Origin of the sequence: Amycolatopsis orientalis DSM 43388 (genome assembly GCF_000411975.1) — a bacterium.
GTDB lineage: Bacteria > Actinomycetota > Actinomycetes > Mycobacteriales > Pseudonocardiaceae > Amycolatopsis > Amycolatopsis orientalis_D.
Map to the genome: position 1 here is coordinate 1 of NZ_ASXG01000023.1, position 54583 is coordinate 54583.

A 54583-nucleotide genomic window follows, 5' to 3' on the forward strand; every position below is an offset into this window, starting at 1 on the left:
GCCGCACCCGTCTCACACGACCCCTCCAGCAAGATCACGAACTACAGCTGGAGTACTAGAACCCCGATCCCAGCGCACACACACCGTGATCAGAATCGGAAGGAAAGACGTTGCACGACAACATGATTGAGTGGTGGGTGCTCTACCGCTTCGCCGCGCTGGGCAACTTCCTGGACGGCTACCCCGAGGGCACGTTGCCTCGCGTCTCCGCCGACGGCGCGCCGTCGCTGTGGGAGCCGACGATTGTCCGGCTGATGGCGAATTTCGCCACGGACGACGAACCGTGCGCACTGTGCTGGGAGCGGAAGCAGGCAACGTGCCCCGGAATGAAGCTGCACGTTGCGATCGAGCGCGACCGGGCCGAACTGGAGGCCGGTGCACTGGTATCCACGGCCGTAGTCGCGCTTCCCGCCGGACTGGGCTGGGATGTCGCCATGTTCGCGGTCAAGCGCATGATCGCTGACCGGAAGGTCATCCCCCAGCAGTAGCCGGACACCTGCCCGCGCGGGGCGGCGGAACTCGTTTCGCCGCCCCGCTTATCCAGACTTCGCCCGAAAATGCGCCGGGCAAGGTCTCCGGCTGCCGGGCCCGCACCTTTTGCCCGAAGGGAATTCACCCCATGAGCGACCACAATGGACAGACAGGCGGCACGCGCGTGTGGGCCGTCTACTGTATGACCTCCCCGCCCAGTGCACACGTTCTCGTGCTCTACGCCATTCCGGATCGCATCGCCGACAACGAGCCGTGCCGGTGGTGCGTCCGGCTCGGAATCGGCGGCCCGTGCCCCGGGGGGGCGCACGCTTTGGCTCAGCACGCGCGCCTGAGCCTGCTCACGCGCTTTGAGCCGCTGAAGGTCGACGTTTTCGAGCTGCCGCCGCGCGAGTCGGTCCAATCCTGCGCAACCAACCTGTATCGGCAGATACTCGAACGGGTCGAGCGCACCGGCCCCGCGACGGCGGAAGAGTAGGAACAGCCTTACGCCGCAACCTATCCAGGGGTGACCCGTCCGGGAACGTGGGGCGGGTCACCCCTGATCCCCCTTCCCTGTGTCGCTAACTTCAGATAGTATTCTTCTTGTCGGGAACGGCCCTAGAACCCCGCTCCCGGCACCACAACCCACCGTGATCAACCGAAAGGATCACCGTCATGGCTACCAACGCCAACATCACCGAGCGAGTCCAGAAGCTGCTGGCCAAGGCCGAAGACTCCGCCGCCACTCCGGAGGAAGCGCAGATCTTCGCCGCGAAGGCCGCCGAGCTGATCGCCAAGCAGAACCTCGACGCGGCCACCGTCCGCCACCGCGACGGCAAGCGCCCGGAACCGATCCGGCTGCTTGAGTTCGAGATCTCCGGCCAGGGCTGGCACGGCAAGGCACGCGCCTCGCTGGTCTACACGGTGGCCCAGGCGCACGGCTGCTCCGTGTGCACCATGGGAAACCTTATGAACGGCAAGCCGCGCTGGGTGCTGATCATGGGCCCGGCCGCGACGCTCAAGGCGCTTGAGCTGCTGCTGCCCTCGATCCTGCTTCAGGCCGAAGCTCAGGGCATGGCCGCCGCCCGGGCGCACATGGCTGAGCGGCAGGGCATGTTCGACACCCCCGCCAATGCCAACATCGAGCGCCGCACCTTCTTCCGCTCCTACCTGCCCGCCTACGGCGCGGGTGTCGCGGAGAAGATCGTCCGGTCGCGCGAAGCGATGGCGGAGAAGGTCAAGGGGAAGGCCGGGGAACTGGTCCTGGTCACCGACGCCGAGCGCACCAAGGCCGCGTTCGAGAAGCGTTTCCCTGACCTGAAGTTCGGACACGAGGACAAGCACAACATCGCCGGGGCAGAAGCTGGCCGCCGCGACGGCCGGAACGCCGACACCGGGCAGACCAAGGTCGGCAAGGCCGCCCGGACCGCCGTCGAAAGCTAGCCGGTGATCCGAGGCCCCGGTTCCAGACAGGAACCGGGGCCTCGGACTATTCTCGCCACAGCACGAGAACGCGTCGAGACGGAAACGGGGAGCACGTGATACCGGCGGGCCGCACGCTGATCACTCAAGAGGACATCGCCGCTCTGCACGGCATGAGCCTGCGCACCGCGCAACGTGCCAACCCCGCCCCGTGGGAGCGGCCGGGACACCCGGCACCGGTCAATCCGATGCGGGGCAAGACGCACCGCAAGCTGTGGGACGAGGCGCAGGCCGCCGCGTTCGCGCGCGGGGAGCCGGTGCCCGAGCTGCCCCCGCTCGGCAACCCCCGCGATTTGCTCGACCGGCCGGAGGCCGCGCAAGAGTCGGGCATGAGCACCGCCACCTGGACGCGGTACGAAAGCGTGGAACGGCAACGCACCCGCGCCGAAGGAGAACGCCCGCTGGTGCCCCCGGCCGATCGGGAGTTCGGCGGAGTCCCGTTCTGGTATCGCGCCACAGTCGAGGCGTACCGCGCCAGCAGGGCCGATCCCGAGCGCAAGCGCGGCGGCGGACGTCCTGCCGGTAGCACCGAAAGCGTTCCCCGCACGGAACTGCCCGTGCGCGTGGCCGAGCTGCTGAACGAACGGACCGACGACGGCGAACCACTGTCCATTCCGGACATTGCGCAACGTCTCGGCGTCAACTATCGAACGGCGCTGCGGCACGTCAAGGCGGCGCGCGAACGGAACCCGGTTGCGCCCGACCAGGACCGAACGCTAGATTAGTCATGTTGGACACGTGTATTTGCACAGTGATCCTCTACAGTCTCGGTTGAGAGCCCCGGTTACCCCCTCCCCCTCGGTAGCCGGGGCTCTCCCGTATCCGCCTTCCACGCACGCGCGGTCTCCATTCGATGCTTACGAGGCGGTGAACCCCTGCCTGCTTGGTTCGGCAGCGACCGCGCCGCACGTCTTCCCCCCGACTGGCCGCGACGACGTGCCCGCGTCCTGCGCCGCGATCCGATTTGCCGGGTATGCCAGCTGGCACCCGCGACCGAGGTAGACCACGTCCGCCCCGGCGACGACCACTCAGACAAGAACCTGCAAGGGATATGCGGACCGTGCCACGCCACCAAGAGCGGTCGCGAAGGCGGCCGGGCCGCAGCCTCCCGACGCCCGTCCGCGCATCGTCCCGCCGACCCGCACCCCGGACTGATCGAGAGGTGAACACGTGCGCATCCTGCTGCTGCGCTCACTCGGCGGACGTTCCGCCCGCGCCGTCATAGACCACGACCAAGCGGCCGCCGAGTGGCTGCTGTCCACCGGCTTGGCCGTCGCCGCGCCCGACGCGCAGGCCGAGTCGACCGGCCCGGCCGAGATCGAGCCCGAGACGACCGCTCACGATGACGCTGTGACCAGTTCGACCACGCGCAAAGGCCGCCAGTCGTCACGCACCGCCACCCCTGGGGGGTGACCCCTCGCCGCCCCGGACGCCGCACCGGTTAGGCATAGCACCTCGCGGTCTGTACGAAACTCCGGCGATTTCACCACCCCTGCCCGACGCCGGCCGTGGCGGTCCAGCCGCGCCACCTCTGACCTGCTGGGAGGTGACGCCGCTCTGGCCGCCACCTCACCCCGTCCCCGGACCAAGGATGCCCGCGAACCCGACTTCCGCCCGCTCACCAGCGTTCCCCGCCTCGACCAGCTCTCTGCCCGCACGCTCGCCCGCCGGTGCCGCGGAGCTTCCTCCGCCGGGCGGACCGCACGCTGACCCGGCCGTTCCGCTGCTGGTCGCGCCGTGCTCATGGCACGCGGCCCAGTACGCCGTGCTGCGCTGGCACTACTCGCAGAAGATGCCGCGAAGCAAGATCGCTCCCTTCGGAGTGTGGGAGCACGGCGACTTCTCCGGAGTCGTCATGTTCGGCCGATCCGCCACGGCCGCGCTCGGCGGCCCCTACGGCCTGGACCAGACCGAGTGCGTCGAGCTGCTGCGCGTCGCACTGCGACCGCACGAGCACCCCGTGACTCAAATGGTTGCGGCCAGCCTGCGCCAGCTCCGCGCCGCCTGCCCTGGCCTGCGGCTGATCGTGTCCTACGCCGACACCGCCCAAGGCCACCGAGGCGGGATCTACCAAGCCGGGAACTGGATTTATACCGGCACCACCAGCGCCGCGAATGTCTCCTACATCGTTCACGGGCAGCTGGTGCACGGCCGGACGCTGCGCCACCTGGCGGTCCACAGGCCGACGGGCGAGACCGCCGAGGAGTTCGTGCGGCGCACCGTGGACCCGCACGTGCGCCGGGTCGCCGAAGCCGCGGTGAAGCACCGCTACCTGTACCCGCTCGACCGCGCAATGCGCCGCCAGGTCGCCCCGCTGGCGAAGCCGTACCCGGCTGCCGCCTGAACCGAGGGGGGTGACCGTTGGCGATCACCGGACGGCCGCCCTCGGCCAACCCGCGCAACCGCAACCCCAAGGCTTACGACTGGACCACCGTCGAGGCAGTCCCGTTCGACGGCGACTCGCCGGAGCTGCCGCGCAACGGCCGCAAAAAGTGGCACCCGGAAACCCTCGCCTGGTGGGACGCCGTCCGGCACATGCCGCACTGCCGCCTCTGGACCGACACCGACTGGCGCTTCGCGATGGAAACCGCGGTGCTGGTCGACGCCTTCTGGCGAGGAGAGGCCAACCGCGCCGCCGAACTGCGGCTCCGCGCGGCGAAACTCGGCCTCACCCACGAGGACCGGCTGAAGCTGCGCATCCGCTACACCACGCCCGGCCAAGACGCCGACGCCCCGCCGACCCCGGACGCAGCCGCGGTGACCCGGCTCGACGAGCGCCGCCGGAGGCTGTCCGGTGACGCGTGAGCTGGTCTACGCCCCCGGACACGACCGCGCACGCTCCCTCGGCTGGTTGGCCTCGGCGTGGGTCGAGCACTTCACCGTGCACGGCCCCGGCGACGTCCAGGGCGACGACGTCGACCTGGACGACGAGTTCGCCGGGTTCCTGGTCGACGCCTACGCCCTCGACGGCCACGGCCGCCGCCAGTACAGCCGGGCCGTGCTCTCCCGGGCGAAAGGCCGCGCTAAGTCGGAGATCGCCGGATTCGTCGGCCTGTTCGAGGCATTCGGCCCGTGCCGGTTCTGCGGATGGGCCACCGGCGGCGAGACCTACCGGTGGCGGGACTTCACCTACACCTACGAGCCCGGCGAACCCATGGGCCAGCCGCTCACCTACCCCTACATCCGTTGCCTGGCAACGGAAGAGAGCCAAACCGGCAACACCTACGACGTCATTCACTACAACCTCACCGAAGGCCCGCTCGGCGAAGACCTGCCCAAGGACGCCGCCGGACTGACCCGGGTCCTGCTGCCCGGCGGCGGGGAAATCGTCCCGTCCACCGCCAGCTCATCCGCGAAGGACGGCGGCAAGGAATCGCTTGCGATCTTTGACGAACCGCACCTGTACATCACACCCGAGCTGCGGCGGATGTTCAAGACGGTGGACCGCAACCTGCGCAAGCGCAAAGCCGCCCAGCCGTGGGGACTGCTGACGTCCACGATGTACCAGGCCGGGGAAGACTCGATCCTGGAAGCACTCGACCGGCAAGCGAAAGCCATCCGGGAAGGCCGCACCCGCTCGGCCCGGCTGCTGTGGGACCACCGCGAAGCCCCGGCCGACGTCGAGCTGACCGACCTGGACGCCATGGTGGCGGCACTGCGGGAGGTCTACGGACCGGCCGCAGACTGGATGGACCTGCCCGGCATTGTCGAAAACGAGTTCTGGGACCTGACCAAAGCGCCGGAGGAATCCCGCCGGTACTTCTTCAACCAGCGCTCCTCGGCCGCCACCGCGTGGACCACCGCACCGGAATGGACAGCCTGCCACGACCCCGAGCGGCCCCCGCTGCTCGACGGCGACACAGTGGTCATGTTCTTTGACGGCAGCAAGAACGACGACGCCACCGGCCTGGTAGCCGTGCGCATGTCCGACGGGCACGCCGCCGTCCTGCACTGCCAGGAGAAGCCCGAAGGCCCCGCCGATGTCGGCTGGGAAGTCGACCGGGCGGCCGCCGACCTGGCGGTGCGCACCTCATTCGACCGGTTCGACGTGGTCGGGTTCTTCGCCGACGTCCGCGAGTTCGAGTCCTACGTGGATTCGTGGGCGTTCGAGTTCGGGGACCGGCTGCTGATCGACGCGACCCCCGGGCGCAGCCGCTCCGCCGTCGCGTTCGACATGCGCGCCAAGGTCCCGGAGTTCGTCCCAGCGGTGGAACGGACGCTGGCCGAGATCAAGCAGAAGGCCCTGACCCACGACGGAGACTCGCGGCTCACCCGGCACGTGCTTAACGCCCGCCGCCAGTCCACCCGCTACGGCGTGCTCATCCGGAAGGAAGCCCGGGAGTCGCCGCACAAGATCGACCTTGCGGTGTGCCTGATCGGCGCACGGCACGTCCGCCGCCTACTGCTGGCCTCACCCGAATGGGCGAGAAGGAACCGGCGCCGCACCGGTCGCCTCCGCGTCTTCACCTGAGCTGCTGGCCAACCTCCCTTTCCAATGTTGATCACAAGCTTCGGTGAAGGCTGTCACCAATTGCAGACACCCGTGATACCGTCCGTGTCGTTCGGTGAGAAGGCTGGGGAGGCTTTCATGGCTGATGACGACGTCGAGCGCGTCAGGCACCTGCCTGCGGACATGCAGGGACCACTGGTGCCGGGGTACAAGTACGTCCGGGATAAAACACCCGAACAGGTGGCGAAGGAAGCCGCCGACGCGCAGGCGAAGGCCAACGAGGGCATGGCCAGCGGGGGCGGCGGTTACCGGCTGACGCCGGAACTGATCAAGGAGATCGTCACCGAGATGAACGACATCCTGGATTGGGTCAAGAACGACGTCAGGCCGCAGGCAGATGCGTTGCGCTCGTTCACTCCGATGGGAGATGAGGTGGCGAGCATCGCCTACGTCCAGGACGCCAACGCAGCCGGTCAGTCTTACAGCAACTATCTCGACTCCGTCATCGCGGAGTTGACGCGTCAGCGGGATTCTTTTCAGCAGGCCCTGGATACTTACCAGAAGCAAGAGCACCAGGCCGCCGACCATCTGAAAGGTTTCCGCCCCAAAAATGACTAGCCGCCGTGCCATCACCGTCAGTCTCGCCGCCGTTGTTGTTCTCCTCAGCGGATGCGCGGGCGAGTCCGGCCAGGCTGCCCCAGCGTCCCCTGCACCGCAGACCTCGACCGGGCTGAGCTTCGGGGCACCGGCGGTGCCCGCTCCGCTGGACCCCGCACCTCTGGAGAAGGCGCCGTGCGCCGCGATGACCGCGGACCAGGTCGCTGCGCTTGGTGCGCCGCTCAAGACCGTGCGGTCAAAGCCTGAAAATCCGATCGGGCCTGCCTGCAGCTGGATCTTCGCCTACGAAGACGGCACCTCTGGGGTCACTGGAACGGTATTCACCAAGGACCCATCCCATGGCGGGATCAGCGGCCTCTACGGCCAGAAGCAGTTCGGCGGGATCACTCGGTTCGAGCCGTTTTCCGTCAACGGCTACCCCGGTGTGGTCTACAACGCCTCCAGCAACCCGCCGCCGGGCAGTTGCGCGCTGGCAGTCGGCGTGCGCGACGATCTCACCTACACCATCAGCGTCGCTCTGGATGGGCTCAAGCACCCGTTTGCTGAGGGTTGCGAGCTGGGCAAGAAGGTTGCTGGCTACGTCGTCCAATATCTCCAGAAAGGGGGCCACTGATGCCTGACGGTTACACCGGCGCGGACGTCTACGCCCGGATGCACCGCTATGGCGGCAACACGGCCTCCCTTGACTCCGGCCAGCAGGCAGCCGATGCGCTCAAGTCGGCCCATGAAACCCTCATCACCAGGATCTCGCGCCTGCAAGGCAAGATGGACGCTTCCTGGGAAGGCGACGCAGCCGGCAAGGCCAGGGCCGGGCTGACCCCGTTGCTGGAAACCTCTCGGCAGGCGTCGGAAGACCTCGGCCGCAGCGCCCAGTCCCTGACCGAGCAGAACAGCGGTTTCCACGGCACGTTGAACAAGCTGACTCAGATGGACGCCAGCCGTCCCGACACCAACGATCTGGCCAGCTACAGTCCGTTCGGCGCGAGCGATTCAGAAAAAGCGGCGGCCCGCTGGGACGACGCGGACAAGAACAACAAGGAAGCCTACGGAGCTTACGTCGCCACCACGGACGGAAACCGCAATGCGTCGGCCAAGGACTATCCGGTCCTGAATGCCGCTCCGGCCGGGGTTGCGGTCGGGTCCGCTCCAGGCGACGGTGGCACGTCCGGTCCTCCCGGGGGCACCGGGGGCACCGGAGGAACCACCGGCATGACTGGTGGCAGCGGTTCCCTTCACGGAGGCTATTCGCCCAGCGCAGGCGGTCCTGGTTCGGCGGGCAGTTCGGTGCCTTCGCCGGGCAGCAGCTCGTCTCACCTTCCCGGTGCCGGGAACTCTCCGGCGCAGCACGCTCCGGCACCGGATTCCACGACGGCGGCCGGATATATACCGAAAGCGCCGGTCAGCGATGCGCCGGGATTCGGCACTGGGATGCTGCCGACCTTCGGGCCTAACAGCAGCGGAACGGATTCGACAGTCGGCGGCCTCGGTCTCCCATCTGGCGGGTTCAGTACGCCGGGCGGCAGTGGGGAAAGCGGCAGCGGCGGGCGGAGCGGCAGCGGAGGCAGTGCTGGTGCGCGCCTCGGGGCGGGCGGCAGCGGGCAGCAGCTCGGCGCGGGCGCAGGGACCGGCACGGGAACCCCGACAGGCGGTCAGAGCGCGGCGCGTCCCGGTGCCGTAGGCGGAACCGGTGCCAAGGGATCGGCGGGCGCGGGCGGCATGGGCGCTGGTGCCGGAAAGGGCAAAGGCACCGAAGACGAGGAGCACCAGCGGAAAGTCACCTACCTCGACGACGACGTCGACGAGTTGTTCGGCGGCTACCCCGACGGCATGCGCCCCACCCCGCCCACCATCGGAGCCTGACGTTGCTCCGGAGCCCCCTGCGGTTTTCCCGCGACAGTTACCAGAATCTGGTCCGCCGGATCGACCGTTCCGACCCGCATCCGACGCTGATCGGCGGGGAAAAGTGGTATCCGCCGGACGAGCAGGTCCAGCAGGACGCGAAGGCGGACGCCGAACTCGCCGCCACCGGCTGGCCGGTCCGCGACTTCGCCGACGTCATCGGGCTCCTGCAACGACCCTCCGTCGACCGTTACTGCTGGGCCCGGATCAACGGCCGCGACGTGACCCTGCAGGCGGCGGCCGCTGGACGGGACGCGATCCTCGCGGTCGCCGACCATGACACGATCACGGTCTTCCCCAGCTCGGCGGAGTCCGTCGCCCGCGACCTGGTGGCGGCGCTGCCGGGCACTCCGCCCGTGTCGAACCTGCATTCGCTGTCCTGCTCGGAAGCCGACTACAGCGCCGTGCTCGCCGGAAATCCGCCGCCGACCCGCACCAACAGCGCCCGCGACGCCCGGCGCGCCGTCGAGTGGATGCAGGCTCCCCGAATCCACGTTGGACGGTTGTACGTCGCGATCCGCCGCGGCACCGAACGCGTCCGCAACGAACACCCGCCCTACTGGATCGACACCGAACAAGGCCGGTTCACCGCCGCGGTCACCGACGGCTGGCTCACCATCAACCCGGCCGGAGGCGACGACCTCACCAGGATGCTGCACGCCATCGAAGCCGCTCTGCGAGCCTGACAGCCGGGCACCGCCGCCCGGCTGTCAGGCTCGACATGCGCTTCAGATTCCTGAATTCGTCAGCCCCAACCGTCCGGCCAACTCGCTGCGATGCGCTCATCCGGAAGCGGGTGCCCAATTCGCTGCGCAAGAATGACCTTGCCGTGCGCCCGATCGAGACCTGCTACGTCAGTCCCAGCACGTGGACATCACCGGACTGGAGCAGGCGGGGTTGTTGCCGCACCGGTCGGCTGAGGGCGCTCACGCGACAAATCTGCTGGCATTTCTCCTCCATAGGAAGCAAGGAACCAGCTGGCCAAAACGGATATCGGGTAGAACATTACGATCAGATTGACAAAAATGTTCTTCGCCAGCACGATTAATGAAATGACGATATCTCTGCTTTCTCCTGCTGCGAACCACGATGATACAAAAGCGAGAAGGCTGGTGACTGCAACTATAGTCGCGCTTGTCAAGAGTTCTGTGCCTTGTACTGCAAAAAGAAAGAAGACCCACGCTATCCTCGGCGCTGAATTCTTTACGGTAAGTATCGGTGTTGCGCCGAGGTTGAACAAGATTCCGGCAATGACGGCTGCGCCGATGAACAACGCGCCATGTCGAGGCTCTGCCGCCCACGCGGCGACAGGGGACAGTTTCTCCTGAACGTTAGGGAAGCCCAGGTAATCTCCGACGCGCTCTGCAATGGCGGTGGGCTCAGTGATGTGAAGAAGCGCGGCAAAAGCCATCCACAGTGTAGAGCAGATTCCCACTGCTGTGAACGCCAGTCTTTGCAGAATGTTTTCACTTATCGTTTTTGCGGCAAGCGTTTCCGCGATAGCCATCGGTCCCCCTTCGTATAGACATGTATCCCTACATTGTATGCAAACGCTGGGGAAGGAGGAAGCATGCTTCTGCCTCCTGCTCAGTCCGCTGACGTCGCGCGCCGGATCGAAGCGGTCTGGCCGGACCAGGCCCGCAACAACCGGATTCACCGCTATGTCCAGGGTGATCACGATCTGCCGTTCGCGCCCCGCTCGGCCCGCCGGGCGTACCGCTGGCTGCTGGACCGGTCGCGGACGAACTGGTGTCGCCTGCTGATGCAGCTGCTCGCGCAGAACCTGTTCGTGGACGGCTACCGCGCGCTCGGCGACGACCAGGCGGACGAGCCGCTGGGCTGGTCGCACTGGAACCAGAACGGCATGGCCCGCCGCCAGGCCGCGGTGCACCGGGCCACGCTGAAGTACGGCTGGGCGTACACCACGGTCCTGCCCGGCGACACGGCCCCGGTCATTCGGGGCGTGTCCCCGCGCAACATGACGGCCGTCTACGCCGACGACGCCGACCCGTGGCCGATCTACGCCCTGCACCGGAAGACGTCCTGGACTCCGGAGGGGCCGCGCCAGGTCTATCGGCTGTTCGATGACCAGGCGGTTTACACCCTGTCCGAGGACGAGCCCGGCCGTGGGCCGTCCTACCTCGACCACGCGGAACACGGACTCGGTATCTGCCCGGTAGTCCGGTTCCTCGACGAAGACGACTTGGACGCCGACAGTCCCGGCGTGGTCGCTCCGGTCCTCGACATTCAGGACCGGCTGAACTATCAGACGTTCCTGCTGATGACGACCGGCGAGCACGGCGCGCACCGGCAGCGCTGGGCCGCCGGGCTGGAGCTGGACGACGACGAGGAACCGCCGATCGGCCCGGATCGGCTGCTGCACTCGGATTCGCCGGAGACGCGTTTCGGGACGTTCGACTCCACCGACATGTCCGGATACGTCGCCGTCCTGGAGCAGATCCTGCGGCACCTCGCCGCGATCACTCAGACCCCCGCGTGGGCGCTGCACGGTTCGCTGTCCAACCTGGCGGCCGACACGATCGCCGCCGCCGACGCTGGTCTGCAGCGCCGGGTCGGCGAGCGGAAGACCTCCTACGGGGAGTCGTGGCAGCAGACGCTGCGGCTGTCCTGCCTCGCGGCCGGGGACGAGGCCGGATGGCTCGACACGACCTCGGTCGCCCGCTGGCGCGACACCTCGACCAGTCCGCTGTCGGCCGTCGTGGACGCCTGGGGCAAGGCCGTGCAGATGCTCGACGTGCCCGCGCGCGCGGCCTGGGAACGCCTGCCCGGTGTCACTGACCAGGACGTGCGCCGCTGGGAGCAGATGCCTCAGTCGGTCGACGGGCACGCGCTGCTGGCCGACACCTTGGCCCGCGCCACCGCCGACCCGAACGGGCGGTGAACCTATGGCCAGCACCAGGGCCGGACGCGCAGTCACCACCGCGCACCGGCTTGCCCAAGGTCGTCTCTCCGCGCGGGTCGTGGCCGAAGTCCTCGCCGTCTGGCGGTCGCTGGACCCGCTGCGGCTGACCGATGCCGGGTGGACCGGGCACATCCTGTCCGTGTTGGCGCGGCACCGCGACGACTCGGCCGAGCTGGCGGCGGCCTACTACCGCGAGTTCCGGCGGGCCGAGATCCCCGCGGTTGCGGCGTTCACGCCGCGCGCCGATCCGGCCGGCACTGCCGGGCCGTGGCGAGACCGCGCGCTGACTTCGCTGCGGGTCACCGGCACTCGCACGGTGGTCCGGTTCGTTTTCGGCGGCTGGGATCCCGCGCGTGCGCTGGACCGGGCCGGGCCGGGTGTCGCTGCGGCCAGCTCTCGCCACGTTCTCGAGGCGGGCCGGGCGACCGTGCGGGCCGCAGTGCGGGACGACCGGGCGGCACGGGGCTGGTTGCGCGTCACCGACGCGAACCCGTGCGCGTTCTGCGCGATGCTCGCCAGCCGGGGAGCGATCGGCAAAGCCGTGCTCTATCGCTCCGAGCGATCCGCCACGACCTCGGCGGCGACCGGCGAGGAGTACCACGACGGTTGCAACTGCCAGGCCGAACCCGTCTTCGGCCCCGTCGTGCTCCCCGAAGCGTCCCAACGGTTCGCCGCGTTGTGGGAGACCTCGACAGCCGGACTGTCCGGCAAGGACGCCCGCAACGCTTTCCGCCGCGCTCACGCAGCCGCCCGTCGCGGCTGAGCGCCATCAGACCGGCCGCCCGCCCGGATTCCCACGACAGCCCGAAAACAGTCGTCTCACCGCTGTCGCGCATGAGGAAACCGGGCGGGTGGCCTTCCACCCCGCACCTTGCTCACCGACCCTTTGGAGTACTCGCAATGCCCGAAGCCCCTGCGGCCGAGCCAGCCCAGCCCGCCGCCGAGCCCGCCGCACCCGCAACCCCGGCACCGCCGGTTGCCGCGCAGCCGGCACCGGCGGCCGAGCCGCCCGCCGAGACTGCCGAGCTGGCGACGCTGCGCGAGCAGGCCGAGCAGCTGACCGAGCAGGCCACCGCCGCGAAGCAGCGCGCCGAAGCCGCGGAACTCGACCTCGCCCGGCTGACCGTCATCCGGACGGCACAGCTGCCGGACGCGCTCGCCGCCCGGCTCAACGGCGCAACGGCCGAGGAGCTGACGGCCGACGCCGCCGAGCTGGCCGGGGTCATCTCGGCACTGGTCACGGCTGCCGCGCCGCCAACCCGCACCACCGCCGGACGGCCGCCGGTGGAAGCACTGCGCCCGGCGGCCAGCGCTCCGGCCGAACCGGTCGAGGACACACCCGAGCAGATCAGCCGCCTGGTCTGGGGCAAGTAGCTCCGCCCCGTTCCGCCCGTCTCTCAACCTCAGGAGAACCGCACCCGCTCATGCCCAACAAGTTCCTCACGCCCAAGCAGATCGCGTCCGCCTCGATCGCGGCACTCACCCAGCAGACCGTGCTGGCCGGTACCGCGTGGCGCGACGCCGAAGCCGACTTCACCGGCAAGCAGGGCGACACCGTCACCGTGCGGACTGACACCGTCGTCGGCCCCGCCCGCACGTTCAACCGGTCCGAGAACAAGCCCATCGTGATCGACGACGCCGAGGAAAAGTCGGTGGACGTCAAGCTGGATACCTACCTGTACAAGGGAATCAACCTTCCCGACGAGCAGTTGACCTTGCAGGTCAAGGACTTCACCAAACAAGTAGCCACTCCGCAGGCCAAGAGCGTGGCTATCGGGGTGGAAAGCATGGTCGCCGGGCAGATGAACGCCCTGCCCTCGACCATCACCGTCAAGGCTGACGGGACCGACCTGCACACCCAGCTCATTCACGCCCGCGCGCTGTTGAACAAGGCGGGCGTGCCGTTCGATCAGCGCTGGTTCGCCGTGTCGTCCGAGCTGGAGTCGATGCTGCTCAACGACCCGCAGAAACGACTGGTCCCGGTGGACGCGTCCGGCTCGCCGCAGGCACTGCGCGACGCGATCATCGGCCGCCTGTACGGGTTCACCGTCCTGCCGAGCAACTACCTGGCGGACGGCTCCGGCGTCGCTTACCACACCACGGCGTTCCCGCTGGTGACCCGGGCGCTGGAAGTTCCGGCCGGGGCGACGTTCGGCCAGGCGACGACCTACGGCGGGTTCGCCATGCGCCTGGTCCGCGACTACGACCCGGGGTACCAGCAGGACCGCTCCGTGGTCTCGACGCTGGCCGGGGCCAGCACCACCACCGACGACGGCTCGGTCAAGCGCGCCGTGCGATTCACCACCGCCCCCGCCGCGTGACCGAAGCCGCGGAGCCGGAACCCCTGGCGACTCTCGCGCAGCTCAAAGCCCGGCCAGGGGTCAACATCACCACTCCCGATGCGGAGGCCCGCGCCCTGACCGCGCTGGTCGACGCGTCAAACCTGGTGCGCGCCGAGCTGCCGCCCGCACTGCTCGCGCCGACCGTCCCGCCCGCCGTTGTCACCATCGTGTGCCAGGCGGCGGGCCGGGCGCTGCGCAACCCCGAGGGCTACAGCTCCGAAACCGCAGGTCAGTACACCTACCGCTACGGCGATGACGCCGCGTCCGGGGTCTACCTCACCGAGCACGACCACAAGGTTCTGCGGCGGCTGGCCCGTCGCAGCGGCCTCCGTTCTGTTCGGACGCCCTACTCGGCCGAGCCGGACGACGGCGGCCCGTACACGCTGCCGGTGCCCGGGCCGGACGGCCAGCTGGCCGAGCCATTCCCGTGGGAGGAGCCGCCGCCCTGAACCTTCCGCATCAGCTCACGGTCATCAGTCCGCGCGAAGTCCCCGACGCCTACGACAACCCGACACCAGCGCTCGACTACGGCCCGGACGCGCCACGGCGTCCCGTCGCCGGCCTTTTGCTGCCGCGCGACACCGCCCGCAGCGGCGGCACCGAGCCGTCCCCGGGGCGGGTCGCGGTCACCGGAGCCTGGTGGTTGCTGACCGCCGAGCCGATCCACGCGCGCGAGCGAATCACCTACGACGGCCGCACGTTCACGGTGGAGGGGGAACCCGCCCGGTTTGAGCCCCGGCCGGGTTTCCTCCACTACGAAACCGTCCTGACCCACACGGAGGGCTGACCCCTGGCAGTGCCCAGTATCTTCGGCATCACGATCGACTCGGACGGCGCGCGGGAACTCCTGAACTCGCCGGAAGTCGCCGACGCCGTGCGCGCGGCCGCGCAGCGTGTCGCCGACACGGCCAGCGCGCAGGGCCATCGCGTCACCAGCGGGGAGGTACTTCCGGTGGACGTCACCACCGAGGCCGCTACCGACCGGACTTCAGCGACCGTCACCATCCGGCATCCGGCTGGGGTCGGCATGGAAGCGCGCTACGGGCTGCTCAAACGCGCGGCCGAGGCCAACGGGTTCGAGGTGACCGGCCTCGAACCCGGAGACGCATGAGCCAGCTTCCGCCGGTTCCTCGCGACGTCGCCGAGACGGTTGTCCGGCGGCTGCGCAGTCTGCTCTCGGGCGTGACCGATCCGGCCGCCGCCGGTGCGAAGGTCTCGACCGAAACCGGCCGCGGATACGACGGAGGCCCGCCCTCACTCCCGTGGCTGCTGGTTGCCGAGGACGGACACCGGTGGGACTGGCCAGCCGTGCAACGCGCCGTCATCCGACTGACCTGCTGGCACCGCGACACCCACACCGCCAAACGGCTCGCAGGGATCGCGCTGGGCCTGCTGTGCGCACCACAACCGGGAGGGGCGCTGCTGCGCGGAGAACCCATCAGCGCCCCGATTGGCGGTATCGACCCGTTCACTGCGGAACCGCTGGCAACAGCCAGCCTGACTGCTTATGCCCGGACATCGTTCCGGGCCTGACCTGGCTTAGGGGTCCGTGCCTTCCAGCGGTGCGCGCCCGGCCCCTCTGGAGGATTCCCTTATATGGCAATGAACAGCGCGCTGGTGCGCGTACCTGGCACCGGCGAGGTGTCGCTAGCCCCGCCGGACACTCCGGAACCGGCCGACGCAACCAGCCCGCTGGCGGCACCATGGACCGGCTTGGGCTTGTCCACGCCGGACGGCACCACGTTGGCGCGGAAGGTAGAGAAGGAGGGCACCGAACACTGGCAGCAGCTCACCCCGGCCCGCTACATCTACAAATCCCAAGAACTCACCGTGGCGTCGGTGTTCCAGGAGACCAAAGGCGAGGTACTCAGCGCCTATTTCGGCGGGATGAAGTTCGCCGCCGTGGGCACCGGCACCCCGAAGAACTACCGGGCCGAGATCAGTTCCATTCCCAAGAGCGACGTCCGCGCGCTCTGCGTCGACTGGACGGACGTGGTTTCCGAGGAGGAGATCTACAGCCACCGACTCTATCTGCCGCGCGCCGAGGTCTCCGAAACCGAGGACGCCCAGTTCTCCAGGACGCAGGAAGCCCGATGGGGCTTGACGTTCTCTGCCCTCGCTCCGCCGAAGGGCAAGACCTACATCGCGGTTTGGCTCACCGATGATCCGGCAGTGCTGTTCAACTCCGCGTCACCGCCTCCGACCATCGCCGCGTGATCTCTTCGGCACTTAGTAAGGAAATGGCTACCACGACAAATCACCTCGAACAAGGCATATCAGGCTCCTCGGAAGCCTGCTGTCAGCGAGGCGAGAGCGGGGACGGCAAACGACGACGCCCCCGCTCCCTCCTCGCGCAGATCGACCCCAACATCAACAGGTGTTACCCTAAGCGTGCAAGACGCAGTCAAAAGGGGGAGAAATGGCAACAATGAAAAATCTTCGCCTTTCAGGGAGAAGCCTGTCGATCTCGTGCTTGGCATTGGCGCTCGCCGCACTTGCGACCGTATGGCTTTACCCTGCAAGTCTAGTATTCTCCTTAGCCTCCATTTTTTCCGGGACTTTGTCTCTGCGGCGGAGAAGTGGCGATAAAATTTCAGCCTTGCCGCTCTATTTCGCTATGGGCGTATCAGTAATACTGATTATTACGCCAGTGATTCTACTGATGATTGAGCCCGAACCGAAGATCCTGCCCGGACCACTCTCGTGAAGGCGTGAAAACTGCCGTTGTCAGCAGTTTTCGATGTGATCGAGCTTGGGGAAAAACCCGAATGACTCGTACTGCCACCCTGAGTGGATTCCCATGGTCTCGCAGTCGCTGTCCCCGCCTCGGGTCATAATGACCCTTACCCTCTGAACCGAACCGCAATCATTGATGAGGTAAATGGTAGAGGAGGCAGCCCCCAGATCCTGGCTTGTCACAAGAATGCAGGTTGGGGCGACATCCATCGGTGACTTGCCAACATACTTGTGGTCGGCGGGAGAGGATGTCTTGGTTACCGAAACCGGGTGATGACCTCCCCATACATCGTTCGTGCCAGCAGGTTCCGCTGCGCTCGCCTGCGCTCCCGACAGTGCGACAACGCCAGTCAGTGCCAAGCCCACGATTGAGATAGCCCCAGAAGCAATGCGTCTCATGATCTTCCTCTCAATAGTCAGATGCTAGCTAGCAGTTTTCCAAATGATCGAAAGTCGGAAAGAATCCGGAATCCTTCAGGATGGCGTAATGCTGCGACTCAATGCTGACGCACTCACTGTTGATACCGGAACTGATCCACGTCTTAACTCGGATTGTGTACGGGCAGGTGTTGTCGACTTCAACAGTGATGGTTAGTGGTCCGCTATCTTTGACATATGCTTCCGCGCACAGCGGGGCAACGGTATGCGGCTTTACCGTAGAAGGATTTACCTGTGCAGCCTCGGCCTGACTAGATAAGGTCAGAACCGATGCGGCCGATATTGCGGCAGCGCATGCGATCTTAGTAATCCTGCCCATTGCAAAATTTCCCCTCTCAACTTTTCGCGCAGGAGAGGGTTGGCGCCAATTATGCGCAATGAATACCACACTTTTCCCTCCCCTGGGATCGAGCATGCTCGCATCAGGGAATGCCAGTCAAGTCGTTGATCGGGACTGTCGACGATCATCACCCGGCTGGCCTACGAAAGTCCGCCGGACTATCAAGGCAATTGGGGTGAACCGTACCTGTCAGGCGGTCGAATCCACCGTGGAGGACTGCGCCCACTGCCGCCTGGCAGGCGGCGAACCCCCGCACGCGACATCGAGATCTTCAGGGAAGTCGATGCGGGACAAGGACAAAGGAGACACTTATATGAGCGTGCGGCAGCGCACAGAGGCGGTTGGCAAACCTGCTTCGCCCGGCGCAAGTCTGAACGTGACGTGGCGCAGCAAACAGTTCATTATCCCCAATCCGGACAACTTTCCACTTGAAGCGCTCGAAGCAGAGGAAGAGGGCAAGCACCTCACCGCGCTAAAACTTATCCTCGGCGCGGACCAGTACGCGACCTGGCGCGTCCTGGCCGCCACGGCTGCCGACGCCGAGGACTTCTCGGCCGTCGTCATGAAGGAGCTGGGCCGGGGAAACCCGTAACGGTCGCCCTGCTGCTCGCGGACGAGGCGACCGCCGAAGCCTTGGAAACGGACCTGCTCCGGTACGGGGTCGATCTGCTCGACCTGTACCGGGGCGGCCTCTCCTACCGGCGCGTGTGCGCGCTGGTGACCCACCTGCCCGACGACGCGGCCGTGTGGCGCGTGCTGAATCCGCGGGGAGCCTGGACCCGCGCCGATCTCCTGGCCTCGGTCACCGAACGGCGGATCACCGCCCTGTGGGCGACCGTCGCCACCGCGCTGGGCCAGGAGATCACCGACGCCCAACTTGCCGACCCGATCGAGGCGTTCACCGCCCCCGCTACTGCTTCGCCCGCCCGCACGGCTCCGGCCGGCACCGGCGATCCGGAGCTGAAGTCCCTGCGCGACATCGCGGTGTGGATGCGTAACGGGTAGCGGCCCCCGGAACCGGGCGGGGGTGAGCGCCTGGTGGCAACGGTCGGTCACGCCTATTTCAAGCTTCTGCCTAGCCTGCAAGGGCTCGGCCGGGAGATCCGGGACCAGGTCCGGCAGAACGAGCGTGACGCGCCCGCCATCACCCTGACCGCGCAGGTTCAGACGGCGCTGCTCAAGGAACAGATCCGCGCGGCGGCCCGCGAGGGCAACGACAGCGCCGTGCGGCTGCTCGCCGAACTGGACGCGATCCCGGCCGAGACCCGTTTCCAGCGGCTGGTCCGCGAACTGTCGGGCAAGTCCGTGGTCATCAAGGCCGTTGCGGACAAGTCGATCGGCTCGACCGTGCGCGGCCTCGGCGAGCTGGACGACGGGCTGAACCGCACGACCGTCCAGTTCACGCGCATGACGCTGAACGTCGGGGCGTCGGTGCTGAAGTACGCGGCACTGGCCGCCGCCGTGGGCCAGGCCGTAGGCGTGCTCGGCGGGCTCGGCTCCGCCGCAGCGACAGCGTCCGGCTCACTGCTGCTCGTGCCTGCGGCCGGGCTCGCCGCCGCTGCGGCGCTCAGCACGCTCAAGCTCGGCGTCACCGGTTTTTCCGACGCGGTCAAGGAATCCGACCCGGCCAAGTACGCCGAGTCGATCAAGGACTTTGCGCCGTCGATGGCGGCGGCCGCGAACGCCGCGCACGTATTGCGGCCGGAGCTGACCGGCCTGCGCCAGACCGTGCAGCAACGGCTGTTTGCCGGACTCGCGGCCGAGATCACCGGCCTGGCCGGAACGTATCTGCCGCTGCTGCGCACCGAGCTGCGCCGCGTCGCGGCCGGGCTGAACACAGGCGCACTCGGGTTCACTGCCTTTGCCCGTGAAGGCCGGACCGTCCGGGACGTCCGCACGATCCTCGACAACACGTCCGAGTCCTTGAGCGCGGCGGCGGCCGGTGTTCGTCCGCTGCTTCAGGCGTTGCGGGACATCGCGACGGTAGGAGCGGAATTCCTGCCCGGGTTCGGGTCCGGCTTGGCCGACGGCGCGGAGAAGTTCGCCGCGTTCATCGCGCAGGCCCGTCAGTCCGGACAGCTGCGCCAGTGGCTCTCGGCCGGGCTGTCAGCGGTCGGCGACCTGGTGACCGTTGTCGGCAACCTTGCCAAGACAGTGGGTGCGGTTTTCTCTGCTGCCAACGCATCCGGCGGCGGGCTTCTGTCCACTTTGGTCGAGGTAACCGGCCAGGTTCTCGCATTCGTCCGGTCTGCCGAAGGCGCGGGAGCCTTGAGGCAGATCTTTGCCGGGCTGCATGCGATCATCGTCGGTTTGCTGCCCGTTCTGACGGCGATCGGGCAGGTCATCGTGTCCTCGGTCGCGCCAGCGATCGGGCAGCTCGGGCCGATGATCGGACAAGCGTTCGCCGCGCTTGCTCCGGCTATCGCACCGCTAGGCCAGGTGCTTACCGCGCTGGCTCCCGTGCTCGGCGCGGCGGCGCAGGCGCTCGTGGCCATCTTGGTTCCGGCACTCGCCGCGCTCGCGCCGATCGTCTCCACTTTGGCTCCCGCGATCGCCGCAATCGTGGGGCAGCTCGGTGGCGCGCTCGGGACGGCCATCGCCACGATCACGCCTGCCCTGGTGCAGCTCGCACTGACCCTCGCGCCACTGATCGAGCAGTTCGGCGGCCTGCTGGTGCAGGCTTTGCAACTGGCCGCTCCCGCCGTGGCTCAGCTGGTGTCCGCGTTGGCGCCGTTCGTCGCGCAGATCGGCGGCGCGCTGCTGCAAGCCCTGACCGCCGTGATGCCGGTGATTTCCGCGCTCTCCGGCGTTTTCACGTCGGTTTTGCTCGCGGCGCTCAACGCGCTCATGCCGGTGCTTCCGGTGATCGTGTCCGTGATCCAGCAATTGGCCACCATCATCGGCAACGCGCTGGCCGCCGCCACGCCCGTGCTGACCCAGGTAGGCGGGCTGCTGGGCCAGATTGCCGGGCAGATCCTGTCCGCGCTGCTGCCGATCCTGCCTCCGCTGGCGCAAGCATTCCTCTCGATCGTGACCGCGCTGCTGCCGATCATCCCGCCACTGCTGCAGATCGTGTCCGCGCTGCTGCCTCCGCTGCTGGACCTGGTGACCGGCCTGCTGCCGATCATCACCGAAGGGGCATCGCTGTTCGCCACGCTGGCGGCCGCGATCACGCCAGTCGTGCAGATCATCGCGGATCTGCTCATGCCGGTCATTCAGTCGCTGTTCGACCTGGTGCAGCCGATCTTCTCGGCGATCGCGGACATCGTGTCGGGCGCGATGCGCACCATCAAGGGCGTGATCGAGTTCGTCATGGGCTTGCTCTCGGGCGACTGGGACAAAGCGTGGCAGGGCATCAAGAACATCGCCGGTGGCATCTGGGACATGATCAAAGGCGTTGTCTCAAACGGAATCGGCGGCATTCTCGACTGGATCAAATCGCTGCCGGGCAAAATCCTTGACCTGCTGGGCGACCTGGGCAGCCTGCTGATCGACGCGGGCAAGAACATCATCAAGGGCCTCATCAAAGGTCTGACCGCCGGATTCACCTGGGTGAAAGACAAACTCGGCGAACTCACCGACTGGATCACCAGTTGGAAGGGCCCTCCGTCGCGGGACAAGATCCTGCTCACCGCCAACGGGCGCTTGATCATGCGAGGTCTGCTCGCCGGTCTGGAAGACGGCGAGCCGCAGATCCGCGACTACCTGACCGGCCTGACCGACGCCTTGCCGTTGGACGTCTCCGGCACGGTCACTGCGTCCGCTGCCACGCGGGCGTCCGGCGTGGGCTCTCCGCAGGCCCGCCCCGGGCAAGCTGCGGCCGCGCTCGGCGGTGCTCCTGCTTCTGATGCCAGTGGGGTGACCGTGGTGATCGACGCGTCCGGTTTGGACAGACACCTGACCGCGTGGCTGCGCAGCGCCGTCCATGCCCAAGGCGGCGGCAACGTGCAGCTCGCGTTCGGCTACTGAACCCGAGCAGAACTGGAGGTGATGCCGAGCGTGGACGAGTTGGTGGACGCGCGGGTGGAGATGGCGTTCCGGGCGGATCTGAACGCCGACCCGTCCGAGTGGGCATGGTCCGACGTGACCGATGACCTGTTGCCGGAACCGATCTCGATCACCCGAGGGCGGCAGGACGAGGCGGCACACGACGCGCCCTCGTCCTGCCGGTTCGCGCTGGACAACCAGACTTCCGACTACACCCCGAACCACCCCGCGTCGCGGTGGTACCCGGATCTGACGCTCGGGACGCCGGTCCGGGTGAGCGTCGCTGATGAGCGGACGTACTTCTCGGCCCGGCGGAACGGCGTCGTCGCGTCGGCTGATCCGGCAGGGTCAGCCATCACGGGAGATCTCGACGTCCGGTTCGAGGCGGTCCTGGACGACTGGGCCGGAATTCCGCTCGTCGGCAAGTGGGGCAGCCAGGACGGCACCCGGTCGTGGCTGCTGAGCACCGCAGCGGACGAACAGCTGGCGTTCACCTGGAGCCCGGACGGCACCAACCCGTATCCCTTCGGGTCCGGCGTGCCGATGCCGTCGCGCCGTCACCGGGCCGTGCGTGTCACGTTCGTGGCCGACACCGGCGCGGGCGGGCTGCTGATCACCCTGTACACCGCCGAGACGATGGCAGGCCCGTGGACGGTGCTCGGCGATCCGGTCGCCGCACCGATCACCACGTCGATTTTCGCCAGCGATCAGCCGATCCGCATCGGCCGGATTCTGGACGAGCAAGACGCGGCGTTGGACGAGGTGATTCGGGTCGAGGTACGGCGCGCCGCGACAGGCCCGCTCGTCGCCGCGCCGGATTTCACGCGGCCGGCACCCGGCGCTACCTCGTTCGTCGACGAAACCGGCCGGGAGTGGACGGTGTCCGGCGTCGCCACAGCGATTACGAACCGCCGGACCCGGTTCTCCGGGTTCGTGGCCGAGTGGGCACCCGACTGGCCTTACGGCGATCTGTCCAGCCCGGACGGGTACCCCGGCGAATCCCGGACAGCGGTCACCGCGGCTGGCGTCCTGCGCCGCCTCGACCAGAACCGGGTCACTCCGCCCTCGGCGATGCGGGCCGAACTGACGAAACCGGGACGCGTCGCACCGGTGGCCTACTGGCCGTGCGAGGAGCCTGCCGGTTCCGCGACGTTCGCGCCCGTCGTCGGCGGCTCCGCGTTGACTGCGGCGGGAGAAGTCACCGGGGGAGGCGTCAACGACGTCCCGGCCAGCGCCGGACTGCCTGCCTTCAAAGCCGGGCAAGCGTCCGGATTCTTCCGCAGCTACACCGACACGGGCGCGTTCAGCGCAGTGTTTCTGCTGCGGCTGCCGAACAACGGTGTCAAGGCAACGGACACGCCGCTCGTCACGCTGTACGGCACCGGTTCGGGCACCGCCGCTTACTACTCGCTGGAGGCCCAACCGGACGGCCGACTGGCCATCAGGACCCGCAGCGCACTCGGCGGCGGGCTGGACGTCGCGCAGTTCCCGGCGTTGCCGTTTCCGCTCAACGGTTCCGTGCAACTCGTAAAGCTCTCGGTGACCCGGGTCGACTCGACCACCTCAGCAGGCGTGGGCATCGTCAATGACCAGTACCCCTACGGCTACGGCCTGTCCGCGACGTTCAAGTCGCTGTACAACCCGCCGCAGGGAATCGTCATCGGCGGCGGCTGGTGGGTCGGTCAGCCCAACGGGTTCGCCGACCTGAACGGCACCGGCATCGCTCACGTCTACTGCGACCGCGTCATGACCGATCTGGATCCGGCGATGGTCAACGCCGCCCGCGCGTGGTCCGGAGAACAATCCGGAGACAGACTGCGCCGACTCTGCACGGAGAACCGCATCCCGTTCGTACTGACCGGATCGAGCGTCAACACGGAACCAATGGGGCCGCAACGATCAAGCTCGACCCTGCCGGACCTGCTCCGCGAATGCGCGAACGCAGACGGCGGAATCCTCTCCGAACGCCGGACTCTGCCCGGCCTCGCGTACCGCACCCGGGCGTCCCTCTACACCCAGCGGCCCGCGCTTGTGCTGGACGGGCAAGCCGGGCCGGGCGACATCAAACCTGGGTTCGCGCCGACGCTGGACGATCGGAATGCGCACAACGATGTCACAGCGACTCGAACCACCGGCGGCGTCGCTCGTGCTACCGACGTCGAACACGTCCGAAGCCACAATCGTTATGACGCCCAGCTTGATGTCAACGTCGCTAGCGAAGCGCAGTTGCCCGACATCGCATGGTGGCAAGTGCACCTCGGCACCGCGCCGGATATGCGCTATCCGCAGGTGTCGCCCAACATCATGGCCAACCCCACTTTGCTAAGCCCGTGGCTGAGCGCAGAAGTCGGCGACCGGGTGGAAGTCACTGGCCTGCCACCGCAGCATCCGCCGGGGACGATCGGCCTCCTGATACAGGGCTATACCGAAACCCTGCGCCCGCACCGAATCGACACTGATGTGAACGCCTCGCCCGGACGACCGTGGCAGGTGGCCGTCACCGGCCCGACCGCGCCGGACGGCGGGCCATGGCGAGCCGACACTGACGGCTCCGACACGACTGCGCAACTCGGAACTACCGAGACCAGCTTCGGCGTCCGCACTTTCCAAGGTCCACTGTGGATCACCAACACGACCCATCCCGACCAGTTCCCTTTCCTCGTCAGGGTCAACGGCGAAACGATGCGGGTCACCGCAGTCAGCGGCACCAGCTCGCCGCAGACGTTCACGGTCGTGCGCGGCGTCGAGGGATTGGCACGCGGCCACGATCGAGGAAGCCGGGTCAGTCTCGCCTTTCCGGCCGCCGTCGCGCGTTGACCGTTTTCACGCAACGGAGCAACCAATACCCCCAACACCATGGCGGGCGGGTGAAGCGATCACCGCGGCTCGCCTCAACCGGATGAGCGTCAAGATGTACAGCACCGGAGCCATTGCCGGTGCCGACGTCGCCCAGTACTCAGCAGGCATGATCCTGTCCACAATAGACATTCCCGACCCCGGGTACGCCTACCAGTTGAGTTTCTTCGGTCAGGTCTGGCTTGCTCCCGGCAGTTCGACGGGGGTGGACGTCACGGTCAAGGACGGCACGAGCCTTGCCGGAAAGATCCTTTCCGAGATCACCTCTATTGATGGCGGGATGGTTGGCAACCAAGGCGGTCGGATCCCTCGCCCCGTCAGCGGGACCAGTCCGACGCTCACCGGCGGCCGTTCCGTGTCTCTCGCCATCACCAAATGGAAGGGCGGCAACCTCGACGGCTGGCAGCACGGAAACGAGCAGTTTATCCGCGTGACAGCGTTCCTGACCGCAGCGTAAGGGGCCAGATCTCATGACGCCCGAATGGCTCGCCGCGCTGGCCGCGTTCCTCGGCCCTGCCACAGGCGCTCTCACCGGACTGCTGACCGCGCGGCGAGCCGTTCGGACCTCGCGGGCCAGCGCCGATCAGCAAGCTCTGACAGCCCTGCACGCCGGATATCAAGCCCTGCTGAACGACCGAGCCGACCACACCCGCGATGTGCTCGCCGAGCTGAGCGCTGTGAAAGAAGAACTGATCGCCGTGCGCCAGGAGAACGCGCGGCTGCTCATCGAAGTCGGCGCTCTGCGCGCCCAAATCGGCCACACCCAACGGCCGGAAACAGCTACATAGCAAGGATACTTCCCTGACTCAGTACGGTATCGACGTCTCGCACTGGAATCCGGTCAGCGACTGGAACGCGGTGCGCGGCAACGGGATTGAGTTTGCTTCGTTCAAGCTCACCGAGGACACCACCTATACCGACACCACCAGTGCAAGCCGTGTGCCCGCCGCCCGCAATGCCGGGGTCGTTCCCGGCGGCTATCACTTCGCGCGCCCCGGCAACGTCGGCGGCCAGGCCGAGCACTTCGCGGCGAACCTGCGCGCGGCCGGCCTTCTCGACGGCGGCGCGCTCGCCCCGATGCTGGATATGGAAGCCGCGGCTCTGCGGTCCGGCGCGAACGGGTTCGTAGGCGAGTTCATCCGGTGTCTGCGGGAGACAGCCGGAATCCGCCGCGTGCTCGTGTACGCCAACCTCGATTGGTACCGCAACGTCTTGCGCCCGGACGAGTGGGCCGACGCCGACGTGTTGCTCTGGATCGCCCGCTACAACGGAGATCCGGGACGGCCCGGATGGGAGCACCCACAGCTGGCGTTGCACCAGCACACTCAGAAGGGCACAGTCCCGGGGATCTCCGGCCACGTCGACCGCGACGCAACCGTAGGCAGCTTCACCCTGGCGCAGCTCACCCTCAGCGGCTCCGAGCCGACACCGCCACCCCCTCCGGCTCCTCCGCCCGCCGCCGGAGGCACGTACACCGTGAGGCCCGGCGACACGCTTTCCGGGATCGCCGTTCGGTTCGGCACGACCGTGTCCGTGCTGACCGCGCTCAACGCGATCAGCAATCCGAACCTGATCCGTGTCGGGCAAGTGCTCCGGCTGACCGGCTCGCCCGCGAGCGGAGACCGCCAGTATCAGGTCCGTTACGGCGACACCCTTTCCGCTATCGCGCTCCGCTTCGGCACCACCGTGGCCGCGCTGAGCGCCCGCAACAGAATCGCCAACCCGAACAAGATTCAAGCGGGTCAGTGGCTCTCGCTGCCCTAACCGCCGCACCCGAGAACGCCGGCACTGGCGGGCAGCTTGTGCTGCTGATCCTTGTGGGCTACGCCGCCTGGAAGATCGCCCGCTTGTTCGCGCATGTCTACGACACGCTCGACCGCCTTCCGCCCAAACCCGTCAGAGAAGAAGGAGAACAACGCATGTCCCGTTACCCGCTCCGCATCGCCGGATCGGTCGTCGGTGCCCTCACCGCGGCCGTGTCCGGGCTCGTCGGCTCCGGCCTGTTCACCGCAGACCAGGGCAACGCCGCGACCGGAGTCATCACCGGAGTCATCACTCTGCTGGCGACCTTCGGTGTGGTCGTTTCCGCAGAGAAGCGGGTCACTCCGCTGATCGATCCGCGAGACCAGGCCGGTGAGCCTCTGGCTCCCGCCTCGGTTCCCGAGCAGCGCAAGCCGCTGGAATCGGAGCAGCGCTCTGCCTGACGCGACGGCCAGCCCGGTTGCGCTGGAAGTGGGCTCCGCGCTGACCTCGGCCGAGCTCGCCGCCGTCCACGCTGCGGCCGACGCCGAAGACAATCTCCCGCTCACCGACTACCAGCGGGATCGGCTCCGCCAGATCTTTAAACCCGCCGTGCGCCGGATGCAAACCCAGACCTAGGACAGACGACAAGCGGCCCCCGGCACTCGCTCCGAGTGCCGGGGGCCGCATTCTGTCGTTACGGGGTCACGCCACCGCGTCGTCCTCCATCTCGTAATCCACACCAGGTATCTGCGCAGGCTTTCCAAGCCATGACATGCGGATGTGGTCGGGGTTGAACGGGGCCGCGCCTCCCGTCGTCGGCAGCAACCGGGGCCGGACCAGCGCCCGGATTACCTCGCGCTTCTGCCTGACGGACAGCGTCTCCCAGACTGCGGCGGCATCCGGCCCGACCAGCTTCGCTACCGCAGGAGCCACGCCGAGCTGGCGGGCACGCGCCTCGGCGTCCCTGATCCTGGGCAGAAGCTTCTGCTCGATCCGCGCAAGCCGCTCCGGAGACAGTTCGCCTTCCGAAGCCTTGTCGGTGAACCCGTCCAACCTTGCCCGGAGATCTTGAGCCAGCTGGACCGCCTCGGTCAGTTCCTTGGCCTGCCCCTCGTATCGGAACAGCTCCTGAGACTCATCCGAGGACAACCGACGCAACACCCGCTCGACCACTACCGAGTCTGCCTTTGCCATGTTCCGCACCACGTGCCCCTTGTTGCAGCGGTACGTCATCTTGCCTTTACGCCGGGAAGTGGAAACCCCGGTGTCGCACTTGCCGCACAGCATGATGCCCGTCAGCAGATACTTGACCCGGTCGCCGTCCTTGACGTTCTCCCGGTTGGGATTGCCGAGCGCCGCGACCACGTTGTAGTGCTCTTCCTCGGTGATGATCTCGTCCCACGTGCCTTTGCCGACCACCTTGCCCTGGAAGACCCGCAGACCGGCCAATGCCGGGTTCAGTCCGATATTCCTCACCTTCCCCGCGCTCCACTTGCCCGGCAACGGGTGAGCCCACTGGCCTTTGTTCAAGTCCTTGGCGACCTGGGACGCCGACTCGGTGCGCAGTCGCACCAGCGCCTCATAAGCTGAGTCGACCTGTTCCGGTGTCAAGCTCGCGATGAACTTGGCCCACCCTTCCGCGTCCAGTGACAGCGCATAGAGCTTTTTCACATGGTCAGCGCGCCATTGTGTTGCCCTCGCGCAGGGCACGCCGTGCTCCTCAAGCTCTCTGGCAAGCGCCGATTCGTTGCGCGTTTCAATCAGGGTGCGGACGATCGCACGAGCAAATTCGCACGTGGTCTCATCAATCTCCCGGAGCGCCTCGCCGGTGTTCTGGTCGTAGAGGATCCGGTACCCGTAGGACAGCGGCCCAGCCCAGAGCCCGGAGGCGGCACGGTCCCTGACGCCGCGCAGGACCCGCTTGCGCAGTTTTTCGGACTCGCGTTCCGCGTCAACCGCATCCTCGGCCGTGGCGATCCGGTCGTCAGGGTCGTTCATGTCATAGACCCGGTCGTCATAAGCCCAGTAGCCGCCGACCTTCACGAGGATCTTGCGCAGCCGCACGAACACGTCAAGCTCACGCTGCGCCCGGCTGTTCTCCCACGTCCACAGACAGTTCGCCGCGCCGGTGGCGAGCAGCCTCAGCGCTTCTTCGTAGTCGTCGCGCGTCTCCGTCGCGTACCGCGACGCGGACAGGTCGTTGTCCACCAGAACCGCCACAATTGTGGCCCCGACCTGCTCACACCACTGACGCCCATACGCAATTTGCGACGCTACCGAGATCTTGCGGCCCTTGCTGTCGCTCGACGCACGCGCATAGATCACGACTCGCAACCGGACATCTTCACCCGCAGCTGCCTTCATCAGCCGACGCGTCAATGCCTTACCCACGGAAGTACCCCCAGCAGCTAGCCGGGTGTCGGTCACCATTGGACCCTGTATCGACGGTGCCCATCCTATCCGGCAACCCGCTGGTCAGAGTCCCGACCAGCGGCTGAGGACCGCTCTCAGGCAGATATAGGGTGCTGCCCCGACCGTCGCTCTCGGCAGGGCTAGCCTGGATCTGCGAACCCGCAGGTCCAGGCCCCTTTTTTATGGTTGCTGCGCTCATGGCTAGGGAACGTAAGTTGCAAAGCAGCTAAGCGTGCCTTGACAAGCACCCACCGCCCGCAGGGAGGCTTCGTATCGGGGTGCAGGGCGGGGGCTGGGTGCCTCGATGGGTGGGTGCAGCGGCTGCGGCCGTGGGGGTGGGGCGTGAGGGGGACCCTGGGGGAATCTGAGTACGTGAGGGTGGCCCTCACGTGCGGCGATGTCAACTTGGGTTGACATGAGCGCGGTGTCAATCTAGGTTGACACTATGACGGAAGCGACGGATTTGGCCGCTCGCGCCGGTGACCGGGATCCCCGGGTGGGGCTTCGGGCGGTGGCGGCGCTGAGGCGGTTGCTTGAGCAGTTGGAGGCGGTGCAGGTGCGCAGCGCGCGCATGCACGGCTGGTCTTGGCAGGACATCGCGGCCGAGTTGGGGGTCAGTCGGCAGGCCGTGCACAAGAAGTACGGGAGGCATTGATGTTCGAGAAGTTCACCCATGACGCCCGGAGAGCGGTGGTCGAGGCGCAGGCGGCGGCGCACGAAGCGGGGGCGCGCGAGATTTCCGCGGAGGCCGTTTTCGCTGGGCTGGCCCGCAACGAGAACGGTGAGGCCGTGCGGCTGCTGAAGATTCTCGGGGTCTCGCGCGAGGACGTCTTCGCGGAGCTTGCCCGAGTGCGCCGCCGGGGCGGGATCAGTGACGCCGATGCCGAAGCGCTCAACGAGTTCGGCATCGACGTCGATCAGATTGTCGAGCGGATTGAGCAGACGCACGGGCCGGGTGCGCTCGCGCAGGCGAGCCGGCCTACCAAGCGCAATCATTTGCCGTTCACCGAGGACGCGAAGAACGCGCTGCAGATGAGCGTCCGGGAAGCCCATGAGCTTGGCGACAAGCATCTCGGGCAGGAGCATTTGCTGCTCGCACTGGTGAAACAACGCGGTCCGGTGGCGGATTTCCTTGCGGCGCGCGGGATCGACTACCCGGCGGTCCGGCAGGCCGTCGGCAAACGCTAATGCTGTTCTTGCTGGTCCGTCCCGGTGCGCCACGTGACAATCGGGAGCAGGGCTTGGGTCAGCGGACCGATGCTGAGGGCGTACAGCACGGTTCCGATCCCGACCGTGCCGCCGAGCAGCCAGCCCGCGGCCAGGACCAGTATCTCGATGCCGGTCCGGACCAGGCGGACGGACCAGCCGGTGCGGGCATGCAGGCCGGTCATCAGCCCGTCGCGCGGGCCGGGGCCGAGGCGGGTGCCGACGTACACCGCGGTCGCGACGGCGTTCAGGACTACGCCGCCGACCAGCAGCAGGATCTGCCAGACGAGCACGTGCTGGTCCGGTAGCACGGCGCGTACCGCGTCCACTGCCACGGCGATCACCGCGATGTTCGCGACGGTGCCGATGCCGGGGCGCTGGCGCAGCGGAATCCACAGCAGCAGCACGAAAACCGCGACGACCGCGCTGATGGTGCCGAACGTCAGGCCGGTGATCTTGGTCAGGCCGTCGTTCAGCACGTCCCACGGGTCGAGGCCGAGGTGGGCGCGGGTGAGCATGGCCATGCTCGCGCCGTAGAGCGCGAGGCCGGCGAGCAGCTGGACGCCCCGGCGCGCGGGGGCTCGGCGGATGGTGAGGGGACTGAGGTCGGTAACTGCCACTTCTCCACTATTGGCGACCACTGGCCTGATATTCCATGGCCAATGTCGGATAATTGGCCTTATGGAACCTCTCGGTGGACGCATCTCGGGACGCAGATTGGCCACATTGCTGGGGGAATGGCGGCAGCGTGGCTCCCGGCAGGGGGCGTCCGATCTCGCCGCGGCGGTCGAGTTGCACGTGCTCGACGGGCAGTTGCCGATCGGGACGCGGCTGCCCGCCGAGCGCGAACTCGCCGACGCGCTCGGCGTCAGCCGCACGCTCATCGGCGCGGCCCTCGACCGGCTCCGCGCGGACGGCCTCGTCGCCAGCCGGCGCGGAGCTGGGTCGTGGGTCGCCGGGGTGGGGAACCGCGACGAGGCCGAGGCGGTCCGCGACGACCTTCTCGACCTCGCGCGGGCCGCGCCGCCCGCGATACCGGGGCTGATGGCCGCGTTCGACACCGCTCGGCGTGATCTGGTCGAGTACGTCAGCGGCAACGGCTATCTCACCGGTGGCCTCCCCCGGCTGCGTGAGCGGATCGCCGAGCGCTACACCGCGCGCGGCCTGCCGACTTCGCCGGACCAGGTGCTGGTGACCTCCGGCGCGTACTCCGCTTTCGTGCTCTGCCTGCGGATGCTGACCGGGCCGGGCGACCGGGTGCTGCTCGAACAGCCGACGTATCCGAACGCGATCGACGCCGTCCGCGCGCAGCACGCGTTGCCGGTGCCGGTCGCGCTCGATCCGGTGCGCGGCTGGGACCTGCCCGGGATCGAGGCCGCGCTGCGCCAGGCCGCGCCCCGGTTCGGCTATCTCGTGGTGGACTTCCAGAACCCGACCGGGCTCCGGCTCGACGCCGCCGGCCGCGAACGGCTCGGCGGCCTGCTCACCCGGTCGCGGACGCCGGTCGTGGTCGACGAATCGTTGGTGGAACTGGATTACGAAGGCGACCCGGTGGACGGTCCGCCGCCGCTCGCCGCGTTCGGCGGGGATCTGGTGCTGACCGTCGGCTCGGCGGCGAAATCGCAGTGGGGCGGGTTGCGGCTGGGCTGGATCCGGGCGTCGACGGACGTGCTGGACCGGCTGCAGTCCTCGCGGTTCGCGGTCGATCTCGGCGCGCCGGTGTTCGACCAGCTCGTGCTGGCCGCGTTGCTGGAACCCGAGGGCTACGAGGTGCTTGCCCGGCGCCGCACGGAATTCCGGGAGCAGCGGGACATCACGGTCGCGGCGCTGCGCAAGTACTGTCCGGAATGGACATTCGAGGTGCCGGCCGGCGGATTGTCGGTGTGGTGCCGGTTGCCGGAACCGATGAGCACGCGGCTGGCGGTGTCGGCGGCGAACCACGGGGTGCAGATCGCGCCCGGGTCGAGGTTCGGGGTGCACGGCGGAATGGAACGCTGGCTGCGGCTGCCGTTCGGGCTTCCGCGCGAGCAGTTGCCGGAGGCGGTGCGGCGGGTGAGCGCGGCGGCGGCTTCGGTGCGCGGCTGCGCGGATGTGCCTGCGGAACGGATTTCGGTGACGTAGCGCGGTTTTCTTCCCGAAAAGTGAACAGCCGGTGCACCGGATGGGATCCAGCCACTCCAGGGAGGGTGGCGGTCACCTGTCCGGCGCACCGGCCGATCGTCCGAGGCGCTTCCCGGCACAGCCCCTCGAAGTGCCGGGAAGCGCCCTCGGTTCAGGCGGGCTTCGGTTGGCGCAGGCCTTCGCTCGGCGCGGTGAGCGAAAGCCTCCGGAGCACGCCCGTGGTGGGTCCCGGCGCCGCGGGGGCAGCGCGGCGCCGGGACCAGGACCCGATCCGGCCGGGCGCGGTCGGCCGGTCGGGAAGTGCGGTCATGGTTCAGCCCCTTGATTCGGAACGGCAGTGGTGCCAAGGGGTGAGCCCGGCGCTGCGAACGGGCGCGCGCGGTCAAGAAGTTGATCTTGACGTGGGCGGAGCTCTCCCCGGATAACCGGTCGGGAGGTCAGTCCGGGGAGGTGGTCGGCAGGGCGGCGTCCCTGCCCGCGCCGTCGACCTCGTGGTCGCGGCTGACGCCGATGAGCTTGAGCTGAGTGACCGTGGCACCGTCGCCGGCCAGCGCGAACAGCTGGCGCAAGCCGCCGTGCCCGTCGTGTCCCGGGGAGGCAGTCGACGCGGGTGCGGCAGGCGCGGCCGGTGCCGCGGGGAGGCCTTCGCCGCCACCGCTGCTGCCGCCTCCGGCCTGGCTGCGTTCCTTGACCAGCGGCGCGGGCTGGGTCTCCGGCTCGGCGGCGGGGTGTGGTGCGGGGAGGACGTGTGCGGGCGCGGCGGCGACTACGGCGGGGGTCTGCTTGCTGGCCTTCACCGCAACCGGCGTTTCCGGCTCTTTCGCCAGCTTGGCCGCCGGGACGGAGACGCTGACCGACCCGCTGGCGGAAGGAGCCGGATCGACCGTGGTGACCGGCGGCTCGACGACCCGGACCGGCGCGGTGTCGAGCACGGTGTCCACCGAGGTGACCGTGGTGTGCAGGGTCGTGTCGACGGTGTTGTCGACGGTTCCGAGGATGCCGCCGAGGAGTCCGGGCTGGCCGGGTTCGGGGGTGCCGAGAAGTCCGCCCAGGAGGCCGGATCCGCGGTCGGAGCCGCCGAGAAGTCCGCCGAGGAGACCTTGCTGCGGTGCGCGAGTGTCCGGGCTGGGTTGGCTGATGGTGCTGAGCAGGCCGGGCTGCGGTTCGCGACTGTCCGGGCCGGGCGTGCTCGAACTGCCGGTGCTGAGCAGGCCGGGCTGGGTGGTGGCGTCGGGCGCGGGGTCGCTTGCCGCGGTGTGGTGTTTCGGTTTGGCCGGGCTCTTTGCCTTGGCGGGCTTGGTGATCTTGGCCGCGGGCTGAGGTGCCGCGGTGCTGGTGCGGTCCGGCTCGTTCGCGGCGACGGTGGTCGGCCGGAAGCTCACGGCGGGCCGGAAGTCGTCCGCGGAGACCTCGAACCGGTGCACGTGGGCGCGCTTCGCGCCGGTCGCCGATCCGGGCATGGCCCAGGTGAGCGTGCCGGACGTGGCCGTTCCGGCGTGCTGATGCTCCGGGCCGGTGTCGGGCGCGGAAACGCTGAGCCGGTCGGCGTGGTCGTCCGTCGTCGCGTTCGCTTGCGAGAGCGCCGCGCCGAGCAGCCATCCGGCCAGGGTGAGCCCGCCGGCGACGGCGATCCGGGCGGCGGGCCGGGCGAGCGGGGCCGCCCAGGCGCGCGGTCGCCGTCGCGCGCCCGCGCGCGCGACGGAGGAATCGGGCCTGGCGCGGCCGGCCATTCCGAGCAGCGCGGAACCCGCGGTCTCAAGTGGACTGGCACTGGACGTCGCGGAAGGTGCGAGGCCGTGCGGAGTCGCCATGCCGGTCACGCCACCACCACCGTCCGCGCCTGAAGCTCGTGCCACCGCACGAGACTGATCTTGCTGGGGCTGTCTTCCGGCCAGGTCGCAGGTCCCCCGGGGCTGCCCTCTTTCTAGCACCGGACGCGAGTCTTTCATCTCTCCCGCGCTCGATCCACCCCGTAAGGCGGAACGTCCGCACCGGCTCTGGTGTCCGATCTGCCCTAGTCGATCACCCAGCGTCGCTTCCGCCGGGGCTGATGCGGCCATCCGGGCGGCCGGTTCGCGGCGCGGATTCGGGCGTTGACCCGATGTTTCGGCCGCCGGGACACTCTCGGTATCCCTGTTCCCGCAGTGCCAACGAACGGCCGGACGGCAGTCGTCAGACGAGTTTCCGCAGGCGTTCGACGGCTTCGTCGATCACCTCGTTGCGCTTGCAGAACGCGAACCTCAGCAGGTGTTTCCACTCGTCCGGGTGATCCGTGAACACCTTGACGGGTACCGCGGCGACTCCGGCGCGTTCCGGCAGCGTCCAAGCGAGTTCCGCGGCATCGGCGAAGCCGAGCGGACGCACGTCAGCCGTCACGAAGTACGTCCCAGCACTCGGCCGAACCGCGAATCCCGCATCGGCAAGGCCGGCGGACAGCCGATCGCGCTTCTCCTGCAGGCTTGCGCGAAGGTTTTCGACCCACTCAAGCTCGTTGTCGAGCGCGTACGCGACGGCTGGCTGCAGCGGTCCGCCGGAGACGAAGGTGATGAACTGCTTCGCCGCCTTCACCGCGGCGACCAGCTCCGGCGTTGAGCAGACCCAGCCGATCTTCCAGCCGGTGCAGTTGAAGGTCTTGCCCGCACTCGAAATCGCGACGGTCCGCTCGCGCATCCCGGGGAACGAGGCGAGCGGCAGGTGCTCGGCGCCGTCGAAGACGAGGTGTTCGTAGACCTCGTCGGTGACCGCGATGAGGTCGTGTTCCACGCACAGCCGCGCGACTTCTTCCAGTTGCGCGCGCGAAAACACCGTGCCGGTCGGGTTGTGCGGCGAATTCAGCAGCACCGCGCGGGTTTTCGGCGTGATCGCGTCCCGGAGGGCGTCGAGGTCGAGTTCGAGCTGGCCGTTGTCGGTTTCGACCAGCCCGATCACGCGCCGCTGCGCGCCGGACATCGCGACCGCGGCGGCGTACGAGTCGTAGTACGGCTCGACCACGATCACCTCGTCGCCGGCCTCGGTCAGCGCGATCAGCGACGCCGCGATGGCCTCCGTCGCGCCTGCGGTGACCAGGATCTCGGTGTCCGGGTCGTAGGTGGAGCCGTAGCGCTGGCGATGCCGGCTGATCGCCGCGCGCAGCTCCGGACGGCCCGGCCCCGGCGGGTACTGGTTGTCGCCGCCGAACAGCGAATTCTTCGCCGTTTCGAGCATTCCCACGGGCCCGTCGGTGTCCGGGAAGCCCTGGCCGAGGTTGACCGCGTCGTGCCGGACGGCGAGCGCGGTCATCTCCGCGAAAACCGTCGAGGTGAACGGGCGAAGGCGGGGGACGAGAGATGGTTCACGCACGAGGACGCATCCTCACGGACAATGGCGGGGTGGAGCAACTCACCCCTGCCAAGGTCACGCCCGCGGACCCGCCCGGCGGACCCGCCGGCGAAGAGGCGAAGCGGCGTGCCCTGCGCAAGATGAAGCTGGTCGCGCTGTCCTTCCTGCTCGGCGCGACGATCGTGTTCCTGCTGACGAGCTGGGCGGAGTCGGCGGGATGGCCGGGCTGGGTCGGCTACGTGCGCGCCGCGGCGGAGGCGGGCATGGTCGGCGCGCTCGCGGACTGGTTCGCGGTGACCGCGCTGTTCCGGCATCCGCTCGGCCTGCGGATCCCGCACACCGCGATCATCCCGAACAAGAAGGACCAGCTCGGCAACAGCCTCGGCGAGTTCGTCGGCTCGAACTTCCTGTCCCCGGACGTCATCCGCGACAAGCTCCGCCGCGTCGAGGTCGCCAGCAGGCTCGGCGGCTGGCTCTCGCAACGCGACAACGCGGAACGCGTGACGTCGGAACTGGCGACAGTCGTGCGCGGCGCGGTGACGGTGCTCCGCGACGAGGACGTGCAGGCGATCATGGAGCAGGCCGTGGTCAAACGGGTGATCGACAAGCCGTGGGGCCCGCCGCTCGGCAAGATCCTGGCCGGCGTCTTCGAGGACGGCGCGCACCACAAGCTGGTGGACTTGATGTGCGACCGCGCCTACGAATGGGTCCGGGACAACCATCAGACAATGCTGCGCGTGGTCTCGGACCGCGCGCCGAGCTGGTCGCCGAAGTTCGTCGACGAAATGCTGGCGGACAAGGTGTACGGCGAGGTCCTGACGTTCGCCTGGGCGGTGAAAACCGACGTCAACCACCCGATGCGGCTCGCACTGGACAAGTTCCTCGCCGAGTTCGCGCAGGACCTGCAGACCGACCCGAAGACCATGGAACGGGCCGAGCAGGTCAAGAGCCAGATCGTGAACCACGGCGAAGTGCAGAAACTCATCGGCAACGCGTGGGCGACGGCCAAGGAGATGCTGCTGAACGCCGCGGAGGACCCGTCGAGCGAACTGCGCCAGCGAGTCCGCGCCGGCCTCGAATCGCTGGGCAAACGCCTGGTGGACGACCCGTCGCTGACCTCGAAGGTGAACGGCTGGGTCGAGGGCGCGGCGGTCTACCTGGTGACCCACTACTCCCGCGAGATCACGACGATCATCACGGACACGGTGGAGCGCTGGGACGCCGAGGAGACTTCGCGGAAGATCGAACTGCAGGTCGGAAGGGACCTGCAGTTCATCCGGATCAACGGCACCGTGGTGGGTGCGCTGGCCGGGCTGGTGATTTACGCGGTGGCGCAGTTGTTGTTCTGAGGTTGATCGGCAGCCGGGGTGGCTGGGTCTGCGGGGCGGCTGGGCTGCGCCGGTCCGGGCCAGCTGCTTCGGTGCTCCTGCGGCTACTTGCGAGTTCGCCCGGTGTCGAGGGAGTGCAACGCAGATCTTCGCGAGGCGGTGGCTGGCGTGAATGGCGTGGCGGGGACTTGGTTGCTCGTGGCCAGCGGCCGACGAGTGGCCAGCAGTCGGCCCGCGGCTCGCGAGTTGTACCTGCCGGTTGCCAGCGGGTGGCAGTCGGTGCTTGGCCGCTGGTTAGCGGGTGGGCTGTCGGCGCTCGGCTGACGGTCAGCGCCTGGCGGGTGGGGTTGGCGAGCGGGGGCCTTGGCAGTTGGCGCCTGGCGGGTGGGGTTGGCGAGCCGGGGCCTCGGCAGTTGGCGGTGGCGCAGCAGTCGGCAGTCGGTGGTTGGTCACCGGTTGGCGGGTGGGCCGTCGGCGGTCGCCTGATGGTCAGCGCCTGGCGGGTGGTGGTTGGCAGTCGGCGGCGGCCCAGCAGTGGGGAGTCGGTGGGTGCCCATCGGTTAGCGGGTGGACCGTCGGCGCTCGGCTGGCGGTCAACGCCGGGCAGGTGATGGTTGGTAGGCAGCCAGTGGCCAGGAGCTGGGAGTCGGTGGTTGACCACCGGTTAGTGCGTGGGCCATCGGCGGTTGGCCATCGGTTAGTGGGTGGGCTGTCGACGGTCGGCTAGCAGTCAATGGTTGGCGGGTGGAGGTTGGCACTCGGCGGTGGTCCAGCAGTCGGCGGTTGGCCCACCGCTTAGCGGGTGGGCCGTCGGCGGTCGGCTAACGGCCAACGCCTGAACGGATGGCGGTTGGCTGGCGGCCAGCGGTTGGCTTGCGGGTTGGCCGCACCGGGCCCGGCCGGCGGGTTCGACTTGGCTGCCCCACGCAAGCTGGCTGCCGACGCGGATTTCGTTGTGGTTGAGCGGGATTCGTCATCGAGGGCAGCTTCCCCGCCCTCGCCCGCACCGCCTTCCCCGCCCTTGCCTGACACCACAAGATCGCGGCCCGAACGCACAGGCGTCAGCCGCTTGAGCTGCGGCGCCGACCACGGGTCCGCCCTGGGCCTGTCCGGATGCGGCGGGTGGTCGGTCGGATGCGCCGCGTCCTATACCACAGCCGCGACCCGTTCAAACCAGTTGTCCACAGGAAGCTGAGTTATCCCCGGGGTTATCCACAGGAATTCACGGTGATGGCCTAATCGCTGTCCACAACTTGTGGGGATCCGGGGCATCTGCACGTGCACATGTGGTGTGTGTGGGCAAGTTGTCCACAGGGGCTCAGTTATGCACAGCCGCCGTGCGGGCGCGCCAGGAGCGGGCTTTTTCGCGGTTTCCGCAGACGCGCATCGAGCACCACGTGCGTGAGCGGTTGCGGGATTCGTCGAAGAAGGCCCACAGGCAGTCGTCAGCGGGGCAGATCTTCAGGCGGACCCAGTCGCCCCGGATGGCCAGGCGGGTGGTGGCGGCCAGGGTCGCGGTGACGGCGTCCGGGGCGAGCAGGGTCGGGCCGGTTTCGGTGAGGGCGAAGCGGAGCGGGACGTCCAGCGTGGTCGCGGGCAGCCGCGGATCGCCGACCGCGGCGCGCAGGCTGTCCCGTACGGCGCGGGCTTCGGCGGGATCGTTCGGTGACACGTCGTGGTCCGCGGCCCACTGCCGCCAGAGCTCCGGATCGTCCAGCAGGTCGTCGCCCCGTTCGATGTCCACGGTGTTGAGAAAGGCGACCACCAGGGAAGCGTCGGTGTGCACCCGCCCAGTGTACGGCCGATATCCATTGCGACCTGGCTTCCTAACCGACATACTCATTTCACCGGTTACGCGACGAGGAAAGGATGGGCGGAGCATGAGTGTGATTCCGACGTTCGGCGGCGTTGCGTTCGACTGTCCGGACCCCGGGGCCCTCGCCGGCTTCTACCGCTCCCTGCTGGAGTGGGACGAACCCAAGATCGCTCCGGACAACCACTGGGCCACGCTCGTCGACCCGCGCGGCGGGGTCCGGCTGGAATTCCAGCGGGTGCCCGATTACCGCGCGCCCGAATGGCCGTCGCCGGACAAGCCGCAGCAGGCGCACCTCGACCTCGACGTCCCCGACCTCGAGGCCGCTCACCAGCGCATTCTCGGTCTGGGCGCGAAGCTGCTAGACGATTCCCCGGAGACCTTCCGCGTGTACGCCGACCCAGTCGGCCATCCGTTCTGCCTCTGCGCCTGCTGACACGGCGCGGCGAATCCGCGTAGGGTCGAATGCGTGATTTGTCCGAAGTGTCAGAACATGATGCGCACGGTCGACAAGAACGGCGTTCACATCGAGCAGTGCGACGGCTGCCGCGGGATCTTCCTCGACCGCGGCGAGCTGGAGCAGATCGCCGGTGCGGAGAGCGCCTTCTACCGGCAGCAGCCACCGCCGTACGGCCGTCCCGATTCGCCCCGCCCATATCCAGGCGGGTACTCGGATTCGCCGCGTCCGTACCGGGGCGGGCACGCGGACTCACCACGCCCGTACCGAGGCGGGCACGCGGACTCGCCGCGGCCGTATCGCGGCGGCTACAGGGATTCACCGCGGCCCTACGGCGGGCGGCGCAAGCGCAGCTTCCTCGAGAACCTCTTCGACTGAGTTGTCCACAGTTCCCGTCGCGCTCGACCTCAGGATCTGTCCGGTCTGTGGCGACCGCGCGAGTTGTCCACAGGCCGACGGGGCCCTCTTGCGCTGCGCGGAATGCGGACACTGTTGGCCGTTCCGGCGGCTGCCGTTGTTCGCATTGACCGGGCCGAGCGCGGGCGGCAAGTCGACGGTCGGGCCGAAGCTGGCGCAGCGGTTGGCGGGCGAGGCCGTCGTGCTCGAGCAGGACGTGCTGTGGACCGGTGCGTTGCGCGACGACGTCCCGGGAAATCCGGCTTTTCGCGGGGCGTGGCTGCGGATGGCGGCGATGCTGCACCAGAACGGACGGCCGGTCGTGCTGTGCGGGACGGTCGCGCCGCAGGAGTTGGAACCGTTGCCAGAGCGCGTTTTCTTCTCCGACGTGCACTATCTGGCTCTGGTCGCGGACAACGAGACCCTCCGGTGCCGGTTGCGGGCCCGGCCGGAATGGCGGGAGTGGGACGAGCCGAGGATCGAGGAGATGCTCGAGTTCAACCTGTGGATACGCGGGCAGGTCGAGTCCATCGATACGACCGAGGCCCGGCTCGACGACGTCGTGACCGCGGTGGAGAAGTGGGTCCGGGCCAAAATTGGGTCGGACCCAGGGACCGTCTGAGCGGCCGGTGTCAGCCGTACGGCCAGCGGTTCTCGGACTGTGGATCGTCCAGCCAGAAGGTTTGCTCCTCGCTGTTCACCGTGAGACCGAAGCGCGATCGGCCAGGGCGGCCGAGCGCTTCCCAGCGGCGGTGCGCGTCCTCGGCCAGCTCCCACAAGGCGCGCGGACCTCCTTGCACTACCTCGAAACCGGACTCCGTGCGGCGGGTGCGGGCCCAGGAACCGTCCGGATGGGACAACGCGAAGGCACCGTCCACGCCGACGTGCACCGGCCGTACCCCAGGCAATTCGAGCGACGCGAAGAACTCGAAATGTCGGTTTGGTTTAAGGACATCCGTCATCGACAGCTCGGTCGGCCGCCATTGATTCTCGTCTGCGGGAGGCAATTCCGCGGGCGGCGGCAAGCGGTGGGCGCGCAGGGGCATGAAGCGGCCGTCGCGGGCCAGGATCCGGCCTTCGGCCGTCGTGCCTTCCCCGACGGTGAGGCGGACGAGCCCGCCGCCGAGCGGCCGGTTCAGGGTGGTCACGATGTGGCCGCCGGGGAGGGTTTGCTCAAGCCAGGCAAGGGGAATCCGGGATACCGACGCGGTGCACAGGATCCGGTCGAAGAGCACGCCGGCCGGAAAGCCGAGTGCGCCGTCGCCGGTGGCGCACTCGGGGGCGTAGCCGCAGGAGGTCAGGCGTTCCTGTGCGGCGGCCGCGATGGCCGGGTCGATATCCACTGTGGACACTTGGCCGGAACCGCAACGGTGGCACAGCAACGCCGCGTTGTAGCCGGTTCCGGTGCCGATCTCCAGCACGCGATCGCCGTCGCGGACCAGGAGCTCCTCCAGCATGATCGCCATGATCGCGGGCATGCTGGACGAACTGGTCGGCACGCCGGCAACCGGTCCGTCGGCGCGGGCGCGGTCCCAGAGATCCGGGTCGTCGTCGAGCTGGGTGACCAGGACGTCGCGCGAATAGACGCGGTCCAGCCACTCCGGATCGCTGCGGTCGACCGCCGCCCAACGGGTGCCGGCGGGCACGAAGAACCGCGGCAGGAACGCGTGCCGCGGGACGGTGGCGAAGGCCTCCGTCCACGCCTCGTCGTGCAGCACGTCCTCCTCGACGAGTTGCCGGACCAGGCGTCGACGCAACCGTTGTGCCCGCATAAGCCCAGGGTAACGGGGTGAGCGGAAGCACACCCGATGGTTGCAAGCAGGGTGCTTGCAATAGCTAGCACTCGGGCGTACTGTCGAGTAGGTCGCGAGGAGGTGACCGGATGACAGAACCCGGCGGAGCACAGCGCCCCATGGACAAGGTCGCGGACATCGCCTCCGACATCGGCGAGTACATCCGCCAGCAGCGCAGTTCCGCGAAGATTTCGCTGCGCCAGCTGTCGAAACTCGCCGGAGTGTCCAATCCGTACCTGAGCCAGATCGAGCGCGGGGTCCGCAAACCCAGCGCGGAGATCCTGCAGCAGATCGCCAAGGGGCTGCGGATCTCGGCCGAAGCGTTGTACGTGCAGGCCGGGATTCTCGACCTGCCGACCGGCGGCCCGGTCGGCGACGCGATCCGCGCCGACGCCGAGCTGACCGAACGGCAGAAGCAGGTCCTGCTCGACGTCTACGAGTCCTTCCGGCGCGAAAACACCGCCGCGAACACCGCACCGAAGACCACCACCCAAGAGACCACTGAGGAGTCGGCATGACCACGCCCAAGACCGAGGATGTCCGCAAGGTCGTCAACACCGCGCTCGACCAGGTCCGCACCCCGCTGCTCGCCGCGCTCGGCGCGGGCAACCTGGCCAGCCAGGCCGTGACCGACGCGGTCGCCAAGGCCCGCGCCAACGTCACCAAGAACACCGAGGCGGCGCGCAAGGGTCTCGAGGAGCTGCCGACCGACGTCGAGAGCCTCCGCGAGAAGCTCGACCCGGCCGAACTGCGCAAGGCCATCGACGAGTACACCGAGGCCGCGCTGAAGCTGTACAACAAGCTGGCCGAGTCCGGTGAGCAGGCCTGGGACAAGATCGCCGCGCAGCCGCAGGTCAAGAAGGCCCTGGAGCAGCTGGAAGACGCGCTGACCGCCGCGCAGGAGCGCGTCGACGGCCTGACCGAGGAGACCCGCGAGCGCGTCGACGGCGTGCTGGCGAAGGTCACCAAGCGCACCCGCTCGGCCGGTGAGAAGGCGGCCCGCAAGGTGACCGAGGTGGCCGGCGAGACCGCGGACGCCGTCGAGGAAATCGGCGAGAACGTCGCGCACGAGACCCGGTCCGTGGCCCGCAAGGCCGCGAACCGCACCGCGCCGAAGACCACCGCCCCGGCCCGCCGCACGACGACCAGCACGACGGCGAACGCGAAGAAGCCGGCCGCGCCGAAGACGGAGAAGTGACCGCGAAGCACTGACTGCGGTTCCGGGCGGTTTCGCCGCGTGAACCGTTGCGGCGGCCCGGTTCGCGCCGGGATCGCTGCGGGCGAGAATTGAAGATCGAGGGGTCGCACGGCGGCCGGGCTGAGGATTGGCCCGGTCGCCGTGTGCTGTGTTGGGGGACGTTTCGGCTCGGGAGTTGTGGCGGCGGGTCGGGGGGCCCGGGAGTGCTCGATACGGCCGGGGGTATGGGCGGCGGCGGATGGTGGGCTGGGCTTGGCTTGGCGGGTGTTCGTTGGGTTCGGCCCAAGGTGAGCGAGGGTTCTTGGGTTCGACCTAGCTTGGGCGGGCGTTTGTTGGGGCGGGCCTCACTTTGCGGCGGCGTGGCTGGGTCCGGCATAGTTTTGGGCGGCGTGGCTGGGTTCGGCCTAACTCGGGTGGGCGCTGTTGGGCCGGACCCAACTTGGCGGGCGGCATCGTTGGGGTTCTAGGGAGCTTGGGGTGGGGTGCGCCTGGGCTCGGCCTGGCTCGGATGAGCGTTTGGGCCGGATCCAAATTGGCGAAGCTTCGCTGGGCTCGGCCTAGCTTCGTCGAGTGTCGCTGGGCCTGGCCTAGTTCGGACCGGGCGCTGTTGGGTTCGACCTAGCCCGGAGGGGCGTCGGTGGGTCCGGCCTAGTTCGGACGGGGCATTGTTGGGTCCGACCTAGTTCGGACGGGGCGTTGGTGGGCTCGACCTAGCCTCGCGGGAGCCCCCACTAGGCCGGACCCAGGTTCGCGAGTATCGACTGGGCCCGACCTAAGCCGAGCCAGGACCACGGCCGGGCCTGTCACCGAGACCTCCGCAGGGCATCAGCCGCAGCCGAAGCCACCCGCTGGAGTGACCGTTGTCACCCCCGCCTCTGGTCGCCACCGTAACCACGGTCGAACCCGGCCAACCCCACCCTGACCAGCGGTCGCGTCGTGGTGCCGGGGTTCGGGGGAGCGGGCGGCGTGGGCGGTTTGCCGTAAGCTGGACGTCGTGCTGGTTGCCGACTGGATCCTCTGGGTCATCCACTGGGGCAGCGCCTTGGTCGGGCTCTTCGCCTTCGTTCACGCGCTGCTGCAGCGAGCTGACGCGTACTCGGCGGCCGATCGCAAGACCAAGCCGATCTGGATGCTGATCACCGGCGGGGCCACGCTCGCGCTGGTGCTGTTCCAGATCCAGGGGCCCGGGTTCATCTTCTGGGTGCCCGCGATGGCGGCGGCGCTCGTGTACATCGTCGACGTGCGGCCGAGGCTCATCGAGGTGCAGCGAGGCCACCGCAACTGGTGAGCGCCGGGCCGGGCGGATTACATTCGGGGCGGTGACCACCTGGACTATCGCCGGGAGCCTGACTGTCGTTCCCGCTCCGACCCGCACTGACCTGCTTGCCGAACCCGTCGCCAAGGCGCTCGCCGCGATGCCCGCGCCGGACGAGGTCGGCGTCACCGAGATCGATCCCGAACTCGCCGACACCGCGGCGTTCTGCGAGGCGTACGGATCGCCGTTGGCCGCGTCCGCGAACTGCGTCGTCGTCGCCGGCAAGCGAGCCGGGGAAGTCCGGTTCGCCGCGGCGCTCGTGCTCGCGACCACCCGCGCCGACGTCAACGGGGTGATCAAGCGCCGGCTCGACGTGCGCAAGGCGTCTTTCGCGCCGATGGACGAGGCTGTTTCCCTCACCGGCATGGAGTACGGCGGCATCACGCCCGTCGGGCTGCCCGCGGACTGGCCGATCCTCATCGACCAGGCCGTCGCGGACGCACCGGAGCTGGTGATCGGCAGCGGGATTCGCGGCAGCAAGCTCCTGATCTCCGGCGCGGCGCTCGCGGGGCTGCCGAACGCCGAGGTCATCGACGGACTCGCGCGCTGAACTGTCCATAGTGGACGAATCAGCGGCGGCGGGGCGCGAACAGGCGGAACCGCGGCGGTCCGGGACGGCGGCGGGGCGGGAATCGGCCGGACCGCGGCGGCCGGAGACGGCGGCAGGGCGGGAGACGGCCGAACCATGGCGGTCGGGGACGGCGGCGGCGCCCGAACCGGTCGAACCGCGGCGGTCGGGGACTGCGGCGGGGCGCGAACCCGCCGAACCACGGCGGTCCGGGACGGCGGCGGGGCAGGAAATCGCCGAACCGCAGCGGGTCGGGATGGCGGCGGGGCGGGAATCGGCGGAACCGCGGGGGTCGGGGACGGCAGCGGGGCGCGAACCGGCTGAACCGCAGCGGGTCGGGATGGCGGCGGGGCGGGAATCGGCGGAACCGCGGCGGTCGGGGACGGCAGCGGGGCGCGAACCGGCCGAACCGCAGCGGGCCGGGGCGGCAGCGGCGCGGGAAGGCGACGGAACACCAGCCGCAAGCCGTCGGGCCGTTGCCGAAGCAGCCCAAAAGCTTCTCTCCGGGCTGAACGACGAAGCACCGATCGAGCTCGAACCGGCCGTTCTCGAACGGCTCCAGCGCCAACGCGAGGCGATGCTGGCCGCGCTGAACGGAGACCGGCCCGTCTACGGCGTCAACACCGGGATGGGGCGGCTCGCCGGGACCCGGCTCACCGCTGAGCAGCAGGCCGGCCATCAGCGCAATCTGCTGGTCGGCCGGGCGGTCGGCGGGAGGCCGTGGTTGTCGCCGGAGGTGACCCGGGCGTTGTTGCGCATGCGATTGCGCGGGTTTCTCCGCGGCGACGCGGCGGTCAGCCCGGAGCTGGTCGTCTTCCTCGTGGACCGGCTCAACGACCGGTTTCTCCCCGCCGTCCCGCGAGACAGCCTCGGCAGCGCGGGCGAGATCGTCCCGCTCGCGCACGCGTTCCAGACGTTCGTCGGGCTCGGCACGGTCCTCGAGAACGGTGCCGAGATCCCGGCGGCGGAAGCGCTACGCCGGCGCGGAGTCAAACCCTTCGTGCTGGGGCCGAAGGAAGGGGCGAGCCTGATCCAAGGCTCGCCGCTGGCCGAGGCGTACGCGTGGGTCTGCGGCAAGAGGCTGCGTCGGCTGCTTGAGTGGCAGACGGTCTGCGCGGCGATCACCGTGGACGTTCTTGGTGCGCCGCAAGCGATTTACCGCGGCACCCGCATCGAGAAACTGATCGAAGGGGCCGTCCCGAGAAACGGAGTGGTGCAGGCGCCGATCTCGGTGCGAGTCGGGCCGAAGGTGCTCGAATACGTCGGCCGGACCGTTGAGGAGCTGCGGCAAACCCTGCGGGAGTCCTGGGAAACTCCGGCGGATTCACCGGCCTTCGTCAACGGCGAGTTCGTCCCGACGACCGGCTACCACGCCGTGGCGCTCGGGCTTCGGATGGACGCCAGCAAAGCCGCGCTCGTCCATGCGGCGGAGGTGTCGGTCCAGCGCCTCCATCGTCTCCTCGACCCGCAGTTCAGCGGTCTGCCGTCGCAGCTCGCGGTGGATCCGGGACCGCAGGCCGGGCTCACGCCGCTGCACAAGCGCGCGGCCGGCGAGTTGCACGCGATGCGTCGGCTGGCCGCCCCGGCGACGCTCGGCTCGCTCGACACTTCCGCTGGTCAGGAGGACGTGCAAGCGTTTGCCAGCCAGGCCGGAGCCGAACTCGAGACCGCCATCGGGCACTTCTTCGCCATCACCGCGTGCGAGCTGATCGCCGGACGGCAGGCACGGTATCTCCGCGAAACCCCAAGCGCACCGAAGCTTGCCGACACTTACGACTGGCTCGCGGCGAGGATCGAGCCGGTGGTGGTCGACCGGTCCTTGGGGCCGGAGATCGACCAGCTGGCTGAAGCCTGTCTCACGAGTCCCGACGGGCCTGCTGGAGCGCCAGCCCGCGAGGCGTAGCCAGCTTGGTCAGCAGCGCGAACACTCCCTCGCACGCCAACGCCAAGATCACCACCGCCAGCCCGCCGCCGAAGATCTCGCCGTGCCCCTGCTCGCCGAGGGCGAAACCGTCCACGATGTAGCGGCCGAGACCGCCGCCGTCGTTGACGATCGCTCCGATCGCGACAGTCGCGATCAGCTGCAGGAACGCCACCCGCGCGGCGGCCACGATCACCGGCGACGCCAGCGGCAGTTCCACCCGCAGCATGATCTGCCATTCGCGATATCCGGTGCCGCGCGCCGCGTCGACGACGTCCTGTTCCACCTGCACCACGCCGGCGTAGGTGTTGGTGAACAGCGGCGGCAGCGCCAGCGCGACGAGCGCGAGCAGCAGCGGCCAGAAGTCCGTGTTCGCGCCCCAGCGGCTGGCCAGGAACCAGAACAGGATGATCAGCCCGAAGCTCGGGATCGCGCGGCCGATATTGACCGCGCTGCTGGCCAGGAACTGGCCGCGCCGGTAGTGCCCGAGAAACAGCGCGAGCGGGACGGTCAGGACGATCGAGAGCGCCAGCGCCAGCGCGGAAAACCAGAGATGCTGCACGGTCCGGAACGGAATCCCGGCCGGATCGGTCCAGCTCCAGCGGTTCGGGTCGGCCAGCCAGCGGCTCAGCTGCTCGAAGAAGCTCATCGCACGGCCCTCCGCGCCCACGGGGCCAGCGCGCGTTCGCTCAGCCACAGCAGCAGATCGACCAGCACGGCGAGCGCGATCGACAGCACGACGCCGACGATGATCGGGCTCGGGTTCGGAATCGTCGTCTGGATGCCGGCCCGGATGAAGTACCCGAGCCCGCCCTTTCCGAGCAGCGACGTGACGGTGACCAGGCCGATCGTCGTCACCGCGGCCACCCGCAACCCGGCGATCACCACCGGCAGCGCGAGCGGCAGCTCCACCTGCCACAACAGCCGCCGCGGCGTGAAGCCCATGCCGATCGCCGCTTCGCGCACCTCGGTCGGCACCTGCTGCACGCCGGTCACGATGTTGCGGATCAGGATCAGCAGCGTGTACGTCGCCAGCGGGATCACCGACGTGGCGAAGGAGAACCCGAGCAACGGCACCAGCAGCGCGAACGCGCCCAGGCTCGGGATCACGTAGAGCGCGCCCGCCGCGCCGATCACGAACGGATAGAACCAGCGGTAGCGCAGGCACAGCGTGGCCAGCGCGAGCGAGAGCACGAGGCCGACGCCGAGCGCGGTCGCGGTGAGGGCGATGTGCTCGCCGAGGCGCTGCAGAATCGCGTCGGCGTTGCGCTCGACCCACCGCCATTCGAAGAGGGGACGGCTGCTGTCGGCCAGCAGCGGGGTCACGGACGCGTGCACGGCGCGACCTTACCCCGATCGAGCGACAATATTCCGGCCCTTGGGATTCCGTGGTGAGGATTCCTAACCAGTGGTTTCTGTCGGGGGTCGCGGTTAGGGTCCATTCCCACTAACGAGTGAACTGAGGAGTGTGGGGACACGTGCGCTGGACCCGGAACATCCGAGTGGCCGCGCTGCTGGCGACGGCCGCGCTCGGCTTGACCGCGTGCGGTGGGGGAAGCGACCAGCCGGCCGCGCCGAGCAAGGGCGGCGCTCCGATCGTCGTCGCCTCGTTCAACTTCACCGACAGCCAGATCCTGGCCGAGATCTACGCGGGCGCGCTGGAGGCCAAGGGCTATCCGGTCACCCGGAAGCTGAACCTCGGCTCGCGGGAGCTGGTCTACCCGTCGCTCAAATCCGGCGAACTGCAGTTCCTGCCGGAGTACCAGGGCGCGGCGATCACGACCGGCTTCGGCAAGGAAGCCACCAAGGACGCCAAATCCGAGCACGAACAGCTGGAGAAGCTCTTCGCGCCGGAGGGCGTCGGGCTGCTGAACTACGCGGCCGCCGAGGACAAGAACACCTACATCGTGAAGGCCGACCTCGCGAAGTCGAGGGGCCTCGCGTCGATCAGCGACCTGAAGAAGCTCGACAAGGTCGTCATGGCCGGTGCGCCGGAGTGCGAGAAGCGGCTGCCGTGCTTCAAGGGCTTCAAGGACGTCTACAAGCTCACGAACATCACCTTCCAGACCGTGCAGGAAGCCGGGCCGCGCGTGCAGCAGCTCAACTCCGGCGCGGTCACGGTGATCCCGGTCGACTCGGTCAGCCCGCTGGTCGGCGACCCGCAGTACGTCGCGCTCAAGGACGACCTCGCCATCGTGCCCACCGAGAACGTGGTGCCCGCGGTGAACAAGAAGGTGCTCGACGAACGCGGCGCGGACTTCGCGAACGTGGTCAACGCGGTCAGCGCGAAGCTCACCACGGACGGCATGCGCGAGCTGAACAAGCGGGTCGACGCGGACGGCGAGCCCGCGGCCGACGTCGCGAAGGACTGGCTGAAGCAGCAGGGCCTCTCCTGACGCTCTCGGGAGTGGCGGGTGCCTACCGCCACTCCCGGGGTTTCCGCGGGTATGCGAAGGTGGCTGCGGCGGAAACCGACTAGAGCAGGGGAAACGACATGGGCAAGGTCACGGCCACCGCGGAGCGCACGATCGACGCGCCGGTGGAACGGGTGCGTGAGCTGGTCGCGGACTACGCCGAGACGCGGCCGAAGCTGCTCACCGAGCACTACCGCGACTACCAGGTCAGCGAGGGCGGCGTCGGCGCCGGCACGAAGGCCAGCTGGAAGCTGCAGGCCACGTCCAAGCGCGTGCGCGACGTCGCGGCCACGGTGACCGAGCCGTCGCCGGGCACCTTCGTCGAGACCGACGCGAACTCCAGCATGGTCACCACCTGGACCGTCACCGCCTCCGGGGAGCGTTCGCTGGTCCGCATCCAGACCAGCTGGGACGGCGCGGGCGGCATCGGCGGCTTCTTCGAGAAGACCTTCGCGCCGGCCGGGCTGAAGAAGATCTACGACGGCGTGCTCGGCAAGCTCGCGGAGATCGTGTAGCGCTGGCCACAGCCCCGGGGACAATCGGAATGCGCGCCCCGGTTTCTCCGTTGGCCGGGTAGACGGGGCGCGCGCCCCGCTTCAATCCAGCTTGAACGAAACGGAGTTCGACGGTGAACGCACCCGAAACGCCCGCCAAGGCGACCGAGATCCGGCTCGCGGCCCGCCCGCACGGCGTCCCGACCATGGACAATTTCGACATCGTCGAGACCGAGGTGCCGAAGCCGGGTCCCGGGCAGATCCTGGTGCGCAACCTGGTGATGAGCGTCGACCCGGCGATGCGCGGCCGGATGAACGACGTGAAGTCCTACTCGCCGCCGTTCGTGGTCGGCGAGGCCATGCAGGGCGGTGCCGTCGGCGAGGTCATCGAGTCCACTGTGGACGACTTCGCGGTCGGCGACCACGTACTGCACCAGGCGGGCTGGCGCACGCACGCGGTGCTCGACGCCAAGCGAGCGGTCAAAGTGGACGATTCCGTCGCGCCGCTTTCGACCTACCTCGGAGTGCTCGGCATGCCGGGCCTGACCGCGTACGCCGGCCTGCTGGTGAGCGCGGAATTCAAGCCCGGCGACACGGTGTTCGTCTCCGGCGCGGCCGGTGCGGTCGGCTCGCTCGTGGGGCAGCTGGCGCGACTCAAGGGCGCCAAGCGCGTGATCGGCAGCGCGGGTTCGGCGGAGAAGGTCCGCCACCTCACCGAAGACCTCGGCTTCGACGCCGCCTTCAACTACAAGGACGGACCGGTCGCCGAGCAGCTCGCCGCGGCCGCGCCGGAAGGCATCGACGTCTACTTCGACAACGTCGGCGGCGAACACCTGGAAGCCGCGATCGCGTCGATGAACCTGCACGGCCGGATCGCCATCTGCGGCATGATCTCGCAGTACAACGCCACCGAGCCGACCCCGGCGCCGCGCAACCTGGTGCAGCTCATCGCGAAGCGGATCACCATGCGCGGCCTGCTCGTGCTGGACCACTGGCACCTGATGCAGGAGTTCGTCGCCGAGGTAGCGCCGCTCGTCGCCTCCGGCGAAATCAAGTACTCGGAGACCTTTGTGGACGGTATCCGCAACGCGCCGGACGCCTTCCTCGGCCTGCTCAGCGGGGCCAACACCGGAAAGATGCTGGTGCGCCTCAGCTCCTGACGATCGCGTCAGCCAGCTTGGGCAGCGTCGCCGCGGTGTAGGTCGCGGCGGGCAGCCCGGGCAGCGGATGGACACCGGGACGCGCGAGCAGCGCGGTCCGGAGTCCCGCGGCTTGCGCACCGGCGATGTCCCAGCCGTGCGCGGCGACCAGCACCGCCTGACCGGGTTCGACGCCGAAAGCTCGCAGCACCTGCCGGTACGGCTCCGGTGCGGGCTTGAGCCTGCTGACCTGCTGCGCGGAGAAGATCCGGTCGAATTTCGTTGCCAGGCCAGCGTTTTGCAGCTGTGCTTCGGCGGTCGCGAGCGGCGAGTTCGTGAGGGCCGCTACCCGGTGCCCGGCCTGGCGCAAGCGGTCCAGGCCGGGGACGACGTCGGCGTGCGCGGGCAGGGACCGCAGGCCGTCGCCGACCTGCACCAGTTCGACGTCAGTCAACTCGTGCCCGTGCCGCGCGCACACGGCGGCCGCGGCTTCCCCGGCGATCTGCGCGAAATCGCGGTACTGGCCGGTCGCGGTCACCGTGAGCACGGTGTGGATCGCGAGGGCGAACCATTCCTGGCGCGCTTCCGGGTCGCCGGTGAGCTTGGTGAACAGCGGGTCTAGCACGGTCAGGTCGAGCAGCGTCTCGTTGACGTCGAACACGCACAGCATCGCGCCTCCTGGCCGGTGAACCGCTTGCGTACCAGGGTCCTCCGCCGGCCGCGGGCTAGGCAAGCGCGGTGATCAGTTCGGCCAGAACTCCCTGCCAATGGCGGCGCTGCTGCTCCCGTTCGGCGGCGTTGGCGAGCCGTTCCTGGTGGATGCGCAGCATCGCCTTGTCCGGGCCGCTGGCGCGGACGGCCAGTTGCAGCGTCGTCTCGTGCGTCCAGCCGGCCGGCTGCCAGGTGAGCCGGATCCGGTCCAGTTCGCGGAAACTGCGCGTCTCGCCGCGGATTCCGTCGGCGGTCTCGTATTCGGTGCCGGGTTCGGGATGGACGGTCACGCCCTCGCCGAGCCAGATCGCCACCCCTGCCTCGGAGGTGAGGAACTCCCAGACCTCCTCGGCGGAGCGGCCGACCGTCTTCGAGACACCGATCTGCCAGCCGGCGTCCTTGGTCTGCCCGACGCTCATCGGACCACCGCCGCGATCGCGCTGACCTCGACGAGCGCGCCCGGCACGGCGAGCCCGGCCACGCGCTGGACGGTCACCGGGGGCGTCGCGCCCGCCAGAGCCGCGGCGGCGGCCGGATAAGCCTGGGCCAGATCGACGTCCGCGACCAGCAGGATGGTCAGCCGCACCACGTCCTGGAAGGTCGCGCCCCCGGCGGCCAGTGCGGTTTTCAGGTTGGCCATCACCCGCTCGACCTGCGCGGCGACGTCGGATCCGCCGACGAGCTCGCCGTGCGCGTCGACCGCGTTCTGGCCGCCGACGTAGACCGTCGTCGCGCCCGGCGGGACGACCGCGACGTGGGTGAACGCGGGGGACCGCACGAGTCCTTCGGGACGGAGCAGCTGAGTCATGAAGCAAGTATGACCGGATACCCGGTCGGATACTGTCCTAGTTTTGCGCGAGAATCGGGACCATGACCACGACGAGCCGCCGCCTGGAGACGTTGGCCCTGCTCCAAGCGCGCCCCGGCATCTCCGCCACCGACCTCGCGGCCCGGCTCGGCGTCACCGAGCGCACCACCCGGCGCGACATCGCTCAGCTGCGCGAACTCGGCTACCGCATCGACGGCGAACCGGGCCGGGTCGGCGGCTACCGGCTCGCGCACGGCACCGCGATGCCGCCGCTGTTGCTGGACGCCGACGAGGTTGCCGCGGTCTCGCTCGGCCTGCGGACGGCGGTGGCGGTCGACGGGCTGGAAACCGCCACGGTGACCGCGCTGGCCAAGCTGACTCAGGTGGTGCCGGCGCGCTGGCAGCGGCGACTCGCCGCGCTCGCGAACGTGGAAGCGTTGCCCGGCAAACCATTCCGGAAAGCGGCACGGGACATTCTGGTGCCGCTCGCGTTGGCTTGCCGGGCTGGCGAAGCCGTCCGGATCCGGCATCGAGCGTTGGACGCTCCGGTGGCGAAACCCGTTGAGGTGCAGCCTTATCGGCTCCTCGCGAGGCAGCGGCAGTGGTACCTCGTCGCGTGCCCGCGCGGGGCAAGTGAATGGAAAACCTTTGCGGTGGACCGGATCGAGGCGGTGCAGCCGCTGGGAAGTACGCTCCCCGCGCCGGAACCACCGTCCACTGTGGCCGATCTGCGCACCGACGCGAGGTGGCGGTATCGCGTGCGGGTCCAGGTGCACACTGCCGCTGAGTTGGTCCGGGAACTCGTTGATCCGAGCGTGGCCACCGTGGTCGCAGACGGCGACGAATGCGAACTCCGCTTCGGCACCGACGATCTCGACTGGGCCGCCCGCTGGCTGGCTTACCTGGACGTGGATTTCGACGTCCTCGAACCGTCCGCGCTCACCGATCGCCTGCACGCCTTCGGTTCCTGGCTCGCCGCCCGCTACGTCACCACTCCGCCGGGCTGATCGCCGGACTCCCCGCGCGATAAGCCTCGATCACGATCCGCGCCGCCCGCCGCGATTTGGCGACGACCTGCTCCGGCGGGTAGCCGAGCCATTGGGAGACGCCGTTGAGGTAGAAATCGCCGTAACCGTAGGCCTGGGTGTGGAGCTGCTCCATCAGTTCCAAGGCGATGGCCGGATCCGGCGTGATCGCGAGGCAGCGCAGCAGGGACGCGTCGATCAGTTCGCGGCGGGTCTCGTGCAGTTCGGCGTAGTGCACGTCAGCCAGTTCGGCGGCGAAAAACACGTGCAGGCCGATCCGGGTGTCGATCAGGAACTTCGTGTGTGCGGCGGTGACGGCGGCCAATGCGGCGCCATCGTCCGTTTCGCTGGCGGCCGCTTCCTCGGCGAGTTCGTGCAGCTGGCGCGCCGCGACCGTGACGGCTGCGGCCAGCAATGCCGCGCGGTCCGGAAAATGCCGGTACGGCGCGGCAGAGGAGACCTTCGCCCGTCGCGCGGCTTCGGCGACCGAGAACCCGCTGATCCCGTTTTCCGCGATCAGGTCGAGTGAGACGCGCACGAGTTCGGCGCGCAGATTGCGGTGGTGGTACTGCGCCGCCATGTCGTAGGTCACACCCGATCGTGCTCGCGCTCCGGAATAAGCCGACGCCCACGCTAGTCGATGTAAGAGGGTTCTTACATCGACTTGTCCCGACCGGACGGGACACCCAGGAGGGATTCATGACCACGACCACCTCCGCCATCGCCGCGGCGGCGGCGGGCGGACCGCTCGCGCCGACGACGATCGAGCGCCGCGACCTGCGGCCGGACGACGTGCTGATCGAGATCGCGTACGCCGGCATCTGCCACAGCGACCTGCACCAGGTCAACCAGGACTGGGGCACCGCGATCTTCCCGATGGTGCCCGGCCACGAGATCGCCGGCGTGGTCGCCGCGGTCGGTTCGGACGTGACGAAGTACCAGGTCGGCGACCGGGTCGGGGTCGGCTGCATGGTCGATTCCTGCGGCGAATGCGAGTACTGCCGCGCCGGGACCGAGCAGTTCTGCGTCAAGGGGAACGTGCAGACCTACAACGGGGTCGGCTTCGACGGCGAGAACACCTACGGCGGATACAGCCGCCAGATCGTCGTGAAGGACGCGTTCGTCTGCCGGATTCCGGAAGGCATCGAGCTGGACGTCGCCGCGCCGCTGCTGTGCGCGGGCATCACCACGTACTCGCCGCTGCGCCGGTGGGGCGCGGGGCCAGGCAAGAAGGTCGCCGTCGTCGGCCTTGGCGGGCTCGGGCACATGGCGGTCAAGCTGGCCGTCGCGATGGGCGCGGAAGTCACCGTGCTCAGCCAGAGCCTCAAGAAGCAGGAAGACGGCCTTCGGCTTGGCGCGAAGGACTACTACGCGACCAGCGACGAGTCGACCTTCGAGACGCTCGCCGGCCGGTTCGACGTCATCCTCAACACCGTTTCGGCGAAGCTGCCGGTCGACGCCTACCTCAGCCTGCTGCGCGTCGGCGGCGCGATGGTGAACGTCGGCGCACCGGGGGAACCGTTGGAGTACAACGTCTTCTCCCTGCTCGGCGGCAACCGCGTGCTGGCCGGTTCGATGATCGGCGGCATCGCGGAGACGCAGGAGATGCTGGACTTCTGCGCCGAGCACGGCGTCGGCGCGGAGATCGAGAAGATCAGCGCGGACCAGGTGAACGAGGCGTACGCGCGGGTCGAGAACAGCGACGTGCGGTACCGCTTCGTGATCGACGCCTCGACGATCGGCTGACGCTCGCGCCCCCAATGCCGCATAGAGGTCCGTGAAGGGCTCCTTGAGGGAATTAGATTCCGGCTTGTGTGTGGGGACCGGTTGGATGGGCTGGCTGATCACTGGTCGTAGTCTG

The 54583-nt window shown here is 68.5% G+C and carries 59 protein-coding genes; 46 read left to right on the forward strand and 13 right to left on the reverse strand.

All coding sequences use genetic code 11. The annotated features are described in order from the left end of the window. The first annotated feature begins 110 nt into the window (after positions 1 to 110). The 12 genes from L942_RS03745 (at position 111) to L942_RS03805 (ending at position 9606) form a co-directional block, all read left to right on the forward strand. Positions 111 to 488, forward strand: coding sequence for a hypothetical protein (locus L942_RS03745; RefSeq protein WP_037354926.1), 378 nt, complete (start codon positions 111 to 113; stop codon positions 486 to 488). A gap of 131 nt (positions 489 to 619) precedes the next feature. Beyond that, positions 620 to 967: a hypothetical protein gene (locus L942_RS03750; RefSeq protein WP_158684406.1), complete on the forward strand. Its 348-nt coding sequence runs from the start codon at positions 620 to 622 to the stop codon at positions 965 to 967. Between the two features lie 179 nt (positions 968 to 1146). Beyond that, positions 1147 to 1914: a DUF2786 domain-containing protein gene (locus L942_RS03755; RefSeq protein WP_037354932.1), complete on the forward strand. Its 768-nt coding sequence runs from the start codon at positions 1147 to 1149 to the stop codon at positions 1912 to 1914. 152 nt (positions 1915 to 2066) lie between these two features. Then, positions 2067 to 2678, forward strand: a complete 612-nt coding sequence (locus tag L942_RS41870) for a hypothetical protein (protein WP_158684407.1) — start codon at positions 2067 to 2069, stop codon at positions 2676 to 2678. A 445-nt stretch (positions 2679 to 3123) separates the two neighbouring features. Further along, a complete protein-coding gene (locus L942_RS03770) occupies positions 3124 to 3366 on the forward strand; it encodes a hypothetical protein (RefSeq protein ID WP_037354935.1) in 243 nt (80 codons plus the stop codon). A gap of 178 nt (positions 3367 to 3544) precedes the next feature. Then, a complete protein-coding gene (locus L942_RS03775; RefSeq protein WP_051165693.1) occupies positions 3545 to 4297 on the forward strand; it encodes a hypothetical protein in 753 nt (250 codons plus the stop codon). A 17-nt stretch (positions 4298 to 4314) separates the two neighbouring features. Further along, positions 4315 to 4758 (forward strand): hypothetical protein, encoded by a 444-nt coding sequence (locus L942_RS03780; RefSeq protein ID WP_051165694.1) that lies wholly within the window; start codon positions 4315 to 4317, stop codon positions 4756 to 4758. After that, positions 4748 to 6424: a terminase gene (locus tag L942_RS03785; protein ID WP_037354937.1), complete on the forward strand. Its 1677-nt coding sequence runs from the start codon at positions 4748 to 4750 to the stop codon at positions 6422 to 6424. The genes L942_RS03780 and L942_RS03785 overlap by 11 nt, the downstream gene beginning before the upstream one ends. Positions 6425 to 6541: 117 nt before the next feature. Beyond that, on the forward strand, positions 6542 to 7021 hold the full coding sequence (locus L942_RS03790) for a hypothetical protein (RefSeq protein WP_158684408.1): 480 nt from the start codon (positions 6542 to 6544) through the stop codon (positions 7019 to 7021). Further along, positions 7014 to 7634 carry a DUF3558 domain-containing protein gene (locus tag L942_RS03795; RefSeq protein WP_081654927.1) on the forward strand — a complete coding sequence of 207 codons (621 nt, stop codon included), beginning with the start codon at positions 7014 to 7016 and terminating at the stop codon, positions 7632 to 7634. The genes L942_RS03790 and L942_RS03795 overlap by 8 nt, the downstream gene beginning before the upstream one ends. Further along, positions 7634 to 8881, forward strand: coding sequence for a hypothetical protein (locus L942_RS44105; RefSeq protein ID WP_051165695.1), 1248 nt, complete (start codon positions 7634 to 7636; stop codon positions 8879 to 8881). Before L942_RS03795 ends, L942_RS44105 begins: the two co-directional genes overlap by 1 nt. Before the next feature lie 2 nt (positions 8882 to 8883). After that, positions 8884 to 9606: an ESX secretion-associated protein EspG gene (locus L942_RS03805; protein WP_037354944.1), complete on the forward strand. Its 723-nt coding sequence runs from the start codon at positions 8884 to 8886 to the stop codon at positions 9604 to 9606. Between the two features lie 188 nt (positions 9607 to 9794). Here L942_RS03805 and L942_RS44110 read toward each other — a convergent pair whose 3' ends face one another. Then, a complete protein-coding gene (locus tag L942_RS44110) occupies positions 9795 to 10427 on the reverse strand; it encodes a hypothetical protein (protein ID WP_158684409.1) in 633 nt (210 codons plus the stop codon). A gap of 63 nt (positions 10428 to 10490) precedes the next feature. Here L942_RS44110 and L942_RS03810 point away from each other — a divergent pair, with 63 nt between their 5' ends. From L942_RS03810 to L942_RS45205, 17 genes are all read left to right on the forward strand, one after another. After that, positions 10491 to 11822 carry a phage portal protein gene (locus tag L942_RS03810; protein ID WP_051165696.1) on the forward strand — a complete coding sequence of 444 codons (1332 nt, stop codon included), beginning with the start codon at positions 10491 to 10493 and terminating at the stop codon, positions 11820 to 11822. A 4-nt stretch (positions 11823 to 11826) separates the two neighbouring features. Continuing rightward, the gene (locus L942_RS41880) at positions 11827 to 12606 is read left to right on the forward strand and encodes a VG15 protein (RefSeq protein ID WP_158684410.1); all 780 of its coding nucleotides are present in this window, start codon (positions 11827 to 11829) and stop codon (positions 12604 to 12606) included. 137 nt (positions 12607 to 12743) lie between these two features. Then, positions 12744 to 13217: a hypothetical protein gene (locus tag L942_RS03820; RefSeq protein ID WP_037354947.1), complete on the forward strand. Its 474-nt coding sequence runs from the start codon at positions 12744 to 12746 to the stop codon at positions 13215 to 13217. Between the two features lie 50 nt (positions 13218 to 13267). Continuing rightward, positions 13268 to 14164, forward strand: a complete 897-nt coding sequence (locus tag L942_RS03825; RefSeq protein WP_051165698.1) for a P22 phage major capsid protein family protein — start codon at positions 13268 to 13270, stop codon at positions 14162 to 14164. After that, positions 14161 to 14634, forward strand: coding sequence for a hypothetical protein (locus L942_RS41885; RefSeq protein WP_051165699.1), 474 nt, complete (start codon positions 14161 to 14163; stop codon positions 14632 to 14634). The genes L942_RS03825 and L942_RS41885 overlap by 4 nt, the downstream gene beginning before the upstream one ends. After that, on the forward strand, positions 14613 to 14972 hold the full coding sequence (locus L942_RS03835) for a hypothetical protein (protein ID WP_037354949.1): 360 nt from the start codon (positions 14613 to 14615) through the stop codon (positions 14970 to 14972). The genes L942_RS41885 and L942_RS03835 overlap by 22 nt, the downstream gene beginning before the upstream one ends. A 9-nt stretch (positions 14973 to 14981) precedes the next feature. After that, positions 14982 to 15296, forward strand: a complete 315-nt coding sequence (locus tag L942_RS03840; RefSeq protein WP_037354952.1) for a hypothetical protein — start codon at positions 14982 to 14984, stop codon at positions 15294 to 15296. After that, positions 15293 to 15718, forward strand: a complete 426-nt coding sequence (locus L942_RS03845; protein WP_037354954.1) for a hypothetical protein — start codon at positions 15293 to 15295, stop codon at positions 15716 to 15718. Before L942_RS03840 ends, L942_RS03845 begins: the two co-directional genes overlap by 4 nt. Before the next feature lie 63 nt (positions 15719 to 15781). After that, the gene (locus tag L942_RS03850) at positions 15782 to 16402 is read left to right on the forward strand and encodes a hypothetical protein (RefSeq protein WP_158684411.1); all 621 of its coding nucleotides are present in this window, start codon (positions 15782 to 15784) and stop codon (positions 16400 to 16402) included. A 1610-nt stretch (positions 16403 to 18012) separates the two neighbouring features. Beyond that, complete coding sequence (locus L942_RS03855; RefSeq protein ID WP_037354959.1) at positions 18013 to 18291, forward strand: hypothetical protein; 279 nt, start codon at positions 18013 to 18015, stop codon at positions 18289 to 18291. A gap of 41 nt (positions 18292 to 18332) precedes the next feature. Continuing rightward, entirely contained in the window at positions 18333 to 18704 is a 372-nt protein-coding gene (locus L942_RS03860; protein WP_235078884.1) for a hypothetical protein, read from the forward strand. Between the two features lie 33 nt (positions 18705 to 18737). Then, positions 18738 to 21668 carry a phage tail protein gene (locus L942_RS45195; protein ID WP_235078886.1) on the forward strand — a complete coding sequence of 977 codons (2931 nt, stop codon included), beginning with the start codon at positions 18738 to 18740 and terminating at the stop codon, positions 21666 to 21668. Positions 21669 to 21698: 30 nt separating this feature from the next. Beyond that, entirely contained in the window at positions 21699 to 24503 is a 2805-nt protein-coding gene (locus L942_RS03870) for a hypothetical protein (RefSeq protein WP_158684412.1), read from the forward strand. A gap of 82 nt (positions 24504 to 24585) precedes the next feature. Further along, a complete protein-coding gene (locus tag L942_RS03875) occupies positions 24586 to 24999 on the forward strand; it encodes a hypothetical protein (RefSeq protein ID WP_037354966.1) in 414 nt (137 codons plus the stop codon). 13 nt (positions 25000 to 25012) lie between these two features. Then, on the forward strand, positions 25013 to 25330 hold the full coding sequence (locus L942_RS03880; protein WP_037354968.1) for a hypothetical protein: 318 nt from the start codon (positions 25013 to 25015) through the stop codon (positions 25328 to 25330). 28 nt (positions 25331 to 25358) lie between these two features. After that, positions 25359 to 26306, forward strand: a complete 948-nt coding sequence (locus tag L942_RS45200) for a LysM peptidoglycan-binding domain-containing protein (protein ID WP_063695709.1) — start codon at positions 25359 to 25361, stop codon at positions 26304 to 26306. Continuing rightward, a complete protein-coding gene (locus L942_RS45205; RefSeq protein ID WP_235078889.1) occupies positions 26288 to 26746 on the forward strand; it encodes a hypothetical protein in 459 nt (152 codons plus the stop codon). The genes L942_RS45200 and L942_RS45205 overlap by 19 nt, the downstream gene beginning before the upstream one ends. A 241-nt stretch (positions 26747 to 26987) precedes the next feature. On the opposite strand, the gene L942_RS41895 is transcribed toward L942_RS45205, so the two are convergent. Beyond that, on the reverse strand, positions 26988 to 28676 hold the full coding sequence (locus tag L942_RS41895; protein WP_158684413.1) for a recombinase family protein: 1689 nt from the start codon (positions 28674 to 28676) through the stop codon (positions 26988 to 26990). A gap of 466 nt (positions 28677 to 29142) precedes the next feature. On the opposite strand from L942_RS41895, the gene L942_RS03905 reads away from it, so the two are divergent. Both L942_RS03905 and L942_RS03910 read left to right on the forward strand, forming a co-directional pair. Beyond that, complete coding sequence (locus L942_RS03905) at positions 29143 to 29352, forward strand: hypothetical protein (protein ID WP_009071860.1); 210 nt, start codon at positions 29143 to 29145, stop codon at positions 29350 to 29352. Then, a complete protein-coding gene (locus L942_RS03910) occupies positions 29352 to 29885 on the forward strand; it encodes a Clp protease N-terminal domain-containing protein (RefSeq protein WP_037354971.1) in 534 nt (177 codons plus the stop codon). Before L942_RS03905 ends, L942_RS03910 begins: the two co-directional genes overlap by 1 nt. Here the strand turns inward: L942_RS03910 and yczE are convergent. Next, complete coding sequence (gene yczE / locus L942_RS03915; RefSeq protein WP_037354973.1) at positions 29882 to 30523, reverse strand: membrane protein YczE; 642 nt, start codon at positions 30521 to 30523, stop codon at positions 29882 to 29884. The two genes, L942_RS03910 and yczE, sit on opposite strands and share 4 nt — an antisense overlap. Before the next feature lie 61 nt (positions 30524 to 30584). On the opposite strand from yczE, the gene yczR reads away from it, so the two are divergent. Continuing rightward, complete coding sequence (yczR, locus tag L942_RS03920; RefSeq protein ID WP_037354976.1) at positions 30585 to 32024, forward strand: MocR-like transcription factor YczR; 1440 nt, start codon at positions 30585 to 30587, stop codon at positions 32022 to 32024. A 437-nt stretch (positions 32025 to 32461) separates the two neighbouring features. Here yczR and L942_RS03925 read toward each other — a convergent pair whose 3' ends face one another. Next, positions 32462 to 33835, reverse strand: coding sequence for a hypothetical protein (locus tag L942_RS03925; RefSeq protein ID WP_440201293.1), 1374 nt, complete (start codon positions 33833 to 33835; stop codon positions 32462 to 32464). 361 nt (positions 33836 to 34196) lie between these two features. Next, a complete protein-coding gene (locus L942_RS03930) occupies positions 34197 to 35363 on the reverse strand; it encodes a pyridoxal phosphate-dependent aminotransferase (protein WP_037354981.1) in 1167 nt (388 codons plus the stop codon). A gap of 29 nt (positions 35364 to 35392) precedes the next feature. Here L942_RS03930 and L942_RS03935 point away from each other — a divergent pair, with 29 nt between their 5' ends. Then, on the forward strand, positions 35393 to 36691 hold the full coding sequence (locus tag L942_RS03935) for a DUF445 domain-containing protein (RefSeq protein ID WP_037354984.1): 1299 nt from the start codon (positions 35393 to 35395) through the stop codon (positions 36689 to 36691). A 1297-nt stretch (positions 36692 to 37988) separates the two neighbouring features. Here the strand turns inward: L942_RS03935 and L942_RS03940 are convergent. Then, positions 37989 to 38456 (reverse strand): CGNR zinc finger domain-containing protein, encoded by a 468-nt coding sequence (locus L942_RS03940; protein ID WP_037354986.1) that lies wholly within the window; start codon positions 38454 to 38456, stop codon positions 37989 to 37991. 94 nt (positions 38457 to 38550) lie between these two features. On the opposite strand from L942_RS03940, the gene L942_RS03945 reads away from it, so the two are divergent. Genes L942_RS03945 through L942_RS03955 form a run of 3 tightly spaced genes read left to right on the forward strand, consistent with a single transcriptional unit; the run spans position 38551 to position 39958 of the window. Next, on the forward strand, positions 38551 to 38919 hold the full coding sequence (locus L942_RS03945) for a VOC family protein (protein WP_037354988.1): 369 nt from the start codon (positions 38551 to 38553) through the stop codon (positions 38917 to 38919). Positions 38920 to 38952: 33 nt separating this feature from the next. Then, the gene (locus tag L942_RS03950) at positions 38953 to 39318 is read left to right on the forward strand and encodes a zf-TFIIB domain-containing protein (RefSeq protein WP_081654930.1); all 366 of its coding nucleotides are present in this window, start codon (positions 38953 to 38955) and stop codon (positions 39316 to 39318) included. Position 39319: 1 nt separating this feature from the next. Continuing rightward, a complete protein-coding gene (locus tag L942_RS03955) occupies positions 39320 to 39958 on the forward strand; it encodes an AAA family ATPase (RefSeq protein WP_037354990.1) in 639 nt (212 codons plus the stop codon). Between the two features lie 10 nt (positions 39959 to 39968). Here the strand turns inward: L942_RS03955 and tgmC are convergent, their stop codons facing one another. After that, on the reverse strand, positions 39969 to 41108 hold the full coding sequence (tgmC, locus tag L942_RS03960; protein WP_037354993.1) for an ATP-grasp peptide maturase system methyltransferase: 1140 nt from the start codon (positions 41106 to 41108) through the stop codon (positions 39969 to 39971). A gap of 140 nt (positions 41109 to 41248) precedes the next feature. Here tgmC and L942_RS03965 point away from each other — a divergent pair, with 140 nt between their 5' ends. The 5 genes from L942_RS03965 to L942_RS03985 all read left to right on the forward strand — a co-directional run bounded on the left by L942_RS03965 (position 41249) and on the right by L942_RS03985 (position 46113). Continuing rightward, positions 41249 to 41647 carry a helix-turn-helix domain-containing protein gene (locus L942_RS03965; RefSeq protein ID WP_037354994.1) on the forward strand — a complete coding sequence of 133 codons (399 nt, stop codon included), beginning with the start codon at positions 41249 to 41251 and terminating at the stop codon, positions 41645 to 41647. Then, positions 41644 to 42327, forward strand: coding sequence for a hypothetical protein (locus tag L942_RS03970; protein ID WP_037354997.1), 684 nt, complete (start codon positions 41644 to 41646; stop codon positions 42325 to 42327). Before L942_RS03965 ends, L942_RS03970 begins: the two co-directional genes overlap by 4 nt. A 994-nt stretch (positions 42328 to 43321) precedes the next feature. Beyond that, on the forward strand, positions 43322 to 43615 hold the full coding sequence (locus tag L942_RS03975) for a DUF2516 family protein (RefSeq protein ID WP_037355000.1): 294 nt from the start codon (positions 43322 to 43324) through the stop codon (positions 43613 to 43615). A 31-nt stretch (positions 43616 to 43646) separates the two neighbouring features. Next, on the forward strand, positions 43647 to 44192 hold the full coding sequence (locus L942_RS03980) for a YbaK/EbsC family protein (RefSeq protein ID WP_037355002.1): 546 nt from the start codon (positions 43647 to 43649) through the stop codon (positions 44190 to 44192). Positions 44193 to 44718: 526 nt separating this feature from the next. After that, positions 44719 to 46113, forward strand: coding sequence for an aromatic amino acid lyase (locus tag L942_RS03985; protein WP_037355056.1), 1395 nt, complete (start codon positions 44719 to 44721; stop codon positions 46111 to 46113). Here L942_RS03985 and L942_RS03990 read toward each other — a convergent pair. Together L942_RS03990 and L942_RS03995 are read right to left on the reverse strand one after the other, a co-directional pair. Further along, a complete protein-coding gene (locus L942_RS03990; RefSeq protein WP_037355059.1) occupies positions 46067 to 46780 on the reverse strand; it encodes an ABC transporter permease in 714 nt (237 codons plus the stop codon). The two genes, L942_RS03985 and L942_RS03990, sit on opposite strands and share 47 nt — an antisense overlap. After that, entirely contained in the window at positions 46777 to 47469 is a 693-nt protein-coding gene (locus L942_RS03995; RefSeq protein ID WP_037355004.1) for an ABC transporter permease, read from the reverse strand. Before L942_RS03995 ends, L942_RS03990 begins: the two co-directional genes overlap by 4 nt. Positions 47470 to 47609: 140 nt before the next feature. Between L942_RS03995 and L942_RS04000 the strand changes: the two genes are divergently transcribed. The 3 genes from L942_RS04000 (at position 47610) to L942_RS04010 (ending at position 50199) form a co-directional block, all read left to right on the forward strand. After that, on the forward strand, positions 47610 to 48527 hold the full coding sequence (locus L942_RS04000) for an ABC transporter substrate-binding protein (RefSeq protein ID WP_037355005.1): 918 nt from the start codon (positions 47610 to 47612) through the stop codon (positions 48525 to 48527). Between the two features lie 98 nt (positions 48528 to 48625). Beyond that, on the forward strand, positions 48626 to 49060 hold the full coding sequence (locus L942_RS04005) for an SRPBCC family protein (protein WP_009071899.1): 435 nt from the start codon (positions 48626 to 48628) through the stop codon (positions 49058 to 49060). A 113-nt stretch (positions 49061 to 49173) separates the two neighbouring features. Continuing rightward, positions 49174 to 50199, forward strand: a complete 1026-nt coding sequence (locus L942_RS04010) for an NADP-dependent oxidoreductase (protein WP_037355007.1) — start codon at positions 49174 to 49176, stop codon at positions 50197 to 50199. Here the strand turns inward: L942_RS04010 and L942_RS04015 are convergent. Genes L942_RS04015 through L942_RS04025 form a run of 3 tightly spaced genes read right to left on the reverse strand, consistent with a single transcriptional unit; the run spans position 50189 to position 51697 of the window. After that, complete coding sequence (locus tag L942_RS04015) at positions 50189 to 50848, reverse strand: haloacid dehalogenase type II (RefSeq protein WP_037355008.1); 660 nt, start codon at positions 50846 to 50848, stop codon at positions 50189 to 50191. The two genes, L942_RS04010 and L942_RS04015, sit on opposite strands and share 11 nt — an antisense overlap. 55 nt (positions 50849 to 50903) lie before the next feature. Further along, positions 50904 to 51308 (reverse strand): SRPBCC domain-containing protein, encoded by a 405-nt coding sequence (locus L942_RS04020; RefSeq protein ID WP_037355010.1) that lies wholly within the window; start codon positions 51306 to 51308, stop codon positions 50904 to 50906. Continuing rightward, on the reverse strand, positions 51305 to 51697 hold the full coding sequence (locus L942_RS04025) for a RidA family protein (protein ID WP_037355013.1): 393 nt from the start codon (positions 51695 to 51697) through the stop codon (positions 51305 to 51307). Before L942_RS04025 ends, L942_RS04020 begins: the two co-directional genes overlap by 4 nt. Before the next feature lie 62 nt (positions 51698 to 51759). Here L942_RS04025 and L942_RS04030 point away from each other — a divergent pair, with 62 nt between their 5' ends. Continuing rightward, positions 51760 to 52704: a helix-turn-helix transcriptional regulator gene (locus L942_RS04030; RefSeq protein WP_037355015.1), complete on the forward strand. Its 945-nt coding sequence runs from the start codon at positions 51760 to 51762 to the stop codon at positions 52702 to 52704. Here L942_RS04030 and L942_RS04035 read toward each other — a convergent pair. After that, a complete protein-coding gene (locus L942_RS04035) occupies positions 52685 to 53314 on the reverse strand; it encodes a TetR/AcrR family transcriptional regulator (protein ID WP_037355017.1) in 630 nt (209 codons plus the stop codon). The two genes, L942_RS04030 and L942_RS04035, sit on opposite strands and share 20 nt — an antisense overlap. Before the next feature lie 107 nt (positions 53315 to 53421). Between L942_RS04035 and L942_RS04040 the strand changes: the two genes are divergently transcribed. Beyond that, positions 53422 to 54468, forward strand: coding sequence for an NAD(P)-dependent alcohol dehydrogenase (locus tag L942_RS04040; RefSeq protein ID WP_037355020.1), 1047 nt, complete (start codon positions 53422 to 53424; stop codon positions 54466 to 54468). The last annotated feature ends 115 nt before the right edge of the window (positions 54469 to 54583 follow it).

Bases quoted from the DNA above. Each gene is read 5' to 3' on its own strand.
- L942_RS03750 (WP_158684406.1), top strand. From the start codon at position 620: ATGAGCGACCACAATGGACAGACAGGCGGCACGCGCGTGTGGGCCGTC.
- L942_RS03755 (WP_037354932.1), top strand. From the start codon at position 1,147: ATGGCTACCAACGCCAACATCACCGAGCGAGTCCAGAAGCTGCTGGCC.
- L942_RS41870 (WP_158684407.1), top strand. From the start codon at position 2,067: ATGAGCCTGCGCACCGCGCAACGTGCCAACCCCGCCCCGTGGGAGCGG.
- L942_RS03775 (WP_051165693.1), top strand. From the start codon at position 3,545: ATGCCCGCGAACCCGACTTCCGCCCGCTCACCAGCGTTCCCCGCCTCG.
- L942_RS03790 (WP_158684408.1), top strand. From the start codon at position 6,542: ATGGCTGATGACGACGTCGAGCGCGTCAGGCACCTGCCTGCGGACATG.
- L942_RS03795 (WP_081654927.1), top strand. From the start codon at position 7,014: ATGACTAGCCGCCGTGCCATCACCGTCAGTCTCGCCGCCGTTGTTGTT.
- L942_RS44105 (WP_051165695.1), top strand. From the start codon at position 7,634: ATGCCTGACGGTTACACCGGCGCGGACGTCTACGCCCGGATGCACCGC.
- L942_RS44110 (WP_158684409.1), bottom strand. From the start codon at position 10,427: ATGGCTATCGCGGAAACGCTTGCCGCAAAAACGATAAGTGAAAACATT.
- L942_RS03810 (WP_051165696.1), top strand. From the start codon at position 10,491: ATGCTTCTGCCTCCTGCTCAGTCCGCTGACGTCGCGCGCCGGATCGAA.
- L942_RS41880 (WP_158684410.1), top strand. From the start codon at position 11,827: ATGGCCAGCACCAGGGCCGGACGCGCAGTCACCACCGCGCACCGGCTT.
- L942_RS03820 (WP_037354947.1), top strand. From the start codon at position 12,744: ATGCCCGAAGCCCCTGCGGCCGAGCCAGCCCAGCCCGCCGCCGAGCCC.
- L942_RS03825 (WP_051165698.1), top strand. From the start codon at position 13,268: ATGCCCAACAAGTTCCTCACGCCCAAGCAGATCGCGTCCGCCTCGATC.
- L942_RS03845 (WP_037354954.1), top strand. From the start codon at position 15,293: ATGAGCCAGCTTCCGCCGGTTCCTCGCGACGTCGCCGAGACGGTTGTC.
- L942_RS03850 (WP_158684411.1), top strand. From the start codon at position 15,782: ATGGCAATGAACAGCGCGCTGGTGCGCGTACCTGGCACCGGCGAGGTG.
- L942_RS03855 (WP_037354959.1), top strand. From the start codon at position 18,013: ATGAGCGTGCGGCAGCGCACAGAGGCGGTTGGCAAACCTGCTTCGCCC.
- L942_RS03875 (WP_037354966.1), top strand. From the start codon at position 24,586: ATGAGCGTCAAGATGTACAGCACCGGAGCCATTGCCGGTGCCGACGTC.
- L942_RS03880 (WP_037354968.1), top strand. From the start codon at position 25,013: ATGACGCCCGAATGGCTCGCCGCGCTGGCCGCGTTCCTCGGCCCTGCC.
- L942_RS03905 (WP_009071860.1), top strand. From the start codon at position 29,143: ATGACGGAAGCGACGGATTTGGCCGCTCGCGCCGGTGACCGGGATCCC.
- L942_RS03910 (WP_037354971.1), top strand. From the start codon at position 29,352: ATGTTCGAGAAGTTCACCCATGACGCCCGGAGAGCGGTGGTCGAGGCG.
- yczR (WP_037354976.1), top strand. From the start codon at position 30,585: ATGGAACCTCTCGGTGGACGCATCTCGGGACGCAGATTGGCCACATTG.
- L942_RS03925 (WP_440201293.1), bottom strand. From the start codon at position 33,835: ATGGCGACTCCGCACGGCCTCGCACCTTCCGCGACGTCCAGTGCCAGT.
- L942_RS03945 (WP_037354988.1), top strand. From the start codon at position 38,551: ATGAGTGTGATTCCGACGTTCGGCGGCGTTGCGTTCGACTGTCCGGAC.
- tgmC (WP_037354993.1), bottom strand. From the start codon at position 41,108: ATGCGGGCACAACGGTTGCGTCGACGCCTGGTCCGGCAACTCGTCGAG.
- L942_RS03965 (WP_037354994.1), top strand. From the start codon at position 41,249: ATGGACAAGGTCGCGGACATCGCCTCCGACATCGGCGAGTACATCCGC.
- L942_RS03970 (WP_037354997.1), top strand. From the start codon at position 41,644: ATGACCACGCCCAAGACCGAGGATGTCCGCAAGGTCGTCAACACCGCG.
- L942_RS03990 (WP_037355059.1), bottom strand. From the start codon at position 46,780: ATGAGCTTCTTCGAGCAGCTGAGCCGCTGGCTGGCCGACCCGAACCGC.
- L942_RS04005 (WP_009071899.1), top strand. From the start codon at position 48,626: ATGGGCAAGGTCACGGCCACCGCGGAGCGCACGATCGACGCGCCGGTG.
- L942_RS04015 (WP_037355008.1), bottom strand. From the start codon at position 50,848: ATGCTGTGCGTGTTCGACGTCAACGAGACGCTGCTCGACCTGACCGTG.
- L942_RS04020 (WP_037355010.1), bottom strand. From the start codon at position 51,308: ATGAGCGTCGGGCAGACCAAGGACGCCGGCTGGCAGATCGGTGTCTCG.
- L942_RS04025 (WP_037355013.1), bottom strand. From the start codon at position 51,697: ATGACTCAGCTGCTCCGTCCCGAAGGACTCGTGCGGTCCCCCGCGTTC.
- L942_RS04030 (WP_037355015.1), top strand. From the start codon at position 51,760: ATGACCACGACGAGCCGCCGCCTGGAGACGTTGGCCCTGCTCCAAGCG.
- L942_RS04040 (WP_037355020.1), top strand. From the start codon at position 53,422: ATGACCACGACCACCTCCGCCATCGCCGCGGCGGCGGCGGGCGGACCG.